At 72.6% G+C, this 57,671-nt stretch carries 42 protein-coding genes and 1 tRNA gene (2 of these 43 running past the window's edge); 23 read left to right on the top strand and 20 right to left on the bottom strand.

The annotated features are described in order from the left end of the window. A protein-coding gene (locus FYW99_RS21225) for an endonuclease domain-containing protein (RefSeq protein ID WP_223839341.1) crosses the window boundary here: on the top strand, positions 1 to 966 show its 3' portion. 60 nt of this gene lie to the left of the window's left edge; the window shows 966 of its 1,026 coding nt (coding positions 61–1,026); its start codon lies off the left edge, out of view; its stop codon occupies positions 964 to 966. Positions 967 to 1,051: 85 nt separating this feature from the next. Here FYW99_RS21225 and FYW99_RS21220 read toward each other — a convergent pair whose 3' ends face one another. After that, positions 1,052 to 2,026 (bottom strand): alpha/beta fold hydrolase, encoded by a 975-nt coding sequence (locus FYW99_RS21220; RefSeq protein WP_150253774.1) that lies wholly within the window; start codon positions 2,024 to 2,026, stop codon positions 1,052 to 1,054. Between the two features lie 54 nt (positions 2,027 to 2,080). Between FYW99_RS21220 and FYW99_RS21215 the strand changes: the two genes are divergently transcribed. The 3 genes from FYW99_RS21215 to FYW99_RS21205 all read left to right on the top strand — a co-directional run bounded on the left by FYW99_RS21215 (position 2,081) and on the right by FYW99_RS21205 (position 4,649). Further along, positions 2,081 to 2,758 carry a TetR/AcrR family transcriptional regulator gene (locus tag FYW99_RS21215; protein WP_223839339.1) on the top strand — a complete coding sequence of 226 codons (678 nt, stop codon included), beginning with the start codon at positions 2,081 to 2,083 and terminating at the stop codon, positions 2,756 to 2,758. Between the two features lie 243 nt (positions 2,759 to 3,001). After that, complete coding sequence (locus FYW99_RS21210; protein WP_150253773.1) at positions 3,002 to 4,105, top strand: helix-turn-helix domain-containing protein; 1,104 nt, start codon at positions 3,002 to 3,004, stop codon at positions 4,103 to 4,105. 4 nt (positions 4,106 to 4,109) lie between these two features. Continuing rightward, positions 4,110 to 4,649: a hypothetical protein gene (locus FYW99_RS21205; protein ID WP_150253772.1), complete on the top strand. Its 540-nt coding sequence runs from the start codon at positions 4,110 to 4,112 to the stop codon at positions 4,647 to 4,649. Positions 4,650 to 4,749: 100 nt separating this feature from the next. Here the strand turns inward: FYW99_RS21205 and FYW99_RS21200 are convergent, their stop codons facing one another. Continuing rightward, the gene (locus FYW99_RS21200; RefSeq protein ID WP_150253771.1) at positions 4,750 to 5,127 is read right to left on the bottom strand and encodes a MerR family transcriptional regulator; all 378 of its coding nucleotides are present in this window, start codon (positions 5,125 to 5,127) and stop codon (positions 4,750 to 4,752) included. 113 nt (positions 5,128 to 5,240) lie between these two features. Here FYW99_RS21200 and FYW99_RS21195 point away from each other — a divergent pair, with 113 nt between their 5' ends. Further along, positions 5,241 to 6,314, top strand: a complete 1,074-nt coding sequence (locus tag FYW99_RS21195; protein ID WP_150253770.1) for an alkene reductase — start codon at positions 5,241 to 5,243, stop codon at positions 6,312 to 6,314. 97 nt (positions 6,315 to 6,411) lie between these two features. Here the strand turns inward: FYW99_RS21195 and FYW99_RS21190 are convergent, their stop codons facing one another. Then, positions 6,412 to 6,846 (bottom strand): hypothetical protein, encoded by a 435-nt coding sequence (locus FYW99_RS21190; protein ID WP_150253769.1) that lies wholly within the window; start codon positions 6,844 to 6,846, stop codon positions 6,412 to 6,414. 150 nt (positions 6,847 to 6,996) lie between these two features. Then, a complete protein-coding gene (locus tag FYW99_RS21185; protein ID WP_223839337.1) occupies positions 6,997 to 7,572 on the bottom strand; it encodes an ATP-binding protein in 576 nt (191 codons plus the stop codon). 237 nt (positions 7,573 to 7,809) lie between these two features. Here FYW99_RS21185 and FYW99_RS21180 point away from each other — a divergent pair, with 237 nt between their 5' ends. From FYW99_RS21180 to FYW99_RS21165, 4 genes are all read left to right on the top strand, one after another. Then, positions 7,810 to 8,703, top strand: a complete 894-nt coding sequence (locus FYW99_RS21180; protein WP_223839335.1) for a helix-turn-helix domain-containing protein — start codon at positions 7,810 to 7,812, stop codon at positions 8,701 to 8,703. Next, complete coding sequence (locus tag FYW99_RS21175) at positions 8,700 to 9,023, top strand: DUF397 domain-containing protein (protein WP_150253768.1); 324 nt, start codon at positions 8,700 to 8,702, stop codon at positions 9,021 to 9,023. The genes FYW99_RS21180 and FYW99_RS21175 overlap by 4 nt, the downstream gene beginning before the upstream one ends. 275 nt (positions 9,024 to 9,298) lie before the next feature. Then, on the top strand, positions 9,299 to 10,234 hold the full coding sequence (locus FYW99_RS21170; RefSeq protein WP_150253767.1) for an alpha/beta hydrolase: 936 nt from the start codon (positions 9,299 to 9,301) through the stop codon (positions 10,232 to 10,234). Positions 10,235 to 10,367: 133 nt separating this feature from the next. Beyond that, the gene (locus FYW99_RS21165; RefSeq protein ID WP_150253766.1) at positions 10,368 to 11,309 is read left to right on the top strand and encodes a GntR family transcriptional regulator; all 942 of its coding nucleotides are present in this window, start codon (positions 10,368 to 10,370) and stop codon (positions 11,307 to 11,309) included. A gap of 112 nt (positions 11,310 to 11,421) precedes the next feature. On the opposite strand, the gene acnA is transcribed toward FYW99_RS21165, so the two are convergent. Then, the gene (acnA, locus tag FYW99_RS21160) at positions 11,422 to 14,154 is read right to left on the bottom strand and encodes an aconitate hydratase AcnA (protein WP_150253765.1); all 2,733 of its coding nucleotides are present in this window, start codon (positions 14,152 to 14,154) and stop codon (positions 11,422 to 11,424) included. A 456-nt stretch (positions 14,155 to 14,610) separates the two neighbouring features. Between acnA and FYW99_RS21155 the strand changes: the two genes are divergently transcribed. The 5 genes from FYW99_RS21155 (at position 14,611) to FYW99_RS21135 (ending at position 20,476) form a co-directional block, all read left to right on the top strand. Further along, on the top strand, positions 14,611 to 15,612 hold the full coding sequence (locus FYW99_RS21155; RefSeq protein ID WP_150253764.1) for a Bug family tripartite tricarboxylate transporter substrate binding protein: 1,002 nt from the start codon (positions 14,611 to 14,613) through the stop codon (positions 15,610 to 15,612). After that, the gene (locus FYW99_RS21150) at positions 15,609 to 16,415 is read left to right on the top strand and encodes a tripartite tricarboxylate transporter TctB family protein (protein ID WP_223839333.1); all 807 of its coding nucleotides are present in this window, start codon (positions 15,609 to 15,611) and stop codon (positions 16,413 to 16,415) included. The genes FYW99_RS21155 and FYW99_RS21150 overlap by 4 nt, the downstream gene beginning before the upstream one ends. Before the next feature lie 4 nt (positions 16,416 to 16,419). Then, a complete protein-coding gene (locus FYW99_RS21145) occupies positions 16,420 to 17,952 on the top strand; it encodes a tripartite tricarboxylate transporter permease (protein WP_190394748.1) in 1,533 nt (510 codons plus the stop codon). 150 nt (positions 17,953 to 18,102) lie between these two features. After that, a complete protein-coding gene (locus tag FYW99_RS21140) occupies positions 18,103 to 19,230 on the top strand; it encodes an MFS transporter (RefSeq protein ID WP_150253763.1) in 1,128 nt (375 codons plus the stop codon). 352 nt (positions 19,231 to 19,582) lie between these two features. Beyond that, complete coding sequence (locus FYW99_RS21135; RefSeq protein WP_150253762.1) at positions 19,583 to 20,476, top strand: alpha/beta fold hydrolase; 894 nt, start codon at positions 19,583 to 19,585, stop codon at positions 20,474 to 20,476. Between the two features lie 166 nt (positions 20,477 to 20,642). Here FYW99_RS21135 and FYW99_RS21130 read toward each other — a convergent pair whose 3' ends face one another. Next, complete coding sequence (locus FYW99_RS21130) at positions 20,643 to 20,915, bottom strand: hypothetical protein (protein WP_150253761.1); 273 nt, start codon at positions 20,913 to 20,915, stop codon at positions 20,643 to 20,645. Positions 20,916 to 20,968: 53 nt separating this feature from the next. After that, positions 20,969 to 22,651, bottom strand: coding sequence for a sodium:solute symporter family protein (locus FYW99_RS21125; RefSeq protein ID WP_150253760.1), 1,683 nt, complete (start codon positions 22,649 to 22,651; stop codon positions 20,969 to 20,971). Between the two features lie 932 nt (positions 22,652 to 23,583). Here FYW99_RS21125 and FYW99_RS21120 point away from each other — a divergent pair. Next, positions 23,584 to 24,594 (top strand): arabinan endo-1,5-alpha-L-arabinosidase, encoded by a 1,011-nt coding sequence (locus FYW99_RS21120; RefSeq protein WP_223839331.1) that lies wholly within the window; start codon positions 23,584 to 23,586, stop codon positions 24,592 to 24,594. Positions 24,595 to 24,749: 155 nt separating this feature from the next. Here FYW99_RS21120 and FYW99_RS21115 read toward each other — a convergent pair whose 3' ends face one another. Together FYW99_RS21115 and FYW99_RS21110 are read right to left on the bottom strand one after the other, a co-directional pair. Next, positions 24,750 to 25,511, bottom strand: a complete 762-nt coding sequence (locus FYW99_RS21115) for a class I SAM-dependent methyltransferase (RefSeq protein WP_150253759.1) — start codon at positions 25,509 to 25,511, stop codon at positions 24,750 to 24,752. A 25-nt stretch (positions 25,512 to 25,536) separates the two neighbouring features. Next, positions 25,537 to 26,328 carry a thioesterase II family protein gene (locus tag FYW99_RS21110; RefSeq protein ID WP_223839329.1) on the bottom strand — a complete coding sequence of 264 codons (792 nt, stop codon included), beginning with the start codon at positions 26,326 to 26,328 and terminating at the stop codon, positions 25,537 to 25,539. Positions 26,329 to 26,550: 222 nt separating this feature from the next. Here FYW99_RS21110 and FYW99_RS21105 point away from each other — a divergent pair, with 222 nt between their 5' ends. Further along, positions 26,551 to 27,771, top strand: a complete 1,221-nt coding sequence (locus tag FYW99_RS21105; RefSeq protein WP_223839327.1) for a cytochrome P450 — start codon at positions 26,551 to 26,553, stop codon at positions 27,769 to 27,771. On the opposite strand, the gene FYW99_RS21100 is transcribed toward FYW99_RS21105, so the two are convergent. The 4 genes from FYW99_RS21100 to FYW99_RS21085 are packed head-to-tail and all read right to left on the bottom strand — an operon-like array spanning position 27,761 to position 42,865. Then, the gene (locus FYW99_RS21100) at positions 27,761 to 29,719 is read right to left on the bottom strand and encodes a Gfo/Idh/MocA family oxidoreductase (RefSeq protein ID WP_150253758.1); all 1,959 of its coding nucleotides are present in this window, start codon (positions 29,717 to 29,719) and stop codon (positions 27,761 to 27,763) included. The genes FYW99_RS21105 and FYW99_RS21100 overlap by 11 nt on opposite strands. Further along, positions 29,716 to 30,861 (bottom strand): NAD-dependent epimerase/dehydratase family protein, encoded by a 1,146-nt coding sequence (locus FYW99_RS21095; RefSeq protein WP_150253757.1) that lies wholly within the window; start codon positions 30,859 to 30,861, stop codon positions 29,716 to 29,718. The genes FYW99_RS21100 and FYW99_RS21095 overlap by 4 nt, the downstream gene beginning before the upstream one ends. Next, positions 30,858 to 36,329, bottom strand: a complete 5,472-nt coding sequence (locus FYW99_RS21090; protein WP_150253756.1) for a non-ribosomal peptide synthetase — start codon at positions 36,327 to 36,329, stop codon at positions 30,858 to 30,860. Before FYW99_RS21090 ends, FYW99_RS21095 begins: the two co-directional genes overlap by 4 nt. Further along, positions 36,326 to 42,865 carry a non-ribosomal peptide synthetase gene (locus FYW99_RS21085; RefSeq protein WP_223839323.1) on the bottom strand — a complete coding sequence of 2,180 codons (6,540 nt, stop codon included), beginning with the start codon at positions 42,863 to 42,865 and terminating at the stop codon, positions 36,326 to 36,328. Before FYW99_RS21085 ends, FYW99_RS21090 begins: the two co-directional genes overlap by 4 nt. A 169-nt stretch (positions 42,866 to 43,034) precedes the next feature. On the opposite strand from FYW99_RS21085, the gene FYW99_RS21080 reads away from it, so the two are divergent. From FYW99_RS21080 to FYW99_RS21065, 4 genes are all read left to right on the top strand, one after another. Then, entirely contained in the window at positions 43,035 to 44,693 is a 1,659-nt protein-coding gene (locus FYW99_RS21080; protein WP_150253755.1) for a (2,3-dihydroxybenzoyl)adenylate synthase, read from the top strand. A 167-nt stretch (positions 44,694 to 44,860) separates the two neighbouring features. Next, complete coding sequence (locus FYW99_RS21075) at positions 44,861 to 45,058, top strand: ferredoxin (protein ID WP_150253754.1); 198 nt, start codon at positions 44,861 to 44,863, stop codon at positions 45,056 to 45,058. Between the two features lie 295 nt (positions 45,059 to 45,353). Further along, positions 45,354 to 46,676 (top strand): salicylate synthase, encoded by a 1,323-nt coding sequence (locus tag FYW99_RS21070; protein WP_150253753.1) that lies wholly within the window; start codon positions 45,354 to 45,356, stop codon positions 46,674 to 46,676. 58 nt (positions 46,677 to 46,734) lie between these two features. Further along, positions 46,735 to 47,592: an SAM-dependent methyltransferase gene (locus tag FYW99_RS21065; protein WP_150253752.1), complete on the top strand. Its 858-nt coding sequence runs from the start codon at positions 46,735 to 46,737 to the stop codon at positions 47,590 to 47,592. Between the two features lie 81 nt (positions 47,593 to 47,673). Here the strand turns inward: FYW99_RS21065 and FYW99_RS21060 are convergent, their stop codons facing one another. The 6 genes from FYW99_RS21060 to FYW99_RS21035 form a co-directional block, all read right to left on the bottom strand. Further along, positions 47,674 to 48,825: a chorismate-binding protein gene (locus tag FYW99_RS21060; protein WP_150253751.1), complete on the bottom strand. Its 1,152-nt coding sequence runs from the start codon at positions 48,823 to 48,825 to the stop codon at positions 47,674 to 47,676. A gap of 585 nt (positions 48,826 to 49,410) precedes the next feature. Further along, positions 49,411 to 50,814, bottom strand: coding sequence for an ABC transporter ATP-binding protein (locus FYW99_RS21055; protein WP_150253750.1), 1,404 nt, complete (start codon positions 50,812 to 50,814; stop codon positions 49,411 to 49,413). Beyond that, positions 50,807 to 51,658: an ABC transporter permease gene (locus FYW99_RS21050; protein WP_223839321.1), complete on the bottom strand. Its 852-nt coding sequence runs from the start codon at positions 51,656 to 51,658 to the stop codon at positions 50,807 to 50,809. Before FYW99_RS21050 ends, FYW99_RS21055 begins: the two co-directional genes overlap by 8 nt. Beyond that, on the bottom strand, positions 51,655 to 52,653 hold the full coding sequence (locus tag FYW99_RS21045; RefSeq protein ID WP_150253749.1) for an ABC transporter permease: 999 nt from the start codon (positions 52,651 to 52,653) through the stop codon (positions 51,655 to 51,657). The genes FYW99_RS21050 and FYW99_RS21045 overlap by 4 nt, the downstream gene beginning before the upstream one ends. Further along, positions 52,653 to 54,167, bottom strand: a complete 1,515-nt coding sequence (locus tag FYW99_RS21040) for an ABC transporter substrate-binding protein (protein WP_150253748.1) — start codon at positions 54,165 to 54,167, stop codon at positions 52,653 to 52,655. The genes FYW99_RS21045 and FYW99_RS21040 overlap by 1 nt, the downstream gene beginning before the upstream one ends. 962 nt (positions 54,168 to 55,129) lie before the next feature. Next, positions 55,130 to 55,203 (bottom strand) — tRNA-Pro (locus tag FYW99_RS21035). A gap of 167 nt (positions 55,204 to 55,370) precedes the next feature. Here FYW99_RS21035 and FYW99_RS21030 point away from each other — a divergent pair. Both FYW99_RS21030 and FYW99_RS21025 read left to right on the top strand, forming a co-directional pair. Further along, positions 55,371 to 56,303 carry a helix-turn-helix domain-containing protein gene (locus tag FYW99_RS21030; protein ID WP_150253747.1) on the top strand — a complete coding sequence of 311 codons (933 nt, stop codon included), beginning with the start codon at positions 55,371 to 55,373 and terminating at the stop codon, positions 56,301 to 56,303. Continuing rightward, complete coding sequence (locus FYW99_RS21025; protein ID WP_190394745.1) at positions 56,300 to 56,839, top strand: dihydrofolate reductase family protein; 540 nt, start codon at positions 56,300 to 56,302, stop codon at positions 56,837 to 56,839. Before FYW99_RS21030 ends, FYW99_RS21025 begins: the two co-directional genes overlap by 4 nt. 203 nt (positions 56,840 to 57,042) lie before the next feature. On the opposite strand, the gene FYW99_RS21020 is transcribed toward FYW99_RS21025, so the two are convergent. Further along, on the bottom strand, positions 57,043 to 57,540 hold the full coding sequence (locus tag FYW99_RS21020; protein WP_150253745.1) for a 2-thiouracil desulfurase family protein: 498 nt from the start codon (positions 57,538 to 57,540) through the stop codon (positions 57,043 to 57,045). Between the two features lie 120 nt (positions 57,541 to 57,660). Between FYW99_RS21020 and FYW99_RS21015 the strand changes: the two genes are divergently transcribed. Continuing rightward, positions 57,661 to 57,671: the beginning of an MFS transporter gene (locus FYW99_RS21015; protein ID WP_150253744.1), read on the top strand. It continues 1,435 nt past the right edge of the window; only the first 11 of its 1,446 coding nucleotides appear in the window; its start codon is at positions 57,661 to 57,663; its stop codon lies off the right edge, out of view.

The raw sequence follows: 57,671 nt of genomic DNA, 5'->3' as shown, positions 1-57,671 counted from the left end.
CCCACCCCAGCCGCCACCGGCTCCCACCCCACCGCCGCCGCGCTGGCGACGGCCTCACGGCAGTACGGCCTCCTCAGCTGGAACCAGGCCCGCCACGCCGGACTCACCAAGAGCGACGTGCGCAGGCTACTGCGAAACGGAACCTGGGAGCACCCCTATCCCAGGGTGTACTCCGTGCGCGCCCTGCTCGGCCTCGCCGACCCCGCCCGGCGCCTCCGAACAGCGGCGATGGCCGCCCAGCTGGCGCTCGGTCCCCGGTCCTTCGCCGCTGGCGAGACCGCCGCGCTCCTGTGGGGGATGCAGGGCCTGCCCGAATGGGACGGGTTCTCGGTCCACATGGTCATACCGGCACTCGGCGCCCAGAGGCACGTCCACGGCATCACCCTGCACAGCTGGGACACCCTCCCCGAGGAGGTCGGCACCATCAGCCACGGCATCCGTCTGACCACCCCGGGCAGGACCCTGCGGGACACACTCCTACAGGCGGACCGGGAGACCGCCGTGTGCCTCATGGACTCGGTGCTCAACCAGGGCCTGGTCCGCGACGAGGAGGTCGAACACCTGGAACTCGCCAACCGCGGACGCAGGGGGTGCGTGCGGGTACGCAGCTGGTGGCCCCTGGCAGACGGTCGTTCGGCGAGCCCGTTGGAGACCCGCGTGCGCCTGGTGTGCACCGACGGCGGTCTGCCGCCCACCGACTTGCAGCGCCGCTTCCACGACGGCACCGGAAGGCTCATCGGTGTGGTCGACTTCTGGTGGGAGGAGTTCGGGCTCATCGGTGAGGCGGACGGTATCGGTCCGCACAGCCAGCCCCACGTGCTGGCCAGGGACCGCGAACGGCAGAACGCCCTGCAGACATGGCACCCGCAGGCCCGGGTCGTCCGGTTCACCTGGCGGGACCTCCAACGCCCCGAGTACATACTGGCAACCATCGCCCAGGCCGGGGCACGCACCCCACGGACGTGACGATCTTGCTACCAGCGTCACGTTCGCCGTCCAAAGTGACGCTGGTAGCAAGATCACCGATATACGGCACGGTGTCCGGGTGGCCTCAGGACCGGTCCACCGTGTCCAGGAAGGCGGCGACGTCGGCGGCCGTCTCCTCGGGGTACTCGCCGTTGATCGCGTGCGAGGCCTCCGGGTAGACCTCGACCCTGCCGTGCGGCAGGGCCCGCTCGGCGGTGGCCTCGGCGGTGTCGGGGTCGTGCATCACCGACCGTCCGGCGACGAACGCCAGCACGGGCACGTCCAGGTCCGCGAGGGCCTCCTCGCTGATCCGGCCGGGCTGGGGCAGCTTGAGCGCGTAGTTCTGCATGGCGGACTCGATCATCCGGGCGACCGGCACGTCCTCCACCGGCGCCCCGCCCGCGGTCCAGGAGTTGAACCCGTCGCGCCAGGAGCGCGGCAGCCAGGGCAGCGTGGCCGGCAGGGAGCGCAGGACCACTTCCAGGGGCATGTCGTCGAAGACGAACACCGGGTCCACCAGCGTCACCGAGGCCAGGAGGGCGGGTTCGCGGACGGCCAGGTTGGTGGCCGTCCAGCCGCCGATCGACAGCCCCACCAGGTGGAACTCCTCCTCGGGCAGGCCGTCGAGGGCCTGGTGCAGCCACGCCGCCTGGTCGGCGTCGTTCTCGATCGGCCGGTCCTGCACGCTCATGCCGGGTTCGCCCAGCAGGTCGACCGTGTAGACGTCCCCGACCTCCAGCAGGGAGGGCAGGTTGTCCGCCCAGACCGGGGAGGGCGCCGCCCGGCCGGGCAGCAGGACCAGCGGACGCTCCCGCTCCCCCGCGCCCTCGAAGCGGTACATCCGCACGACGCCGTAGTCGGTGCGCACGTCGATCTCGGCGTCGGGCCGGGGCAGGTCGGCCATCGCCGCCTCGTAGGTGCGCATGAAGGCCTCCCGGCCACCGGCCGAGCGCCAGTGCCCCACCGGGGAGGGCGTGCGCAGGGCGACTGCGGCGAGGAGCACCGCGACGACCACGGCGCACGCCACGAGCGTCCACCGGTTGCGCTTCTTCTTCTCCATCACATCCCCTAACCGCTTGGTAAGTAATCTGACCATACGGTAAGTTCTGGAGTCATGACAAGAGAGAACCCCCGACCGCAGGGGCGCGAACAGAAGCATGAGCAGACAGAAGGGCAGACCCGGGGGCAGGAGCGCCGCAAACCCACCCTGACCGAGCAGGCGCGACGCGCCCAGCTCATCGACGTGACGGTCCGGATCATCGCCGAGCACGGGAACGCGGGAACCTCACTGGCCCGCGTCGCCGAGGCCGCGGGCATCACCAAGGCGGCCGTGCTGTACCACTTCCGCTCCAAGGACGCCCTGGTGCGCGCGGCGCACGAGAGCGCGCTCAACGGCCTGGTCGAGCACGTGGGCCGGGCCGTGGAGGGCGTCGACGCCGAGCGGGCCCCCGCCGCCTACGTCCGCTCGCTGGTCGGTTACCTGCGCGACCACCCCGGGCACACCCGGGTGGTCATCGCGGGGGTGAGCGACGAGGACCGCCGCTCCAGCCAGCGCTGGCGCCCCCTGGCGGACCTGATGGCGGCCGCCCGGCGGGCGCGCGGGACGGATCCGGACACGGAGGGCCCGCACACGGAGAGCCAGTCGGAGGGCCCGGACCTGCGCACCACGGCGCTGATCGTCGGCGGCGGCATCGACGCGATCGTGGCTGAGCACCTGGACCACCCCGACTACGACCCGCTCGCGGCGGCCGAGGAACTCGTCGCCATGCTCGACGGCGTCCTCTTCCCCTGACGCGCGCGACTCCCCGACCCACACGTCCCACCCGTGACGCGCCCGCCAGGACCCGGGAACGTGCGGCCAAACAGCGGCTTCAGGGCGGACGACCGAAGGACGGGCCCAGGTGGCACGTTCGAAAGCGGACGAGTTTCGCGAATCGGGACGCACACAGCGGGGCAGAAGGGGTTCCCGAAAAGCCATCTAAGGAGTTAGCAAAGCGTGAGTGGGAAGTACTGTCCCGCCGAAAGGTGATGTGCGATGATCGCACACATGACGGAGGCGCTGAGTTGGGCGGCAATCGGTGAACGGGTGCGGGAGAGCCGCGCCTCAGTGAAGCTTTCCCAACAGGAACTCGCCGATCGGATCGGCCTGGAACGCAGCATGATCTCCAAGCTGGAAACGGGTGACCGTCGCATCGACGCGATGGAGTTGACCCTGATCGCCAGGGAGTTGGACTACCCCGTCAGCCACTTCCTCACCCCCTCTCCCGAACTCGTCTCCCGCAGGGCTTCCGCGGTGGCGGACAGCGGGGAGGTCGGTGAGACGAACACGACCCGGGCCGCCTACCGGACGGAGTCCCTGCTCGCCGCTTGGCTGCGGGACGTGCGCCAGCTCGTCGACACGGGCCTTTTGGAGAACCGCCCGATCCTGCGTTACGCGAACACCGTCCCGGACAAGGTGGGAGCACGCGAGGCGGCCCTGTGGCTGCGGACGGAACTCGGTCTCGGCCGGGAGCCGATCGAGTCCGTCGCCGACACCTGTGAGCGTTCCGGGCAGTTCGTCGCGGTGCTCCCCCTGGACACGGACGGCGCCTCCCTCGTCGACGGCGACATCTCGGTCGCGGTGGTCAACGCCCGTCTGGAACCCGGCCGCAAGCGTTCCACCGCCGCACACGAACTCGGCCACATGGTGTTGGGGGACGAGTTCTCCAGCGACCTGGGGGTACACGCCTCCCGCGACGAGAGGGAGGCCGTCATCGAGGCCTTCGCCGCCGAGTTCCTCCTGCCGCACGACCAGATGCGAACTGTCGGGGGACGCAAGGGGCAGGAGGAGCGCAGGCAGGAGCTGATACGGCTCTCCGCGACCTACCGCGTCTCCTGGAGCCTCGCTCTGGCCCAGCTACGCCACACCGACACCGTGGATCGCGACTTCCTCAACTGGATGCGCGCCCGTACCCCCACTGCTGTCGAGTTCAAGGACGCTCTGGGCTGGAAGCCCCTGCCCGATCTCGACAAGATCAGGGTCTCCCCCCGGTACGCCTCCGCGGTGATGGCCGCGGTCAGGGGGCACGAGATCACCAAGCACCGGGCCGTGGAGATGATGCGCGGCGAGATCACGCTCGAAGACCTCACCGAGGAGTAGCGGGTTGCCCTCCTCCCACGACCCCCTGTTGTTCGACGCCTCGCCGCTCCTGCATGCCGCCAAGGCCGACCGGCTCGACGTCTTCGGCAGTCTGGTCAACAGTGCCCAGTGCCTGACCACGCGGTCGGTCCTGGACGAGATCCGGCGCAACAGCGCCGACGCCCACGCAGAGGTGGTCCGGGCGCCGTGGATCACCGTCGTGTCCACCGACTCCCTGGACTTCCTCGTCGCGTACAACACGTGGAGCGTCAGGATGGGACTGACCGATGACCACAACGTCGGCGAGACCATGCTGTGCGCCTACGCCGAAATCAACGGTGGAACGGTCGTCCTGGACGACAGGGACGCGCGCAAGGTGGCCACCAGACACGGCCTCCAGGTGCGGGGAACCGTGGGGCTGATCGCGGACGCCTGCGAACGGGGTGAGTGCACGGTACCGGGTGCGTCGATGCTGGTGGACACGCTTCACGAGTCGGGGATGCGGCTCCCTTTCGCCAAGGGCGGCTTCGAGGCCTGGGCACGGAAGAAGAAGTTGCTCGGCTAGGGCTCCCGGCGGCACGGGAGCGCGGAAATGGGCTGGTCGCGGAGCGGACGGGGCGTGGCGGCTTCGGGGCTTGGGCCAGGACGCGGCCGCGCGGAACGGGTCAGACGGGGGCGCCGGAGCGGAACCGCTCCCGGTAGGCGAGGGCCGTTTCCGTCAGGCTGTCGAGCGCGTCACGCGTGCGCACCAGCTCGGTGATGTGCTCGGTGAGCCGGTCGCGCTCCCGGGCCATGCGCTCGATCGCCGCGTCGGAGTTCCTCTCGCTGGGCGCCTCGGCGCAGGGCAGCACCTCGGCGATGGTGCGGCTGGACAGCCCGGCGGCGTAGAGGCGCTGGACGAAGGCGACGCGCTCGACGGCGGCCTCGGTGTAGTGCCGCTGCCCGCTGGCGCTGCGGATGCTGCTGAGCAGTCCCTGCTCCTCGTAGTAGCGCAGGGACCGGACGCTCACACCCGTCCGTCTGGCCAGTTCTCCGATGCGCACGGCTTCCTCCCTCGTGACCTGCGGCACAACCGCTTGCCTCTCACATCAATGTGAGGTTTTAGCGTAGTCGACGTGCCCGCCCGGGGCACACCGCCCACGGAGGAGAACCCGTCGTGACCAGCCTGTTCCAGCCCTACCGAATCGCCGACCTGAGCCTGCCCAACCGGGTGGTGATGGCGCCGATGAGCCGCGTCCGCGCCGCCGGGAGCGGCCTGGCGACGCCGTCCATGGCGGCGTACTACGCCCAGCGCGCGACCGCCGGACTGATCGTCTCCGAGGGGGTGCAGCCGAGCCTGGTGGGGCAGTCCAACCCGGGAACGCCGGGGCTGCACACCGACGAGCAGGTCGCCTCCTGGAGGCCGGTGACCGACGCGGTGCACGCCAACGGAGGCCGTATCTTCGCCCAGATCATGCACGGCGGACGCGTCTCGCACCCCGAGACCACCGGAACGCAGCCGGTCGGCCCCTCGGCCGTCGCGGCCGTGGGCAACGTGTTCACTCCGAGCGGCCCCCAGCCCGTTCCGGTACCGCGTGCGCTGGAGGAGGCCGAGGTGCCCGAGCACGCCGAGTCCTACGCCCGGGCCGCCCGCCGCGCGGTCGCCGCAGGGTTCGACGGGGTCGAGCTGCACGGCGCCAACGGCTACCTGATCTCGCAGTTCCTCTCGGACAACGCCAACCTGCGCACCGACTCCTACGGGGGCTCGGTGGCCAACCGGATCCGGTTCGCCGTCGAGGCGGCCGCCGCCACCGCCGACGCCGTGGGGGCGGAGCGCACCGGTATCCGCCTCTCCCCCGGCGGCGGGTTCTGGGGGGTGGAGGAGACCGGCGTGCGCGAGCTGTACACCGCGCTGCTCGCCGAGCTGGCCCGGATCGGGGTGGCCTACGTCCACCTCGAAGCCACCACCGACGACGAACTGCTGCTGGAGCTGCGCCGCGCCTGGCCGTCCACCCTCATCATGAACCCGACGCTTCCCATGGGCCCCAAGCAGACCGACCGGGCCGAAGCCGACCGCTGGCTCGGGCTGGGGGCCGACCTCGTCAGCTTCGGCCGCGCGTTCATCGCCAACCCCGACCTGGTCGAACGGCTGCGCACCGGGCTGCCGATCGCGCCGGTGGACGAGGCCACCTACTACCAGGGCGGCGACCGGGGTTACCTGACCTACCCGGCGTACCAGTACAGCGCGTAGGCCAGGGAACGCGGCGGCCCTTCCGGGAAAGCTCCCCGGAAGGGCCGCGCTGCAGGGAAACCGGGTGTTCGGGCGTCGCGGCCGGAAGCCGTAGCCCTCAGGCCATGGCGGGAACGCGAGTGCCGCCGACCGCGTGTGACCAGGGACGGGCGGCGGGCGGGTCGGCGTCCAGGGTGCGGTGCGGCTGCGGCCACAGGGCGAGGAGGAGTGCTTCCACGCTGGGGGCTTCCAGAAGTCCGGTGGAAGTGATGGCCCAGAACGACTGGGTGGCCTCGCCGAAGTAGACGATCAGGTGGCGGTGCCGGGCCTGGAGGGCAGCGGCCTGGGCGTGTTCGCGGATGAATTCCGCACGGTGGCCGCCCAGGCGCGGAAGCCGCTGGGCGCGGCGAACCCGGCAGGAGGGGTGGTCGCACACCGGGCAGACCGGCCCGATGAGCGGGGTCCGGCGCGGGAGCGGGGGGCGGACGGGGTGGGGCGGTCGGCTTGGTCGAACATCGTCCGAACGCCTGGGCGAGGGGATAGGGTTCTGCATCAGATCCTCTTTCCTTGCATATGAGCGTGTTTGGTTTCGGGGATTCAGGGCCCGGGAGAAGCGTTGGCGCGCTTACCTGGGCCCGTCTCATGTCATCTACATGTCAGAGCGCGAAGCTCGGTGGCTGGTTATTGGTGTCAGTCGCGGCCGTCAGTTGTCGGTGGAGGTGTCCCACCGGCTACCGGTGAGGTCGTAGGCCAGGTAGAACCACACCGTGCGGAACTCCGCGTTGCCGTTGTCGCCCCACTCAGAGGCGAAGGCGTTGATCATGGCCAGGCCCCGGCCCGATTCGGCGGACAGGTTCAGACCGTTCGCCTTGGGCGTCAGGCGGGCGTCGTGCTCGCGCAGGCCGCCCCGGTCGCGGCAGGCCAGGTGCAGGCCCTCGCGGTGGCGGTGAACCAGGAGGCTGTAGCTACCGCCGGGACGGCCGGAGAGGCTGTGGCGGATCGCGTTGTTGGCGAGTTCGCTGCCCAGCAGGGTGAAGAGGTAGCGGTAGTCCGCGCAGCGGGCGGCGGCACAGGTGTCCAGGAACGCCCGGACCAGGGGCATGACCGCCGGAGTGCCCGCGAAGTTGTAGCGGCGCATCCGGTAGTTGGGCCGCTCGGGCTGACGGGTGAAGTAGTGGCGGTGCGCTGGCTGGATGAAGCTGGACAGCGGCACAGTGGCCTCACCCAGCACGGGGACGGGCACAGGCGCGGGCATGGCCACCGGGGTTTTTGCAGGCATGACGAACACACTCCTTGGCACGGACCTTCAGGTCAGAAGACAGAGGCCAGCACACACGAACTTCCACGTTGTGCCCTTGCTGCGGCAGGTGGCGCTGTAGCTTCGTCTTGAGACCTTGAGAGTCAAGATTGATTTTCAATATAGAATGTCAATCGCAACTTCGCCAGCGTTTCGCAAGGCTGGCTAGCCAGGTTTTCCGCAGCCCCAGAGAAGCAGGGCTGACGCAGTTCACGGTCGATGGACCGATACAAAACGGACGAGGTGTTGCATATGGGATCAAGTCCGACTGTGTGGCGGCGTTGGCTCGCTCATGAATTGAAGCGCCTACGCGAAGAGGCCGGGCTCAGCCGGAAGGAGGTCGCCGCCAAGCTCCGATGCACTGCGGGCAAGCTCCACTACATCGAAACCGCGGTGGTCGCCCCACGTTCGCGCGACTTGGAGGAAATCCTCTTCGACCTCTACCAGGTTCCTCAGGAACGTCGAGAGCACTACCTGCAAGCCGCCCGAAACGCGCGCAAGCGAGGATGGTGGGAGAAACAGGACGAAGGTGTCGCGGTGCCCAAGTGGTTTTCGCTGTACCTGGGTCTGGAGCAGGGCGCGTCTGAGATCTACGCCTGGGAGACCCAACTCATCCCAGGGCTGCTACAGACCAAGGATTACGCACATGCGGTGATTGGTAGTGCAACCGCCGAGCAGAGCACCGAGGAGATAGAAAAACTCGTCAACGTACGCCTCGCTCGTCAAAGCATCCTCGCTGGGAACGAGGCCATCCGATTCTGGGCAGTGTTGGATGAAACCGCGCTTCGACGTGAGGTCGGAGGGCGCGAGGTCATGCGGGAACAGATCGAGCGTATTCTCACCGTCAGCTCCTACCCACGCGTTACCGTCCAGGTTTTGCCCCAGCCCAGCGGAATCCACGAGGGCATGCTGGGAAGCTTCTCCATCCTGGGGTTCCCCGCCCCCAGCGATCCAGGGGCCATCTACATTGAGTACCGCACCGGAGCGGTGTACCTGGAACAACCCTCGGAGATCAAAGCTCACCAGATAGCTTTTGAGCACCTTCGCATCGCAGCTCTCAAGCCCGACCAGTCCCGTTCACGCCTGAAGCAGATCCTGGAGGAACACGAATGACTCAGGGCTCAAACGAGCTCCTGTGGCGCAAGAGCAGCTACAGCGGGCAGACAGGGGGCAACTGTGTAGAGGTTGCCCATATACCCACAAACTTCCGCAAGAGCAGCTACAGCAGTGATCGCGTCAACTGTGTTGAGGTCGCTCACCTCCCCACCGGCTTCCGGAAGAGCAGCCACAGCGGTGCCAGCCAGAACTGCGTGGAGGTGGCCGACCTCCCCTGCGGCGCAGCCATCCGCGACTCCAAGCACCCCGACGCCGGGCACCTCCCCTTCCCCGCCGCCGAGTGGACCGGATTCCTCAACGCCGCCCTCTCCCGATAGCCACAACAGTCAACCCCTGCTGCATCTGCCCCCTGCGCTCGGTCGCCCGGTCGTGTCCCGCGAAGCCACGACCGGGCGACCGGGTCCCGCCTGCCCCCGGGACCACAGACGCGGATGCCCGGACTCACGACCAGGGCATCCACCCCACAACGCGTTCCGGTAAGCTCCGGACGGCATCCGCGCCGCCCGGCGACGGGCCCGCGCGACGCCCTGCTCGCCCGCCCGCGACCCGAGGGAGGCCCCGTGCCGACGACCACCGCCCCAGGACCTCGGTCATGAAGCTGTCGAGGGTGGCACCGGAGCTGCGCGGCCCCCTGCTCCGTTCACCGGAGATCCCCGTACACCGCCCCTGGGCCCTGCACCTCACGCGCAAACTCATGGAGGACCTGGACGCCCAGCACCTGCCCGGCGTCACCATGGAACTCCCCGAGGAGGCCGCGCCCGGCGTACGGGTCTACCGCCCCGACGACAAGCGCTCGGACGGCGCGCTCGTGTGGATCCACGGCGGCGGCCTCGTCATGGGCCGCGCCGTGCAGGACGACCCGCTGTGCAACACCACCGCCCGGGAACTGGGCGTCACCGTCGTCTCCGCCGAGTACCGCATGGCCCCCGAGGACCCCCATCCCGCCGCCCTGGACGACTGCCACGCCGCCTGGACCTGGCTCCAGGACAACGCGGCCTCCCTGGGCGTGGACCCCGCACGCGTGGCCATCGGCGGCCAGAGCGCGGGCGGCGGCCTCACCGCCGCACTCGTTCAACGCCTGCACGACGAGGGCGGAACCCAGCCGATCGGGCAGTGGCTGCTGTGCCCCATGCTCGACGACCGCACCGCCGCCCGGCGCGACCTGGACCGGGTCCGCCACCGCATCTGGAACAACGAGGTCAACCGCTTCGGCTGGCGTTCCTACCTGGGCACCGAGCCCGGCGCGGCCACGGTCCCGCGCTACGCCGTGCCCGCACGCCGCGATGACCTCGGCGGCCTGCCGCCCGCCTGGATCGGCGTCGGCGACATCGACCTGTTCCACAACGAGTCCCGCGAGTACGCGCACAGGCTGCGCGACGCCGGAGTGGACACGACCTTCCACCTGGAGCCCGGCGCTCCCCACGGGTTCGACTCCTGGGGCGCCGGGACCTCCGTCGCCCGCGACTACCTCACCACCGCCCGGACCTGGCTGGAGAAGGCCCTGGCCCGGGAACTGGACGGCTCCTGACACCCCGCCCCTGAACCCCCGCTCACGGATACCCGCTCACGAGGCCCGGCACCGGACCCGTGGGCGCCCGCACCCCCGACCCGAGAGCACCGGCATCATAGGGAGGGGACTCAGCCACACGACGGGGATGCGCATGACCGGAGCAGTCGAGACGGGCGTCAGGAAGAGCACGGACGGCCGGGCCTCCGCGCTCGCGCTCTCGCTCGCGACGCGGATCAGCGAGCTGGCGCGGACGGGCGGTCTGGACGAGGGCGCGCACCTGACCGAGCAGTGGATCGCCGACCGGCTCCAGGTGTCACGGTCCCCGGTCCGGCGCGCGCTGGCGCTGTTGGACGAGATGGGGATCGTCGAGCACATCCCGAACCGGGGGTACTTCCTCACCCGCCCCGGCAGCGAACTGGCCTCCGTGGACGCCGTGCCGGAGCGGGACGGGCAGGAGGAGCTGTACTTCCGCGTGGTGGACGACTTCCTCAACGACCGGCTGGACCGGGAGTTCACGGCCGCGGAGATCGCGCGCCGCCACGGTGTGGCGGCCCGGCACGTGCAGCAGGTGCTGGTCCGGATGGAGGCCGAGGACCTGGTGCGTCGGCGGGCGGGCCGGGGGTGGGAGTTCCAGGAGGTGCTGTCCACCGCGGAGGGGCACGACCACAGCTACCGGTTCCGGATGATCGTGGAGCCCGCCGCGCTGTTGGAGCCGGGGTTCGCGGTGGACGCGGAGGCCTTCGCCCTCCACCGGGAGCGCCAGGAGGGCCTGGTGCGGGGCAGGGCGCTGTCGTCCGCGCGCGGCACCCTGTTCCAGACGGGGGCGGAGTTCCACGAGATGCTCGTGGGGTGCGCGAACAACCCGGTCCTGCTCGACGCGGTGCGTCGGCAGAACCGGGTACGCAGGCTCATCGAGTACCGCCACCAGGTGGACCGCACGCGGATGGTGCACCAGGCCCGCGAGCACCTGCTCCTGATGGACCTGCTCCGGGAGGGGCGGGTCGAGGAGGCGTCCCGGGCCCTGCACGCGCACCTGGACCGGGTCCGGTGGATCAAGACCGGGATCGGCGCGGAGCCGCCCGCCCTGCTGTGACGGACGGCTGCCGCGCGAACGGCCACGGCCGGTGAACGCCCGCGCTCCCGGTTCAGTGAGCCGAGCGCGCGGGCGTTCACCCCGGTTGGGGGCAGCCTCGGGCAGGACGGTCTCAGGCGGGGCGGCGGTCCGCGAAGCGGCGCGCCACGTAGGGCATCGTGCCGCCGTGCCGCAGGTAGGCGACCTCGTGCCCCGAGTCCAGGCGCAGCAGCACCGTGTACTCCCGCGTGCTCCCGTCGGCCTTGGTGGCCCTGAGGACGAGCGGCGTCACCCCGACCCCGATCCCGCCGAGCCCGAGGACGGTCAGCCGCTCGCTGCCGTCGAGTTCCAGGTCGGCCGCGGTGCTCCCCTCGGGGAACAGCAGCGGCAGGACCCCCATGCCGATGAGGTTGCTGCGGTGGATGCGCTCGAAGCTCTCCGCGATCACCGCCCGCACGCCCAGCAGGGCCTGGACCTTGGCCGCGACGTCGCGGCTCGACCCCGTCCCGTAGGACCGGCCCGCCAGGACCACCAGGTCCACCCCGGCCTCGCGGTAGGTCGCGGCGGCGTGGAAGACCGGTTCCACGCGCGAGCCGTCGAGGACGCGGGCGTGCCCTCCCCTGCCGCGTTCGTCCTCCGGCAGGAGCAGGTTGGCCACGGCCAGGTTGGTGAAGGCGCCGCGCAGCATCACCTCGGCGTTGCTGCGCCGGGTGGAGTACTGGTTGAGGTCGCGGGGCTCGGTGCCCAGTTCCCGTAGGTAGGCGCCCGCCAGACTGCTCCGGGGGATGGCCCCGGCCGGTGAGATGTGGTCGGTGGTGACGTGGTCGCCCAGCCACAGCAGGACCCGGGCGTCCTCGACCCGGACCTCGCCGCCGGGTTCGGGGCGCACGCCGGTGAGGTAGGGCGGTCGGCGGATGTAGGTGGAGCGCCCGTTCCAGGGGAAGTGCGTGCTCCCGGCGGCGTCCAGCGCCCGCCACTGCTCGGTGCCCTCCCAGACCTCGGCGGCGTTCTCCCGGAAGGCCTGGGGGTCGACCGCCCTCTCCGCCACGCGAGCGACCTCCTCGTCGTCGGGCCACAGGTCCGCCAGGTGGACCGGGTTCCCGTCGCGGTCGCGGCCCAGGGGCTCGGCGGCGAAGTCGTGCAGGACCGTTCCGGCCAGGGCGTAGGCCACCACGAGGGGCGGCGAGGCCAGGTAGGCGTGCGAGACGCGCGGGTTGACCCGGCCGGGGAAGTTGCGGTTGCCGGACAGGACGGCCGCGGCCTCCAGCCCCTCCCCGGCCAGCTCCTCCAGTTCGGGGACGAGGGGTCCGGAGTTGCCGATGCAGGTCATGCAGCCGAAGCCGACGGTGTGGAAACCGGCCGCCTCCAGGGGTTCCATCAGCCCGGCCTTCTCCAGGTAGCCGACGACCACCCGCGAGCCCGGGGACAGGGTGGTCTTGACCCAGGGCTTGACGCGCAGGCCGCGTTCCATGGCCCGTGCCGCGAGCAGGCCCGCCTGGATCATCAGCGCGGGGTTGGCGGTGTTGGTGCAGCTGGTGATGGAGGCGATGCCCACCGGTCCGCGCGGGAGGGGTTCGCCGAAGAGGTCCTCCCCCTTCGCCGCCACGGCGTTCACACCTTCCGTGTCCGAGGCGGGCGCCGGGGACGCGCCCGTGTCCGGGGCCGCGGCGTCCTCCACCGGAGCGGAGGCCGTCTCCAGGAAGGAGGCGGGCACCCGGGACAGCGGAACGCGCTGGTCGGGGCGGTGCGGACCCGCCAGGCAGGGCTCCACCGTGTCCAGGTCGAACTCCACGAGCCGGTCGAAGCGCGGCTCCGGGGAGTCCGCGTCGCGTGCCAGCCCCTGGGCGCGCATGTAGGCGTCGACCGTCTCCACGTGGCCGTCCTCCCGCCCGGTCAGGCGCAGGTAGTCGCGGACCTCGCGGTCGTAGGGGAAGTAGGCGCACGTGGCGCCGTACTCGGGCGCCATGTTCGCCACGGCCGCGCGCGCCGACCAGGACAGGCCGTCGACCCCCGGCCCGCAGAACTCCACGAACGCGTCCACGACGCCCGTCGCGCGCAGCAGCTCGGTCAGCGTCAGCGCCAGGTCGGTGGCGGTGACGCCGCTCCGCAGGCTCCCGGTGAGCCGGACGCCGACGACCTCGGGGAAGTTGAGCATCACGGGTTCGCCGAGCATGGCGGCCTGTGCCTGGAGTCCGCCCACGCCCCAGCCCAGGACGCCGATCGCGTTGATCATCGGCGTGTGGCTGTCGGTGGCCACGAGGACGTCGGGGTGCAGCAGGTCGGGGCCCCCGCCGCCGTCCTCGCGCCAGACCACGCGGGCGAGGGTCTCCATGTTGACCTGGTGGATGATGCCCCGGCCCGGGGGGACCACGCGGAAGCCGCGCACGCTGCGCTCGGCCCACTTGACGAACTCGTACCGTTCGGCGTTGCGCCGGAAGTCGATGTCGAGGTTGCGGGCGAAGGCGGCGGCCGAACCGTGCGCCTCGGCGATCACGGAGTGGTCCACGACCAGGTCGGTGGCGATCACCGGGTTGACGTCCGCGGCGTCGCCGCCCAGTTCGGTGACCGTGTCGCGCAGGGCGGCCAGGTCGGTGAGCGTGGGCAGGCACGTGGTGTCGTGCAGCATCATCCGGTTGGGGTGGAAGGGGACCTCGCAGTCCCCGCGGCCCGAGCGTACGCGGGCGAGCACCGCGGGCAGGGCCTCGGGCGCCCGGCGGGCCACGTTCTCCACCAGGACGCGGACCGTGTAGGGCGTGCGGTCCAGCTCGTCGGGGGTGAGCAGCCGGTCGAGCGCGACGTAGCGGAACTCGCTTCCGGCCGCGCTGAGTACCGCTGTCGCGGCGGTTCTGGCCACGGAGTCGTCCATCGTCTCCCCACGGTGGTCCTTGGACGCGCCGGTGTATCCGACGCACCCATGATTGTTCTAGCAACGAGACTAGTACAAAGTGGAAACACTCGGCGGAGCCAGCCCCCGGGAGCGACCGCCCGATCCTCCGAGGCACCCCTCCAGGTCGCGACCGATCCCGCCCCCTTGCCGTGATCCTGTACCTGCAGCGAGGTTCGAGCACCCAACCTCGCCATAAGTACAAGACCACCGGGGTCAGGGCGCCGTGCACCGCACCCGCGACCCCCCCGGCGAGCCCTGGGTCGACGCGGGCGAACCGGGAGGTTTCCGAGGGGCGTCGAGCGCTGATCTCGGGTTCCGCATATTGCACTCGCGTTCATCTTGGTGCAATATCTCCAGGTGTGTGCCCCGCCTCACGAGGCACGCGTCACACAGGGACCGGGCCCGGCACCGGTCACGCGATCCGTGGGGGAAGCAATGCAGATAACGGCTCCGAGCCGGCGCGAGGCGATCGCGGGTGCGATCGGAGCAGTCGCCCTCGCCGGTGCCCTGGTGGAGGTCCGCGCTGGCGAGAACTCCCGTGAAGCGGGTACGGGCGGTGGGCGCCTGGAGGTCGTGGTCCCCGCCGCGGCGGGCGGCGGCTTCGACACCGTCGCCCGGCAGACGCAGTACGCGCTCCAGCAGAACGGCCTGTCCCGCGGGGTCGAGGTGCTCAACCTGCCCGGCGGTGGCGGAACCGTGGGCCTCAACCACACGGCGCAGCAGCGCGGGCGCGGGGACGTGCTCATGGTGATGGGCAGTTCGATCCTGGGCGGCATCGAGATCACCGGTTCGCGGACCACCCTCGCCGACATCACGCCGCTGGCCCGGCTGGCCGAGGACTACATCGTGGTCGCGGTCCGCCAGGACTCCCCGCTGCGGACCCTGGAGGACCTGGCCGCGGCCTGGACCGAGGCGCCCCGCGACCTCGTGGTGGGCGGGGGCGCCATCGGCACCTCGGACCACCTGCTGGCGGCGCTGATGCTCGACGGACTCGGGATCTCGCCCTCCGAGCTCAACTACATCGTCTACTCGGGCGACGGCGAGGTGCTGACCTCCCTGCTCTCGCACACCTCCGACATCGCGGTGTCCAGCTACAACGGCTTCCAGTCACAGATCGAGGCCGGGGAGGTGCGGGCGCTGGCCGTCTCCGCCGCCGAACCCCTGCCCGGCGTGGACGTCCCCACGCTGCGCGAGGCGGGCATGGACCTGGACCTGGCCAACTGGCGCGGCCTGGCGGCGCCGGGCGGGCTGGACGAGGACGAGCGCGAGGTCCTGCTGGACCTGGTCCACGCGCTGGTCGAGACGCCGGAGTGGCGGGACGCCGTGGAGCGCTTCGGGTGGCGGGAGGCGTTCGTCGCCGGGGAGGACTTCGACGCGTTCCTCACCGAGGAGACCGCGCGTCTGGAGCAGATCATCGAGGGATTGGGACTGGCATGACCCGAGAAAGACCCGCCGGGGTGCAGTCCCCGGACACCGACGCGGAGACCGGGCCCGCCGCCGGGAGCGGGAGCGAGGCGCAGCCCAGCGCCCGGGCCGAAACCGGGGACCGCGACGGTACCGGTTCTGGGAGCGCCGTCGAGAGCGCGACCGGCGACCGGGCCGGAACCGGCGCCGAGGGTGGAAGCGGCACCGGCGCCCCGGAGCCCGGGCCCGCGGCCGGTTCCCCACCCGCCACCCTCGGCACGGCCCTGGCCGTACCCGCGGTGACCCTGGTGACGGCCCTCTTCCTGCTCGTGGGAGGCGTGGTGATCCGAGCACCGGAGAGCAGCGGCTTCCTGGGCCCGCAGTTCTTCCCGCTGACCGTGGGCGCCCTCCTGGGCGTCACGGCGTGCGTGGCGGGGGCGCGCGCGTTCCTGACCGTGCGGCGGTCCCCGTCCGCCAGGGCCGCCGAGACCGCGACCGCTCCGACCTCGGCCGAAGCGGCCACCGACGCCGACCCTGTCACCGACGGCGCGGCCACCGACGCCGACGCCACCGACGATGCGAAGAGCGCGCACGGCGACTGGCGCACCCTGGGCATCATGGCCGCGACCCTGACCGCCCACGTCCTCCTGCTCCAACCGCTCGGCTGGCTGCTCTCGGGCACCCTGCTGTTCTGGGGCGTCAGCTTCGCCCTGGACCGGCGCTCACCGCTGCTGGACCTGTGCGTGGCCGTGGCCCTGGCCGCGATCGTGCAGATCTGCTTCTCCGGCCTGCTGGACGTGTCGCTGCCCAGCGGCCTGCTCGGAAAGGTCCTGTGACACCGTGGACACCTTCTCCCTCCTGATGTCGGGGTTCGCCGAGGCGCTGACCCCCGTCAACCTGCTGTGGTGCCTCCTCGGCGTGGTCCTGGGCACGGCCGTGGGCGTCCTGCCTGGTCTGGGCTCGTCCATGGCGGTCGCCCTCCTGCTCCCCCTGACCTTCCTGCTGGAGCCGACCGCGGCGTTCATCATGTTCGCGGGCATCTACTACGGCGGACAGTTCGGCGGCGCGACCACGTCCATCCTGCTCAACACCCCCGGGCAGAGCTCCTCGATCGCCACCGCCTTCGAGGGCCACGCCATGGCGCGGGGCGGCAGGGCCTCCCAGGCCCTGGCCGCGGCGGTGATCGGCTCCTTCATCGGCGGCATCGTGGCCACGACCGTGGTGGCCTTCTTCGCCCAGCGCATGGTGGTCCTGGCGCTCGGGTTCGGACCGGCCGAGTACTTCGCGCTCGCGGTCCTGGCCTTCGTGTGCACCGCCGCCGTCGTGACCTCCTCCCCCCTGCGGGGCATCTCCGCGCTGGGCATCGGCCTGGCGATCAGCGTGGTCGGCATCGACGACCAGAGCGGGGCCATCCGCCTGACCCTGGGCGTCCCGCAGCTGCTGGACGGGGTCAGCATCGTCGTGATCACGGTCGGACTGCTGGCCGTGGGCGAGGTCCTGCACACCGGGTTCCGGCCCAAGCGCGCCTCCTCCGGACAGCTGGTCGCGGCGGGCACGCCGTGGCTGGGGCGCGCGGACCTGCGCCGCTCCTGGAAGCCCTGGCTGCGGGGCACGGCGCTGGGCCTGCCCTTCGGCGTGATCCCCGCGGGCGGCGCCGAGATCCCCACCTTCCTGTCCTACGGAACCGAGAAGGCGCTGGCCAGACGGCGCGGGAACAGCGAGTTCGGCCGGGGCGCGATCGAGGGCGTGGCCGGTCCGGAGGCGGCCAACAACGCGACCACGGCGACCGCGATGGTCCCCCTGCTCGGGCTCGGCCTGCCCACGTCCGCGACGGCCGCCGTGATGCTGGCGGCGTTCCAGCAGTACGGGATGCAGCCGGGCCCCCTGCTCTTCGAACAGGAGGGCGACCTGGTCTGGGCCCTGCTGGCCAGCATGTTCATCGGCACCTTCCTGCTGCTGGTGATCAACCTGCCCTTCGCCCCGCTGTGGGCGCGGCTCCTGCGCCTGCCCCAGCGCCACCTGTTCGCGGGGCTGATGGTCTTCGCCACGGTGGGCGTGTACTCGGTCAAGGGCTCGGTGTTCGACGTCGTCCTGCTGTTCACGGTCGGCGCCCTCGGGCTGCTGATGCGCAGGTACGACATCCCCGTGGCGCCGGTCCTCATCGGCGTCATCCTGGGGCCGCTGGCCGAGAGCGAGCTGCGCCGGGCGATGGCCGCGAGCCAGGGCGACGTGTCGATCCTGTTCGACAGCGGCATCGCGGTCGGCATCTACACCATCCTCGTGGCGGTGGTCGCGGTCTTCGCGGTCAAGCGGGTGCGGGACCGGCGCCGGTCCGCGACCCCGGCCGACGGGCGCCGGGTGGACACCGTGTAGAACCAGATGGTCACGTCATCGGATGACCCCGGGGGCCCAGCCCCGGGGCGCCGTGGCGTCGGACGGGGAGTACACGGACGAGGGGGGAGAACGTTGGGAAGCGGCCGCGTCAGGGGGGCGTCGTGGCTCTGGCCACTGTTACTGAGCGTCATGTGCACCCACACCGCGCTCAACCTCGCCCGCCCCCTGATCTCCTACCGGACGATCGCCCTGGGCGGTGACGCCGTGGCGGTCGGCCTGGTCACCGCCGCCTACGCGCTGCTGCCCCTGCTGGTGGCGGTCCCGCTGGGGCGGGCGACCGACCGGTCCCGGCGCACGGCGTGGATCGTCGGCCTGGGCGCGGCGGTGCTCGGCGCGGGCTCCCTGCTGCTCGCGTACGGCACGGGACTGCTGGCGATCGCCGCGGCCAGCACGGTGCTGGGCATGGGCCACCTGCTGTGCATGGTCGCGGGTCAGGGGCTCATCGCGCGCCTGGCCGCACCGGGGAACCTGGACCGCGACTTCGGGTGGTTCACCGCGGCGGCCTCCCTCGGCCAGCTCGTGGGACCCCTGCTGTCGGGCGCGATGCTGGCCGACGCGTCGGGGGACGCGCTGCTGTCGGCGACCTCGTCCGCCCTGCTCGTCGCCGCGGCGACCGGCGGACTGGGGCTGGTGCCGATCCTGGCCTTCGCCCGGGTGCGCATGCCCGCGCCCACGGGCAAGAAGGGTTCGGAGAGGCCCCCCGCGCGGGAACTGCTGCGCAGGCCGGGCCTGCCCTCGGGACTGTTCGCCAGCCTCGCGCTGCTCTCGGCCGTGGACATCCTCACCGCCTACCTGCCGCTGGTCGCCGAGAACCGGGGCATCTCACCGATGATGGTCGGCATCCTGCTGAGCCTGCGCGCGGGGTTCTCGCTGCTGTCCCGCCTGGTGCTGTCCCGCCTGGTGCTCCGGTGGTCGCGCGAGACGCTGATCGCGGTCAGCGCCGGAGCCGCGGGCCTGTCGATGGCGGCGGTGGCGCTACCGGTCAGCAACCTGTTCGTGCTGGGGGCGGTGCTGGCCGTCGGAGGGTTCCTGCTGGGCCTGGGACAGCCGCTGACGATGTCGGCGGTGGCCACGGCCGCGCCGGAGGGCTCGCGGGGGGCCGCCCTGGCGCTGCGGATCTGGGGCAACCGGCTCGGGCAGGTCGGGATCCCCGCCGTGGGCGCGGGGGTCGCGGGCGCGGTGGGCGCGCCCGGGGCGCTGTGGTTCGCGGCGGTGGTGCTCGTGGCGTCGGCGTTCACGGCGGCCAAGCGGATCTGATCCGCCGGGGCTCGCGGGGCGGAGGGGCAGCACAGGGAACCGGGTACGCCTGGGTCACATGAACCGTGCGGGCACCCCCGACCGTGTGCGACAGACGCGCAGCACAGGGAACCGGGTACGCGTGTGCCTCCTGAACCGCACAGGCAACCCGGAACACACGAGACAGGCGCACGGCACAGGCGTCACGACCGCGCGCCCCCGGCGCGGAACCGGATCCGGCGACCGCTTCGGCAAAAGCGCACGGGCCCCGCGCACTCCCCTGGTCGAACACCCCCCGGGGGCGTACGATGAGACGTCAGGTGTGTCGGCAGTCGGGTCCACCGGCCCCGGCGTCTCCACGGAACCAGGCAACGTGAACCACCCCGCCCCCTCCCCCGCACAGCGCGTCTACCGTTCCCGGACCACCAGACAGGCCGTCCACGACTGGTGCTGGAACAGGCTCAACGCCCAGCCCCTGCTCACCCCGCTCGCGACCGTCCCCTGCTCCCTGGGCGTCACCCGCGTCTTCAGCGCCTCCGGAGGCCCCGGCACCCCGGTCCTCGTCCTGCCCGGATCGGTCCTGAGCACGGCCACGCTCCTGGACGCCGTCGGCGTCCTGTCCGAGGACCGCCCCGTCCTGATCGCCGACCCGCCCGGGCGGCCCGGCCTCAGCGACGGCGACCGCCCCCTGGTCGAGCGTCCGGCGTACTACGGCGGCTGGCTGGACGAGCTGCTGCCGCAGGTCACCGACCGGCCCGTCCTGGTCCTGGGCCACGGCATCGGCGCGGCCATCGCGCTCTCGGCGACCCCCGGCCCCCTGGTGGCCGGACTCTGCCTGGTCAGCCCCGGCGGCCTGACACCGGCGACCGGCGGCACCGCCCTGGCCGCCGCCCTGGTGCGCTGGAGGTTCCACCCCGACACCCGGTCCAGCTCCGCGCTGCTGCGCGCCATGTGCGGCCCCGGTGCGGCCGAACCCCGGGACGCCACCATGCTGGAGTGGGCGACCCTGGTCGGCCGGTCCTGCCGCGCGGTCAACGCGCTGCCGCCCAGGCCGCTGCGCGCGGAGGCCCTCCACCACTGGAGGCAGACCCCGGTCGGCATCGCCACCGGGTCGCACGACCCCTTCTTCTCCCCCGACCTGCTGTACAGCCCGGCCCTGCTCTTCCTGGACGCCGCCGTCCACACCCTCCGGGGCGCGGGGCACCTCGCGCTGCGCGAACGCCCCGACCTGGTGCGGGACCTGCTGCGGGGGCTCCCCAACGCCTGAGGCCCCCGGCCGCCAGCGCGGCCGGGGCCCGTGTGACCGCCCGCCGGGGAGGCCGGGCGACCGGTGACCGCCCGCAGGCCGCCGTGTGCGCGACGGCCTCCGGGCGCTCGCGGCCGGGGCGGGCCCCGGCCTGCCCGAGGTCAGGACCCGGGGTCAGGTCTCGGGGTCAGGCCTCGGTGTCGGGGCCCGGCTCCTCAGGGGCCTTCAGCGGCTTGACCAGCGCCCAGCCGCCCATGAACACGGCGAAGGCGAGCATGCCCAGGCCCGACCACAGGTTCAGGTTCGTGCCGCCCTGTTCGATCTGCTCCGGCGTGGTGAAGAACCCCATGACCGTGAGCACGACGCCGTAGATGGCGAACAGCAGCGCGATGACGGTCCGGATGTCGAAGACCCGGGAGGCGGTGCGGCCCTTCCTCTTTCCGGGGCTGTCAGCACTCATCGGATGACCTCCTTGCCAGCTTGTCTCAGCACGGGTGCACCTCTCGGGGTCGCTCAGGCGAAGATGATGTTCAAGACGACGACGATCGCCAGGGCGATCCCGGCCAGCAGCCACGGTCGGCGGTACCAGCCGGAGTCCTCACCGGTGGTGGAGGCCCTGCGCGACTCGCGCGGGGTCAGCGAGTGCACCAGGCCCACCAGCTCGGAGTCGGGCTTGGGCCGGGTGAACATGGTGACGACGACGCTGACGAGGATGTCGACCACGAAGGCCGCGCCCGCGCCGACGAAGCTCGCGCCCTGCGAGGACAGGGCCAGCACGCCGGTCTCGGCGAGCAGGAACACACCCACGGCCGCGAGGGTTCCCGCCGCCAGGCCGCTCCAACCGGCGTGGGGCGTCATCCGCTTCCAGTACATACCGAGGATGAACGTGGCGAACAGCGGCGCGTTGAAGAACGAGAACAGCTGTTGCAGGTAGTCCATCAGGTTGGAGTAGCCCGAGGCGATGAACGCCGTGCCCACGGCGCCGACCGTGGCGCCGACCGTGACCCACCGGCCCATGTTCAGGTAGTAGGAGTCGGGCCGGTTCTTGACGACGTAGGACTGCCAGATGTCGTAGGTGAACACGGTGTTGAAGGAGCTCAGGTTGGCGGCCATACCGGCCATGAACGACGCGAGCAGACCGGCCAGGGCCACGCCCAGCAGTCCGTTGGGGAGCACGTCGCGCATCAGCAGCAGGATCGCGTCGTTGTAGTCGACGCCGGGGTTCTCACCGGCCTTGAGCTGGACCATCTCCGAGACGCTCACGCCCGCGATCATGCCGGGGATGATGACGATGAACGGGATGAACAGCTTGGGGAAGGCGCCGATGATGGGGGTGCGCATCGCGGCCGACATGCTCTTGGAGGCCATGGCGCGCTGCACCTCGACGAAGTTCGTCGTCCAGTAGCCGAACGCGAGGACGAAGCCGAGGCCGAAGACGATGCCGAGGATGCTCAGGAAGCTGTCGCCGAAACCGGTCAGCGCGTTGCCCGGCCAGGCGGAGAGCTGTTCGGCGCCCTGCGGTGAGGCGGTGACCTCCTCCACCAGGCCCGACCAGCCGCCGACCCGGTTCAGCCCCGCCAGGGTCAGCGGCAGCAGCGCCGCGACGATGACGAAGAACTGGAGCACCTCGTTGTAGATCGCCGCGGAGAGCCCGCCCAGCGCGGTGTAGCTGAGGACGATCGCGGCGGCGACCAGGAGCGACAGCCACAGGGGCCAGCCCAGCAGCGCGTCCACGATGGTCGCCAGCAGGAAGAGGTTGACTCCGGCGATCAGGATCTGGGCGACCGCGAAGCTGATCCCGTTGAGCAGGTGGGCGGCGGTGCCGAAGCGGCGGAGCATGAACTCGGGGACGCTGCGGACCTTGGAGCCGTAGTAGAACGGCATCATGACCAGGCCCAGGAACAGCATCGCCGGGACGGCGCCGATCCAGAAGTAGTGCATGGTCGGCATGCCGTAGTTGGCCCCGTTGGCCGACATGCCGATGATCTCGATGGCGCCGAGGTTGGCCGCGATGAAGGCCAGACCCGTCACCCACGCGGGCAGGGAGCGCCCCGACAGGAAGAAGTCGAGGCTGTTGGAGACCGAACGCCGGGCGATGAAGCCGATGCCCAGTACGAACAGGAAGTACACCGCGAGCAGGGTGTAGTCGATGGCGTTGGCGTCCAGCCGCAAGGAGTCCTGTGCTAGCACGGTCACGTCGGCTGGTCCTCTCTCGACGCGGTGGCCCCTCCGTGACAGGCCTGGCCGCACCATCGGAAGTGACGCGCGCGAGCCACCACCGGATCGCGGGCGTCGGAGAACGCGGCGTCGCGAACCGGTACCCGTATCTCCACCTCAGGACGGGGTGCGCCCATGTTCTTACTCCGTTCACGCATGTGCGCCGTGCGCATGAGGACCATTCCCCACATTTTTCCACGGAACCAAACATTAACCATCAAGGTAAGCAACCATCTTGCACCAGCACCGGTGTGTCAAGGGGCTGGCGTCACCCTGTTCGGGGTGGCCTCCGAGGTACTGCACCAGGTCGCGGGCACCGGAGAGAGCGGCGTCGCGGAAGGCCTTCTCCTCGGCGCCGGGGGGGCAGGGGCGCCTGTGCACCTACCCCGCCGGAACGCGCCTATCGTGTGTTTTCGGGGCTTTTCCTCATGAAATCCCGCCGTCGGGGACAGCCCGGAGGCAGCGGGAAAGCCGTGGGCGGGCGGCGCGCGGAGGAGGGTTGACGCTGCGCGACCCCGACCTTACGATGCACGCACGGTGATGAGGCGTACTCGCCACCGTGAACGACACCCGCCCCCACCCCACGGCACACGACCCCCCGTGCCGACACGGACGCCCGGCGGACCGCCCCCCGCACCCGGGCGGACCGAGGACCAACCGCGACGCGCGGCCCGTCCCTCGACCGGCGCCCGCACAACCCCCGCTTCCGGAGTCCGTCACACGCCACTCACGCGACGCGCTTTGTTAGCGCTAACAAAGCGTCGGCGACACGCTCTCGCGTGGTGGTCGAACACCCATCGCCCCCGCCCCCGAGGCACCCTCCGGGCCGGGGTACTCCGCGAACCGGAACACGGCGCCGCCACGGCGACGCCACCCCCCACCCCCCAGAACCGAGCCCCAGGAGGCTCCCCGTGACACCACAACCGCACACCCCCTCCTCCCCCCTCTCACGCCGCGGAATGCTGGGCGCCGCCCTGGCGGCGGGGGCGCTGGCCGCGACCGCAGCCGACGCGATCTCCCCCCGCCCCGCCGCTGCCGCCGACTACCCCGGCCCCGGCCACGTGACCGGCGACGTCCGGGTGCACGACCCGTCCTTCGTCAGGCGACCCGACGGCGGTTACCTGATCGCCCACACCGGCGACAACGTGGCCCTCAAGACCTCCGCCGACCGGACCGCCTTCCGCGACGCGGGCCCGGCCTTCCCCGGCGGCGCCCCGTGGACCAGCCCCTACACGGGCGGCGCCCGCAACCTGTGGGCCCCGCACCTGTCCCACGCCGACGGGCGGTACCGCCTCTACTACTCCGCCTCGACCTTCGGCTCCAACCGGTCCGCGATCTTCCTGGCCACCAGTACCAGCGGGAACTCCGGCACCTGGCGCGACGAGGGCCTGGTCATCGAGTCGTTCCCCTCCGACGACTTCAACGCCATCGACCCCCACCTGGAGGTGGACAGCCAGGGCCGCTGGTGGCTGGCCTTCGGCTCGTTCTGGTCGGGGATCAAGATGGTCCGCATCGACCCGGCGACCGGCAGGCGCGCTGACCGCGTCCTGCACTCGATCGCGGGCCGCGGCGGCGACGCCGTCGAGGCACCGACCCTCTTCCAGCGCGGCGGCTGGTACTACCTGTTCGTCTCCTTCGACCTGTGCTGCCGGGGGGCGGACAGCACCTACCGCATCATGGTCGGCCGCTCCGCCAACATCACCGGCCCCTACGTCGACCGCGCCGGAAGGGCCATGACCGCGGGCGGCGGCACCGAGGTCCTGTCCGGCCACGGCGGCGTCCACGGCCCCGGCCACCAGGACGTCTTCGCCGACACCGACCACGACATCCTCGCCTACCACTACTACGCCGACGACGGCACGGCGCTGCTGGGCGTCAACTGGCTCGGCTGGGACTCCGCCGGATGGCCGTACGTGCACTGACACCGGCCCGGGGGCGGCCCGGAGCCAACCCGCCCCGAACCCGGGGGTGGTAGCCGGGGCGGGACGCGGCCGCGCCGCCAGCGGGACACGGTCTCACCCCGGTGGGTACGGTGCGCCCCGCCCCGCAGGACGGGGCGCGCCGCCCACGGGACCGGTCAGCGGCCCCGGTCGGGCTCCGGGAAGGTGAGAACGCCGATCTCGGGGGCTCCGGGCAGACCGGGCTCGCTGACCAGGCGCCCGGTCATACCGGCTTCCTCCGCGAGCCCGGCGATGCTGAGGTTCTCCCACACGTAGGTGTCGCTGGTGCTGCGCACCACCGTGTCACCGTGGAGGACCTTCCATGTGGTCTCCCACCGAAGGACCTCGGTCTCGGCGCCCTCGACGGGGTCAGCCCGCGTCCACCATTCGTAGGTCTGCTCGCCGATGCGCTCCCGCAGCATACGGAAGGGGGGAACGGCTCTGGCGGAACCGGTGCCCATGAGTTCCACGACGATCGGCGCACCGGGCGGGACGTGGGCCCTCAACTCGTGCCACAGCGCCATCCGCTCGTCCCTGGTGAGGTGACCGATCACTCCGAAGACGACCACCGCGCCGACCCGGTCGGGCAGCCGCAGGTGTTGGGCGGGTTCGGCGCTGATGGTCACGCGTCGACGCAGGTCGTCGTCGCCGAAGACCCGGCTGGTGAGCATCGCCCGCATGGGCGCGGACGGTTCCGCGGCGATGATCGGAGCGCTCGGCAGGGCCTGCGCTATCACTTCGGTGATGCGGCCCGTGCCAGCTCCGATCTCGACGACGGGGCCGGAACCGGGGACGACCCCGGCCAGCGCCGCGCGCAGCGGTCCGGCGCTGGTGCGCACATGGCGTGCCGCGACCATCTCGTAGAACTCGGCCGAGGCCGTGTAGTAGTCGGCGACCATGGTGATCTCCCTTGTCGTAGTGGCGTCAGGGTGTGCTGGGCCAGGTGGGCGCCGTCTCGGTCGGTGCGTGGCCCAGGGCGCGGGCGACAGCCGCCGCGACCAGGCGGCGCTGTTGGGCGAGGAAGAAGTGGCCGCCCGGGAACACCTCGGTCGTGACCTCACCGGTCGTCGTGGTCTTCCAGGTCGCCGCGGCCTCCTCGGAGCACTCCGGATCCTGTGCGCCGACAAAGACGTGCACGGGCATGTCGAGCGGTTCCGCCCGGGTGGGCCGGTAGGTCTCGATCAGCCGGTAGTCGTTGCGCACGTAGCGCAGAACCGCGGTCCGCAGCTCCTCGTCGGCCAGGACCTCCGGCGGGGTGCCGCCCAGCCGGGTCAGGTCGGCCGCCAGCTGCTCGTCGTCGCGCAGGTGGACGTCGCCGGGCCTGACGTGGAGGGGCGCGGGCCGCCCCGACGCGAACAGCCGGACCGGGGCCGGGATCGCCCTCCGACGCGCTTCCACGGCCACCTCGTAGGCCACGGCGCTTCCCATGCTGTGGCCCAGGAGCGCGTAGGGGCGGTCCTGGAGGGGGTCGAGCGCGTCCACGACCGCGTCGACGACCTCGGACATCGTGTCGACCATGGGATCCCCGAACCGGTCCTCGCGCCCGGGGTACTGCACGGTCAGCGCTTCGATGCCGGGGGGCAGCAGGTACTGCCACGGCCGCAGCGAGGACGCCGACCCCCCGGCGTGGGGCAGGCAGACGAGCCGCACGTCCGCGCGCGGGCGGTGCTGGGGCCGGCGCAGCCACGGGCTGATGGGCGAATGCCGCAGGTCCATGGGAATTCCACTCCTCGCGATCTTTTCCGGTGAAAATAGAATGGCTTTTAATGGCACCGCCATTGATGGCGCCGGTGACATTGATCTCGGATCACATATTGCCAATCGGGTTGGAAATCGGATCCGTGCGCTGTAAAGTTATCAGTGAAGATCAGCCGACTTCTCCGTTTCCCCGATTTTTCTTGTCGTTTTTGAACCCTGCACAGAAGGGCTGGTGTGCGTATGACCGACGCCGACCGCGCGAGGCTTCCGGGTTTTCCCATGCCGCGCGAGTGCCCGTTCTCGGCGCCGAGCGCCTATGCCGACCTGCGCGGCCGGGGCCCCGTGTCGCAGGTGCGCCTGCCCACCGGCCGCACGGCCTGGGTGGTCACCGGCTACCAGGAGGTCCGCGCGGTACTCGCCGACCCCCGCGTGAGCGCGGACATCCGGCGCCCCGGTTTCCCCGCGCTGGTGGAGGGCGAGCAGGAGGCCGGCACGAAGACGACGCCGTTCATCCGGATGGACCCGCCCGAGCACTCGCGGTTCCGCCGGATGCTGCTGGCCGAGATGACGGTGCGCAAGGCCCGCCGGATGCGCCGTGATATCCAGCGGATCGTCGATGACCGAATCGACGAATTGCTGGCCTACGGACCGCCGGCCGATCTGGTGACCCATTTCGCCCACGTGGTCTCCAGTACCGTCATGTGCGAACTGATCGGGTTGCGTCGCGGCGACCAGCTGTTTCGGCGCGTCACCGAGACCCTGGGCTCCCAGGTCTTCGGTGGAGGCGGCAGCACCGCCGAGGGCGCCAGCGAAGGCATCGGAGCCCTGGGCGCCGTGGTGGAGGACGCCGTGCGCGCGAAGGAGAGCGACCCCGGCGAGGACCTGCTGAGCCGACTGGTCCACGAGCGGTTGCGTTCGGGCGAGCTGACCCGGCAGGAACTGGTGACCACGATCAGCATCCTGATCGTCGCGGGATGGGAGACCACCACCAACCAGATCGCGCTGAGCGTGCTCGCACTGCTGCAACGGCCCGACCTGCTCGACCGGCTGCGGCGCGACCCCGCGGTGCTCCCGCAGGCGGTCGAGGAACTCCTGCGGGCGCTCTCCGTGGGAGACTCCATCGCGCTGCGCACGGCGACCGAGGAGATCGAGGTCGGCGGGACCGTGATCCCCGCCGGCGACGGGATCATCCCGCTGCTGGCGGCGGCCGACCACGACCCCGCGGTGTTCCCCGACCCCGAGCGGATCGACTTCGACCGCACCGGCAGGACCCACGTGGCGTTCAGCTACGGGATCCACCAGTGCGTCGGCCAGAACATCGCCCGCCTCGAACTGGGTGTCGCCATCGGCACCCTGGTCGACCGGATGCCCGGGCTGCGGGCGGCCGAGCCGTTCGCGTCGGTCCGCTTCCGTCACGACGGAATCGCCTTCGGACCCGAACGGGTACTCGTCACGTGGTGACCGAACCGTCCCCCGGCGCCGTGAGCGTACCCAGGTAGGGCACGCTCGCGGCGTGGGGTGCGGGCGGCGGAGTGAGGCGCAGACCGCACTCCCGGGCGAGCTGTGCGAGCTCCAGCGTGTACCAGCGGTACTGCTCCCGGACCTCCCGGACGGGCTCGTCCCCCCGGAAGACGCGCCACTCGGTGTCGAGGAGCATCCGGTCCGGGCCGTCCGGTTCTCCGGACATCCACCACTCGTACCGCTGGTCGCCGAGTTCGGCGTGGCGCAGGAGGGTCGGGCGGATCGTCGTGGGCTCGCGCATCCCCGTCAGCTCGACCACGATCGGGGCCCCGGGCGCCAGGCGCCGGGCCAGCCCCAGCAGGAGTTCGCGTCGGAGGTCGGGTTCGAGGTGGCCCAGCACCCCGCAGACCACGACCCCGCACAGCCGTTCGGGGAGGACTCCCGGCTCCAGCAGGCTCTCCGCGGCGTGGGGCAGGACCGTCACCCTTCGCGCGAGCCCGGGGTCGTCGCCGACCCGGGCCGTGAGCAGGGCGCGCATCCCCGCAGCGGGTTCGGTGGCGATCAGCCGGGAGTCGGGGTAGGCCGCCGCGACCTGCCGGGTGACCAGTCCGCTGCCCGCACCGATGTCCACCAGGGGCCCGGCGTCCGGGTCGATCCCGGAAAGGCACGCGACGACCGCGGGGCCGGTGCGGGCGGTGTGCTCGCGCGCACCGAGGTCGAAGAACTCCGCGGCCTCGTTGTAGTCCGACAGGTCCGCCGCGTGCGGGCGGGCCGGTTCGCCGGGAAGGGGCGAGCGGGCCCCGCCGGCCCGGGGGCCGGCGGACCCCGCCGGGTCCGGGGCGCCGGGCGCCGCGAGCACGGCGGGCGCCAGGGGTTCGGGGTCGGCGGGACGGATCAGCTCCGGTGGTCCCAGACGGGCCATCAGGTCCCGCCAGACCGCGAAGACCGCGAGGTCGTGCTGGGCCGACCGGAGCGGGTCCCCGCCCGCGGCGATCGCCGCGGCGAAGCCGTCGAGGGCCTCGCCGATCGCCGCGGGCCACAGCTCCGAGAAGATGTCGGAGATCCGGGGCGGCGGGTCCCCCCGGTCCAGGACCGCCGACGCGGGCAGCCGGAGCGCCTCGGCTCCGGCCTCGGGCGTGAACACCAACCGGTGCCCGGAGTCGCGGGGGGAGTGCACCCGCGGGTGCCACAGCACCGGGCCGTGGGTATCGGCCAGGGTCAGGACCCCGCCTTCGGTGCCCACCGCCACGCGGTGCCAGAAGAGGGAGTGGTTGTCACGGTCGCCGGGGTGGAGCTGGTTGTGCACCCGCAGCGTCAGCGGGGCACCGGCGATGGCGCCGTGCAGCAGCCTCAACGGCGCCTCGCCGTTGGCGGCCGCGGTGACGTCCTCGGGCACCGGAGCCGGATCGCCCAGCCGCCAGGGACGTGTACCGCCCAGGGCGCGGGCCAGGATGTCGATCAGGGGGGCCAGGACGTGGACCGGGGCCGCCGCGTCGACGAACAGGACGCGCTGGAGCCTCCTCAGCCTGCCGGCCGCCTCGATGAAGTCGCGCACCGGGGCCACGTGGGGGTAGTGGGTGTTGACCTGGAACTGCCGGTTGGCCCGCCGCGCCGCGCGCAGGGACTCCGACAGCTCGTCGGGGTGCAGCGGGTGCTCCTGGAGCACGTGCACCCCCCTGTCGAGCAGGGTCCGCGTGAGCTCCGAACCCCTGCCGCCCATGACCGCCGCGGGAACCGCCACGAAGGCGGCGTCGATGTCGTCGGGCAGCTCCTCCGGGGCGGTGTGGCAGGGCACACCGTGCCGTGCGGCCAGTTCCCGGGAGTAACGGCTGCCCGTGGAGAGGATCCCCGCCAGGGTGAACTCCGGGTGGCGCTGGACGGCGTCGATGTAGAGGCGGCCGAAGTTCGTGCCGCAGACGACGGCGCGCAGCGGCGCCGAGGCACTCACAGCTCACCGTCCTCGACGGCGGCGTCCGCGTCCCCGGGGTCCGGCAGCGCGGAGGCGTGCTCGTGGACCGCGAACTCCGCGTCCCCGTTGGCGCTGAGCGCCGCCACCGTGGCCTGCGGGTCCATCGCCTCGGCGGCGTAGTGCAGCCCCCTGCCGACGCGGTCGGCCAGCACGTCCAGGACCGCGAGCGCCGCGACCGCCCCGGTGAGCTGGTAGCTGCTCTCGCTGTACACGACGCAGGTGCGCGCCCAGTCCTGCCCCGAGAGGCTGAACACCAGGCGGTAGTAGGGCGCGCTGCCAGCGGCGTCGACCTCGGCGGCGCGCCGGATGCGCTCGGTCACCGCGGCCCGCTCCCCGGCCGTGTCCATCGGCAGCGTCGGCAGCGCGGTGAACAGCTCGCGCACCTGCGTTCCGGGGAAGACGTTGTACCAGTCGGCCTCGGCCAGGCCCATCCGCGCGGCCAGGCGCTCCACCTCGGCGGTCAGGAGCGGGTGCAGGGCGACCCGGTGGGGGAAGTAGGGCACTTCGGCGCCGTCAGCCACCCGCAGGACCCTGTCGGCGCGGCGGCCGTGTCGCCAGGCCGCCAAGGGGCGGCCGAAGCGCTCGCCGCCCGCTCCGCCGGTGTCGAGGGAGAGCACGATGTCGGCCGCCACGCTCTCGGTCGCGTGTTCCAGCCCGCCGGCATAACCGGTCATCCTGCGCGCCGGCCCCTTCGCGGGGTCGGCTCCGGCGAGCCAGAGGGGGATGAGGCCGGCCAGGCCGGGGACGGTCCCGGCCGACAGGACGACGCAGCGGTCCGGCCCGACCGCGCCCGACTCCGTCAGGGACTCGTGGACGGGGTCGTCGCCGAGGACGTCGACGACGTCGGCTCCCGCGACCAGCCCGGCCCGGACGACGGTGTCCTTGAGCAGGTAGCTCGGTCCGGCGCAGTTGACCAACAGGGTGCAGTCCGCGCTGAACCGGGCGAGTGAGGCGGGGTCCAGGGCGTCGACCCCGACGGTCTCGCTGCCTTCGGGCCAGGGGCCCGGGGGGACGGCGGAGGGGCGCCGGGCTCCCAGGCGCAACGGGCCGACGCCGGCTCTGGCCAGGGCGGCGGCGGTGTGGCGACCGACCGCGCCCGAGGCGCCGATGAGGCCGATCATGACGTCTTCCCTTCAATGATCTCGTGCAGGTGGCCGTCCACGGTGGGGACGTTCTGACCCGTCATGCAGGTGAAGTGCTCGCCGGGAATGTCGCGGGTGCGCAGTTCACCGAGGCAGATCCGCGCCCAGTGGTCGGCGATGGTGTCGGCGCTTCCCGGGAAGGGGTAGGCGCCGTTGTGCCGCAGGAAGGTGATGTCGCCCGCGTAGGGTTCGGCCCGGTGCCGGCTCAGCGCGAAGATGCTCTGCTGGTAGGTGCGCAGCGCCCGCAGCAGGCCCTCGGGCTGGTAGGTGTCGGCGAGCTCGGGCGGCAGCGCCTCGCACATGCGCTTCACCCGGGCCATCCTGGGCAGCCCCTCCAGGGCCTCGAAGGAGGCCCCGACATCGGCGAACTCCCCGTCCAGGTCGGCGATCGCGCCGTCCAGGACGGCCTCCGGAGAACGGTCGAGCAGGGCGGAGACCGCCTCACCGACGCGGTCGGAGTCGGCGGGGAACCCGATATGGGCCTGGTCCATGCCCATCATGAGCGAGAAGGAGTACTCGGAGAGCAGCTCGTCGTCGATGCGGAAGGTCGGGCTGTGGCTGCTGATGACCGTGAGGCTCCGAACGGTGGCACCGGCCTCGGCGAGCCCCCGGGCCACCTCGGTGGCGATGACCCCGCCCACGCAGTAGCCGACGACGTCGACCCGCGTGTGCCCGGCGTCGATCAGGGCGCGCACGTACTCGGCGGCCGTGCGGTCGATGAGCCCGTTCGGGTCGGCGTTGCGGAAGTTCTCGGGCGCCGGCAGCTCCAGGCCCACCAGCCCGTGTCCTTCGGTGGAACGGGCGCGGAGCCGGGTGACCAGGGGCCGGTACGGCAGCAGGGTCCCCGTTCCGGCGTGCACGAGCACGGTCACCGGGGCGCCGGGCCGGGGCGCGATCAGCTCCACCAGCGGCGAGTTCTCGGCCTCGTCCTCCGCTTCGGGGGCGGAGAGTTCGCGCAGGTAGGCTGCCAGGCCCGCGATGGTCGGTCGGCGCAGCAGGTGGCGCAGGACGACCTCCCACTCGAGGTCCCATTCGTGCCCGGCCAACCCGTCGCGCAACCGCCCGACGATCCGGGCCACCAGCAGCGAGTCGCCGCCCAGCGCGAAGAGGTCGTCGTCGCGTCCGATGTGCTCCGTTTCGAGCAGCTCGGCCCACAGTTCCGCCAGTGCGCGCTCGAGGTCGTCGCGGGGCGTCTGGTCGCCGGACTCCTCCGCGGAGCCGGTTCCCAGCTGGAGCGACCGCTTCTCCAGCGCGCTGCGGTCCAGTTTGCCGTTCTCCGTTCTCGGCAGGGCGTCGACGATCTCCCAGTGCGAGGGCACCGAGTACTCGGGGAGCAGCTCGTGGCTGCGGCGCGTCAGTGATTCCACCGCCACCGGGGCCTGCATCGGTTTGGCCTGGACCAGATACAGGTGCTGGCCGAAGGCCCGGGCCGTTTCGGGGTCCTCGGGGAACTCCGCGGCGATCCGGCGGCCGCTGTCGCTGTCGCCGAGCAGTTCCCGCCACTGTTCGTGGCGGAGGAACGCCTGCTCCTGCTCCTGGCGGACGTCGGTGAACGGCCCCGCGTGCTCGGCCATGAACTCCGCGGAGATGCGGAGCGCGTAGTCGTCGTCATCGGTGTTGGCCAGCAGGAGCATCCACCCGCCCGGCGCCACCAGGGTGGAGAGCCGGTCCAGGGCGGCGTGCGCGTCGGGGAGGTTGTCCAGGACGCCGACGCAGACCAGCAGGTCGACGGAGTTGCGTGCCAGCCCCTGTTCGGCCGGGTCCTGCGCGGGGTCGAAGGCCGCGCAGCGCACTCGAGGGTCGTCGGAGAAGTTCCGCTCGAACGCGGAGCGGTTCTGGGCCGACCCGTCGGTCGCCAGGTAGTCGACCGGGTGGTCGGAGAGAGCGGACAGCAGGTCGGCGGCCACCCCGCCGCCGCGCAGTCCGACCTCCATGACCCGCAGCGGGTCCGGGGTGTCGCGGGCCCGGGCGATCCCGGCGGCCGCGGCGGCCAGGACCGAGCGCAGTGCCGAGGAGCCCGCGTTCTCCGCGTAGGCGGCGGTCAGCGCCTGCGGATCGGCTCCGGAGAACGGCCGGGCCGCCGCCTCCTCACGGCCGGCGATCAGGTCGGACAGGTGCTCGGCGCTGGAGCGCACCGTGGCGAACAGCTCGGTGCTCCACCCCGCCTTGCTCTCGAGCCGGGCGGCCTCGGCCCAGGCGCGGGCGGTGGCCTGCGGACCGGGCGCCCGCAGGCCGCTCAGCCTCCCCTGGGGCGTGCGCTCCAGGAGACCGGCCGTGACGAGCCCGTTCAGCCAGCGCCGTACCAGCCGGTGGTGTGCGGGGGCCGCTCCCAGAGCGTCGGACACCTCTTCCGGTGAGTGGGCGCCGCCATCGGCGAACACCGGCGCGAGCGTGTCGGCGACGGACGCCGCGGCCGCCTCGCTGAGCGCGGCGCGGAACGCGGCGAGCCCTGCGGTGTCCACCCGCCGCCCGACCTCCTGGGCGGCGTTCCGGACGGCGGGGACCAGCGTGTCGGGGATGGCGAGGGGGGTGTCCAGACGGGCGGGTTCGACGAAGGCCGTCAGGCTCTGTCCCGCGCCCGTGGGCGCGGTGCCGCGCCCGCCGGTGAGCACGACGGCGGCGGCGCCCACCTCGGGCAGCGACTCCACCGCCGCCTGGACATCGCCGAGTTCGATCCGGTAACCGCGGATCTTGACCTGCTGGTCCTCGCGTCCGAGGAACTCGATCACCCCGTCGGGCCAGTAGCGGCCCAGGTCACCGGTGCGGTAGAGGCGCTCACCGGTTTCCGGGTGCCGGATGAACCGGGCCTCGGTCCGCTCCTGGTCGCCGAAGTAGCCCTGCGCCAGGCCGACGCCTCCGATGTACAGCTCGCCGACGACCAGGTCGGGGCAGGGGCGCAGTGCCGTGTCGAGGACGTGGAACGTCTGGTTGTCCATCGGCCTGCCGTAGGGGATGCTGCGCCAGGCGGGGTCGACCCGGTCGATCGGGTGGTGGATGGACCAGATGGAGGCCTCGGTGGCCCCGCCGAGACTGTGCACCGCCATGTTCGGGGCCCAGGACCGCACGGCCTCGGGCAGGGCGGTGGGGATCCAGTCCCCCGACAGCAGCGCGACGCGCAGGGACGGCAGGGGCGGGTCGTCGGCGCGCAGGTAGTCGTGCACCATCTGGAGCTGTCCCGGTACCGAGTTCCAGAACGTGACCTGCCTGTTCCGGACGGTCTCGATCCACTCGGAGGGGTCACCGCGACGCGCGGGGTCCGGCAGCACCACGGCCGCCCCCACCGCCAGCGGGCCGAAGACGTCGTAGACGGACAGGTCGAAGCCGAGCTGGGCCAGCGCCAGGACACGGTCGTCGGCGGTCACGCCGAACCTGCGGTTGACGTCGGTGATCGTGTTCAACGCCGCGGCGTGGCTGATCATCACGCCCTTGGGCGCCCCGGTCGACCCCGAGGTGTAGATGACGTAGGCCAGGTCGTCGGGGCTGGTGTCGGGCCGCGGCGCGGGACCGGACACGGGAGGGAGGCCGTCGACGGCGACGGTCCTGCACCCCGGGGGCCACTCGCCCTCCTCGACCAACCAGGACTGGGTCAGGACCACCGAGGTACCGGCATCGGTGAGGATCGCCCTGCGGCGCTGCGGCGGCTGCGTGGTGTCCAGGGGGAGGTAGGCGGCTCCCGCGAGCAGGGTGCCCAGGACACCGGCGACCTGCTCCCATCCCTTCTCCATCGTGATCGCGACGAGGTCGCCCGCGCCGACACCGCTGGCGGCCAGCGCCCGTGCGACAGCCGTCGCGTGCGCGATCAGCTCGCCGTAGGTCAGCGAGCGGTCCCGGTCGAGGACGGCGACGCGCTCGGGGTCGCGCTCGGCGGCCGCGAGCACCCCGTCCTGCAGCAGGGCGCGCGGCACCGGAGCGGTGGTGTCGTTGACCCGCTCACGGACGGCGCGGGTGGCTTCGGGCAGCTCGACGCGGGCCGCCTCGTTCCAGGCGTCCGGGTCCTCCGCGAGGCGGGTCATGAGGGCCGTGAAGGCGGCGAAGAGGTCGGCGGCGGTGTCACCGCCCAGAACCCCTTCACGGACGTCCCAGCTCAGGGCCAGTTCATCGGCGCGTTCCATGACCTGGCAGTCGAGCCAGACCTGGGGGGTCTGGGTCTGGGCGTGGCGGATCGCGGCCGTGGGGCGGCGGGCCGCCGCGGAGCCGAGCGTGCTGGTGAACACGACCGGCATGAGCACGGTGTCGCTGTCGCTGCGACGGGTGAGGTCGGCCAGGACCTGGCTCCCGGTGTACAGGGAGTGCTCCAGGTCCTCCAGCAGGGTGTCGCGCAGGGTGGCGGCGCGTTCGGCGAACGTCTGCGCGGGCCGCAGGTCGACGGCGAGGAGCTCGACGGAGGTGAAGTCCCCCACGAGGCGGTCGACGTCGGCGTGCAGGGGCAGGCGGGTGAAGGTGGGGACGTTGAGCGTGAACCGGGGGCTGCGGCTCCAGCGGCCCAGCACCTCGGCGTAGGCGGCCATCGCTGCGGCCGAGGCGGTGACGCCCGCGCGGGCGGCGTTGGCTTCGAAGGACGCGCGCTGCTCGGCGCTCAGCACCTCCTCGAAGCGCCGGAAGGCGCCGACCTGCCCGCCGTCCGCGGGCAGCGGCAGGTCGGGGGCGGGAGGCAGGGTGGGCAGCCGTCGGGTCCAGTAGTCGCGTGCGCGGTCGTACTCACCGGTCAGGGTCTGGTTGCGGCGCGCCAGGACGTAGTCGCGGAACCCGATCTCCAGGGTCTCGCCCTCCCGGCCGTGGTACGTGTCCTCCAGCTCGGACAGGACCAGCAGCAGGCTGGCGTAGTCGACGATGAGCTGGTCGATCGACAGGTGCAGGATGAGTTCGTCGTCGCAGCGCGTCATGCGCAGCTCGAACAGCGGCGGCACGTCGGTGGGGGGAACCCTGGAGGCCAGCTCGCGACGCACCAGGTCCACACGCTCTTCGACCTCGGCGGAGGCGGCACCGCGCAGGTCGGCGGTCGGCACCGGCCTCTCGGGGATCTCCGGAAGCACCTCCTGGAAACCGTCGGGGTGGACCACCGCGCGCAGCATGCCGTGGCGGCGCACCACGGACCACCAGGAGTCCTGGAGCCGTTGCGGGTCGGTGTCGGCCGGGAAGGAGAGTTCGACGTAGACGTGACAGGCCACTCCGCCGTACCCGTAGGCGCTGCCGCGGCCGACCAGGTAGGCGGCCTGGATGTCGGTCAGCGGGAAGGGGGTGTGGGCCTGCTGGGGATCGGGGGTGATCCGGGCGGCGCTGCGGCGCGCGGTCAGGTGGGCGAGGACCTCGGCGCGGTTCTCGCGCAGCAGGGCCTTGCGCTCTTCGGTCAGCACGCCCTTGGGGGCTCGGAACCGCAGGGCACCGCCGTCCTCCCAGAGTCGAATGCCGTCCTTCTCCATTTCGGAAACGATCTGATGGGCGTTCAAAGGACTCCGCTTTCTTCGTCGTCGCGGGAGGCGAGCGCGTGGTCGACCTGTCGTGCCAGGTCGGCGAGGGTGGATGCGGTGAGGAACGAACGGACCGAGATCTCGACGCCGAACGCCTCGCCCGTGGCGGTGACCAGGCGCAGCGCGCTCAGGCTGTCGCCGCCGGCGGCGAAGAAGTCGGCGTAGCGGTGGTCGGCCCGCGTGCCCAGGATCTCGGTCCACAAAGCGGCGATCCGGATCTCGGTCTCCCCCGTGGGCGGACCCGAGGCGGCGTGCTCCTCGGCGAGGGCCGCTTCGGCCAGCGCGCCGCGGTCGACGGCGCCCGCGGCGGTCAGGGGCAGGCGGGGCAGCCGGGTGAGGCGGGCCGGCACGGCGAAGGGGGGCAGCAGGTCGGCCAGGTGCCGGGAGAGGCCGTCCGCCTCCCCGTCGTCAGCGGTCACCATGAAGGCGTGGAGCCGCCGTTCACGCCCCTCTCCCACGGTGACCACCGCCGCGTGGACGATGCCCGGGTGGGATTCGACCGCGCTCTCGACGGAACCGATGTCGACGCGGCGGCCGCTGAGCACGGCCTGCGGCTCGGGGCCGAGGAACTCGACCGTGCCGTCCGGCAGGTACCGGGCCCGGACACCCGCCGGGCGCAGGCGCCCGTCCGGGTCGGCGGGGCCGCCGATCCAGAGGTCGCCGATCACCTGGTCGGGGCATTCCCGGCCCACGGAGTCCAGGACGCGCAACCGGTGGCCCGGCAGAGGCGTCCCGGAGGGCGCGGAGCGGTCCGCGCCGCCGTCGAACTCGACGGCGCTCGCCCAGCCGGAGACACCGTGGCCGCCGTACAGCGCCACGAGCCCGCCTCCACCGCCGGTGGCCCCGCGCAGGCGCTCGGGCAGGCCGGTGCTCACCCGGTCGCCCGAGACGAGCGCCAGGCGAAGGCCGCGCAGCGGCGCCCCCTCCTCGGTCGAGGCCGCCGCGATCAACTCGTCGAGCAGCGTCGGCGGGCCGTTCCACACCGTCGCGCCGTGCTCGGCGGCCAGCGCGACCGCGGTGTGCGGGTCGCCCGCCCCCTCGGTTCCGGGGCACACGAGTGCGCCACCGACGCCGAGCGGGCCGAACACGGTGAACGCGCCCACTCCGGCCGCCGGGGGGTCGACCGCGAGCACCCGGTCCCGCGCGTCGACGCCGAACCTCTCACGCACCGCCGCGATCGTCGCCACCGCCGACCGGTGCTCGACGAACTCGACGGCGGGGTCCTCCCCGTCCTGACCGGCTCCGACGGTGACGTAGGCCGGTGCTGCGGGATCGGCGGCGATCGCGCCCCGCAGGGGTTCGGCGGCAGCCAGATCCCCGATGTCGGCCTGGTCCGGTCCGTCCGCGCGCCCGGGACCGACGATCACGGTACGGGCCCCGGCCGCCCGCTGGTCGGACTCGCGCCGGGAGCGGGGCGCACCCGGGTCGGTCAGCAGGTAGGCCGCGCCGACGGAGAGCACTCCCAGGATCCCGACGACCTGGTCGGCTCCGGAGGGCAGGGCGACGGCGACGACGTCGCCGGGGCCCACGCCCCGCTCCGCCAGGCCACCCGCGACCCGGGCCGCCCGCGCGGCGAGCCCGCCGTAGGTGAGGGGTTCGTGCTCCGGCGCTCCGAGTACGGCGGGAAGGTCCGGCCGGTCCTGCGCCCGGCGCAGGACCTCGCCGTGGAGGGTGCCCTCCGAGGCAGCGGGGACGGCGCCCCGGGCGGGGAGCCGCACGTCCGCCTGGGCGCGCGGCAGCACCGGCGGGGCGACCGTGTCCCAGTCGTTCTCGGCCAGCCAGGCCAGCATCGCGTTGTAGGCGTCGAACATGGCGTCGAGCACGCCGGGACGGAACAGCTCCTCGATGGCGTCCCAGGTGACCATGACACCGCCGTGGGCCTCGGTGACCTGGTTGTCCAGAAGCACCTGCGGGGTCTGGGAGATGCCCCACACCTTCTCGGGGAAACCGTCGGAGAGGTCCTTGACGGTGCGGTCGCCCACTCCGACGGAGCTGCTGAAGACCACGGGCATGGCCGCGTCGACCGCGCCGGTGCGCTTGGCGAGCTCCTGGAGCAGCCAGGTCACGGAGGCCTCGCGGTTGTCGAGGTCCTCACTCATGACGCGCTGGAGGCGGTGGGCGGCCTCCGACCAGGGCTCCCCGGTGCGCGGCTCGTATCCGAGCAGGGAGACCGAGGTGAAATCGCCCATGATCAGGTCGATGCGGGGGTGGACCGGCTGTCTGTTGAACAGGGTGAGGTTGACCGCCACGTCCGGGTGGTCGCTCCACGCCGACAGGACCTCGGCGTAGCAGGTGAGCAGGACGACCGACGGTGTCAGACCGTGGGCCCGGGCCCTGTCGGTGATCGCCTCCCACGACTTCGCGTGGAAGGGGCGCTGGCGCCGGGTGAAGCGGGGGTGCTCCACGGTGGAGGGGTCGGCGACCAACGGGAGCGCGGGTGCCGGAGGCAGCGTCTGGAGCCGGCGCGTCCAGTGCTGGCGCGCGTGCTCGACCGCGTCGGGGTCGGGTTCGGAGTGCAGGACGTAGTCGCGGAAGGAGACGTCGATCGGCTCCAGCTCCGCCCCGGGGTCGCTGTAGAGCCGGTCGAGCTCCCCGTACAGGGCGATGATGGACGCGGCGTCGAGGACGATGTAGTCGAGACCGATCGCCAGGCGCGTGCGCGTCGCGCCGCCGCTGGGGTAGCGCACGGCCCGCAGCTCGAACAGGGGCCACCGGGTCAGGTCGATGCTCAGGTGGGAAGCCTCTTCGCGCAGCCCGGCCAGGGCCTCCACTGCCTCCTCCGCGGAGTCGACCTCCGTGACCGCCACCGTGACCGGCGGCGCCTGCGGCAGGATGCGTTGCCTTCCGTCCTCGTCGAAGACGGCGCGCAGCATCTCGTGCCGGTCCACCAGGGCCGCCCAGACGCGTTCGAAGCGGTCGAGGTCGAAGTCGGCGCCGTCGAACTCGCTGTAGTGGTAGGTACCCACGCCCCCGAGGGAGAGCCTGCTGTCGCGCCCGATCCAGAACGCCCTCTGGACGTCGGTCATCGGGAAGGGCTGGTGGCGGTTGGCCGGGTCGCCCTCTCCCAGGACGGCGTTGGCCGACGGCTCCTGCCGTGTGAGCGTGGCGGCGAAGTCGGCCAGCGCGGGCGAGGAGAACAGGCGCGCGACCCGCGCGCCGCCGACGCCTCGTTCCCGCAGGGCGCCGATCATCCGGGTCGCCAGCAGCGAGTCACCGCCCAGGGCGAAGAACCCGTCGTCGCGCCGGATGGCCCCGACGCCCAGGAGTTCGCCCCAGACCTCGGCCACCACGGTCTCGGCCCACCCTCGCGGGGACCGGTCCTCGACGCGGTCGCCTTCGGGTGCGCGGCCGGTCACGGCCGCCGCCAGCGCCTCGGCGCGCCGCCGGTCGAGCTTGCCGTTGGCGGTCAGGGGGAGTTCGTCCACCAGCACGGTCTGGGAGGGGACCATGTAGGAGGGGAGGTTGCGCTCCAGGACGGCGCGGAGCTCCGCCTCGGCCGCCGGCCCCGTCACCCCGGCCGCCACCAGGGCGAGCCTGCGCGGTGTGCCCGTGATGAGCGCGACCGCGGCCGTGACCGCCGGACACGAGGCGGCGGCCGCTTCGACCTCGCCCAGTTCGATGCGGTGTCCGCGTAGTTTCACCTGGTGGTCGGCACGGCCGAGGAACTCCAGGACGCCGTCGGACCGGTAGCGCGCCCGGTCTCCGGTGCGGTACCACCGGCGGCCTCGGTCGGTCACGAACTTGTCGGCGGTGCGCTCGGGGTCGCCGCGGTAGCCGGTCGCCAGTCCCGCGCCGCTGACCCACAGCTCACCCGCCACCCAGTCGGGGCGGTCGCGGCCGCGGTGGTCCACGACCCGGGCGCGCATGTTGGGCAGCGGCTGGCCCCACGGGATCGAGGCCCACGAGGGGTCGACCCGGTCGACCTCGAACACCGTGGAGTGCACGGCGGCCTCGGTCATCCCGCCCAGGGCGGTGAACCGGGCGCCCGGGACCAGTGCGCGCAGGCGCGCGGGCTGGTCGAGACCGACCCAGTCACCGCCGAGCAGCACGAACCGCAGCTGGTCGCCGAGGCCCTCGGGACGTGACTCGGCGGCGGTCAGCACCATGTCGAGCAGAGCGGGCACGCAGTTCAGGAGTGTGACCCCGTGCTCACGGATCATCGTGACCCAGTGGTGGGCGTCGCGGCGGGACTCGTCGCCGATGAGGATGACCGAACCTCCCGCGGACAGGGGGGCGAAGAGGTCGTAGACGGACATGTCGAAGTCCAGGTCCGCCAGTGCCAGGCCGCGGTCCCGCGGCCCCACGTCGAAGCGGTCGTTCAGAGCGGCGATGGTGTTCATGGCCGCCCCGTGCGCGACCTCCACGCCCTTCGGAACCCCGGTGGAACCGGAGGTGAAGATGACGTAGGCGGTCGTGTCGAGGGGCTGCCGGAGCTGCGGCGGAGCGGGTGCGAGCCGGTCCGCGTCCTCGATCCGCACGACCGGCGCCCCCTGGCGGCCCCGCGGTGGGCCGGTGAACCGGTCGGCGTGCGCGGAGTCGGTGAGCACGGCCGCGGCGGCGGCCGCGTCCAGGACGCGCGCCGTCCGCTCCGCGGGCTGTTCCACTCCGACGGGGATGTAGGCGGCGCCCGCGCCCAGGACTCCGAGCACCGCGGCGACCTGTTCCACGCCACGGGGCAGGCTGACCACCACGGCGTCGCCCGGTACCACCCCCGCCTCCGACAGCAGCGCGCTGACACGACCCGCGCGATCGGCGAGCGCGGCGTAGGTCACCGGTTCACCGGAGTCGGGGACCAGCGCGACGGCTGCGGGATTCTCGCGTGCGGAGCGGAAGAAGCCCTCGTGCAGCCGTTCGGTCACGGCGGGCGCGTCGGTGGCGTTGACCGCTTCGCGCACGCGCGCCTGGGCCTCGGGCAACGGCGGATCCGCGGGCCCGGTCCACGCCGAGGCGTCGTCGACGAGGTCGCGGTAGGCCGCGAACGCGGCTTCGGGGACGCCTGGCTCGAACGCGCGGTGCCGCACGTCCCAGTTCAGGAGCAGCCCGCCGTCGAGTTCGGTCACCTGGGCGTCCAGCCAGACCTGGGGGCCCTGGGAGATGATCCACACCGGATCGCCGAACGCGTTCCTGACCTCGGAGTCGTAGATCTCGCCCAGGCCCAGGGCGCTGGTGTAGACGACGGGGGCCAGGGCCGGCACGCCGTCGGAGGCGCGGGAGAGGTCCCGGAGCACCTCGACACCGGAGTAGGAGCCGTGGGCGGCCGCCGTGCGCAGGCGGGTCTGCACGTGGCGCGCGGACTCGGCGAAGGTCCGCTCCTCGGTGAGGTCCACGTCGAGCAGGATCGAGCTGCTGAAGTCGCCGACGAGCGATTCGGCCCCCGCCAGGTCCAGGTCGCGGTGGAACAGCGGGAGGTTCAGCAGGAATCTCGGGGAGTCGCTCCAGGCCCCGAGGGTCTCGGCGAAGGCGGCCGCCAACGCGGCGGCGGGGGTGACCCCGTGGCCGCGTGCGGCGGCGATCAGCTGCTCCTTGCGCTCGGGGTCGAGCCAGTGGTGCAGCCGGGTGGTCGGGTGGAAGCGCGGCGAGGCGGAGTCCGGGTCGAGCGGGTCCACGACGGTGGGAAGGGCCGGTGGGGCGCTCAGCGATTCCAGGTGCTCGCTCCACCAGGCGCGGTCCTCCTCGCGCTCCCTCGCCCGGGTGGTCTCGGCCGCGCTCAGGTAGGCGCGGTAGTCCAGGGGGATCTCCGGAAGGTCCGCGTCGGGGTCGGCGTAGAGCAGCTGGAGGTCGCGCAGCAGCACCCGCATGCTCGCGGCGTCGGCCGCCAGCATGTCGAGGTCGATGTGCAACCGGGTGGCGCCGCCGGGGCGGAGCGTCAGCGCGAGGTCGAAGACCTCGCCCCGCTCGACGTCCATCCGCCGGTGGGTGTAGTACTCGCGCAGCTCGGCCAGCACCTGGTCGACCCGCTCGGCCGTCTCCTCCCGCAGGTCGCGCACGGTCAGCGCGGGCTCGGGCTGGCGGTCCAGGACGCGCTGTCGGCCGTCGTCGAGCACGGTGACGCGCAGCATCCCGTGGCGGCGGCGCAGCGCCGTCACCGCGGCCTCCAGGCGTGCCGCGTCGACTCCCGAACCGTCGAGCTCGGCGTAGAAGTGCGCGCCGACCCCGCCGAGGGGCTGTCCTGGCTGGCGCCCGATCCAGTAGGCGTGCTGCATGGCGGCGAGCGGAAAGGGACCGCCGGGGTCCTCCGCCTCGGAGCCGGGCTCCCGGGCCGGACCGGTCGGCGCCAGGAGCTGCTGCCAACCGCGCAGGGTCGCCGCTTCCGCGAGTTCGTCGAAGCCGACCCCCAGTCCGGCGCGCCGCCACCGCGAGGCCAGGCGCATCAGGGCGATGGAGTCCAGGCCGAGCTCGAACAAGTCGTCATCCGGGCCGACCTCCTCCGGGGGGATGTCCACCAGCGCGGCGACCGCGGCGCGCAACTCCCCTTCCGTCGTGGGCACCGTTGGCGGATCGGCTGGCAGCGACACGCGTGATCGTCTCCTTGACTCGCAGCGGGCTTCGGGGGCCGACCTGGACCCGGTGGGGGCCGGGGGCCGATGATTCGCTTGAAAACGAAAACCGTTATCTTTTTTATCCTAAGCTGGGCACTGAGCGCGATCCCCCCAATGTGTGGCATAGAACGCAAAAGGAGCAGAGATGACCAAGAGCGCAAACCCGCCCGCGACAGCTCCGGAACAGGACTGGCCGGGGTGGCCGGAGGAGGCGAGTCAGCGCTACCGAGAGGCCGGATTCTGGCGCGAGGAGGTCCTGTCCGACCTGCTGACGCACCAGGCGGAGCAGCGCCCCGACGCCGTCGCACTCGTCGACGGCGAGCGCCGGTGGTCCTACGCCGAGCTGGCCGCGGAGGCCAGAGCGGTGGCGGCCGGGCTGTACCGGCGGGGGCTGCGCCGGGGCGACCGGGTGGTGGTGCAGCTGCCCAACCGGGCGGAGTTCCTGCTGCTCTGGTTCGGGTTGCAGTACCTCGGCGCGGTCCCGGTCCACGCCATGCCCGGGCACCGGGGGCACGAGATCTCCCACCTCCTGCGGGTCACCCGCGCGGTCGGCTACGCGGTGGCCGACCGCCACGCGCGGTTCGACTACCGGACGCTGGCCGCGTCCATGCGCGAGGAGCACGAGGAGCTGCGCCACGTGATCGTCGTCGGCGACACCGGCGGGCTCGAGGCCGCCGTCGGCTTCGAGGACCTGCGCTCCGACGCCTCCGGTGACCGCGCCCCCGGCTCCGGGCGCCCCGCCCCCGGCGACATCGGACTCCTCCTGCTCTCCGGCGGGACCACGGGGACGCCCAAGCTCATCCCGCGCACGCACCGGGACTACGCCTACAACGCCCGCGCCGCCGCGGCCGCCTGTGACCTGACTCCGGACAGCGTCTACCTCGCGGTGCTGCCCGTCGCCTTCAACTTCACGATGTCCTGCCCGGGAGTCCTGGGCGCGCTCACCGTGGGCGCGACGGTGGTCATGGCGCCCAGCCCCGCCCCCGAGACGGTGTTCCCCCTGATCGAACGCGAGGGCGTGACCGTCACGGCGCTCAGTCCGCCGATGGTGCCCGTGTGGCTGGAGGCCTACGCCGACCGGGCTCCGGGCTCAGCGGAGCTGGACAGCCTCTCGGTCCTTCAGGTGGGGGGAGCGCGGCTGGCCGACGACCTCGCGCGCCGCGTCCGCCCGACGCTGGGGTGCCGCCTGCAGCAGGTGTTCGGCATGGCCGAGGGCCTGATCAACGTCACCCGTCTCGACGACCCCGAGGAGCTGGTGTGCACCACGCAGGGGCACCCCATCTCCACCGGTGACGAGGTGCGGGTGGTCGACGGGTCGGGCGCCCCGGTGCCCGTCGGCGCCGTGGGCGAGCTGCTGACACGGGGCCCCTACACGCTGCGCGGCTACTACCGCGCCCCCGAACTCGCCACCACGCACTTCACACCCGACGGGTTCTACCGGACCGGCGACCTCGTCCGGCTCCACCCCAGCGGCCACATCAACGTCGTCGGCAGGGTGAAGGACCAGATCAACCGCGGCGGCGAGAAGATCGACGCCACCGAGGTGGAGGGCCAGCTGCTCGCCCACCCGGACGTGTCGGCGGTCGCCCTGGTGGCCGCTCCCGACCCGGACCTCGGCGAGCGGTCGGTCGCCTTCCTGGTCTGCGCGGGCACCCCGCCCACGGTCCGCGAACTCGGTGCCTTCCTGCGCGGGAGGGGCCTGGCCGGTTACAAGGCCCCCGACCGGGTCGAGGCCGTCGACGCGCTGCCCCTGACCCCTGTGGGCAAGGTCGACAAGAACGCTCTGCGCAAGCGGATCCGATGAGGACTTTCGCCACCTTCCGCAACCGAAGCGACACGTAGAGCGTTGCGACCTCAGCCACACAGACGAACGCTTCTGGCGAAAATGATTATCATTTACGATCACACAAGCGCCTCCGGGCGTTCGGCGGCCCTGCCCGGGCCGCTCCACAGTGAAGGGGACGCCCCCGCGTGCGAGTCACCGTCCACCCCGAGATCTGCATCGGCGCTGGCCAGTGCGTCATCGCCGCCGACCGAGTGTTCGACCAGGGCGAGGAGGACGGGCTCGTGCGCCTGCGCACCGACCGGCCCGGCCCCCGCGACGCCGCGCACGTGCGCAACGCGGTCGACCGCTGCCCCTCCGGCGCGATCGAGCTCACCTCGGACTGAACCCTGGGCGCGCTCTCCCCCCGCTCCTCCCCTCCCTGCCCCGCACGAGGAGAGGAGTCGGCCGACCCCGGTCGGCGCCCCCTTGGACCCGAGGGACCGAGGCCGGCCGCTTCGGCGATCGCCGAAGCGGCCGTGACCAGCGGGGGCGGTCGGCAGCGGGCCGCGGGTGGGCGGCCGCGCACGTCCGACGAAGAGGCGGGCGTCCTCGCTGGCCTCGACAGAAGACCGGAGAAGAATGTTGACCACGGGTACACCAGACGCGGCCTACGGGTCCGTCCCGGGCGAGGAGACGGCCGTGAGCAGTCGTGAAACCGAACAGGTCGAAGGGCCGCTCGACCCCGTCGCGGCCGCCGCCCGGCTCGCGGGCTCGGGGCTCTTCCCCGAATACGTCCTCTACGAACGCGAGGGGGTCTGGCTCTTCGGCGGCGGTGTGCGGTGGGGGATCGACCTCGACAGCGACCGGGTCACGGTCCGCGGCGCCGACGGGACCGCCGACTCCCGCGACCACACCGGCAGCCCGGCCGACGCCTTGGACGCGGCCCTGGCCGGGCTGCCCGACCCGTCCTGGCGGGCCTACGGCTGGGTGGGGTTCGACTTCGCGCTCCGGTCACGCGGGGCCCACCCGTCCGCCCCCGGAAAGCCCGCGCGGCTCGCCCGCCTCATCGTGCCCCAGACCGAGGTCCGCATCACCGCTGACGGGGCCCGGGTCAGCGGAGGCGGAGCCCAGATGCGCGGGAAGGTGATCTCCGTGCTGCGCGAGCAGGTCGCCGAACCGGCGCGGGACCGCGTCACGGTCGATTCACGAGCCGGTTCCCCGGCCTACCGCGCACTCGTGGGCGAGGCCCTGCGCGAGATCGGACGCGGCGACTACCACAAGGTGATCCTGTCCCGGAAGGTCGAACTGCCCTCGCCCGTGGACGTCCCCGCCACCTACGCGGTCGGCCGCGGGGCCAACACCCCGGCGCGGTCGTTCCTGCTGGATCTGGACGGGCTCCGCAGCGCGGGTTTCAGCCCCGAACTGGTCGTCACGGTCGGACCCGACCGCGAGGTCCTGACCAACCCGCTCGCGGGCACCCGGGCGGCGGGGCGCGGAGAGGCGGCGGACAGCGCCGCCCGCGCCGAACTGGAGGCCGACCCCAAGGAGATCCACGAGCACGCCATATCGGTTCGCGAAGCCGTCGCGGAGATGCGCTCGGTGTGCGTGCCGGGCTCCGTCGCGGTGTCGGAGTTCATGGGCGTCTCCGTCCGCGGCAGCGTCCAGCACCTGGCGTCCACCGTCCGGGGGCGCCTGAACGAGGACGCCACTCCGTGGCACGCCTTCGAGGCCCTGTTCCCAGCGATCACCGCGTCGGGGATCCCCAAGTCCCAGGCGATCGGGGCGATCACCCGTTTGGAGGAGGAGCGCGGACTGTACTCCGGGGCCGTGGTGACCGCCACGTCCCGCGGTGAGCTCGACGCCGCGTTGGTCCTGCGTGCGGTCTACGAGGAACAGGGCCGGGCCTGGCTCCGCGCCGGCGCCGGAATCGTGGAGGGCTCCCGACCCGAACGCGAGTTCGAGGAGACCCGCGAGAAACTGGCCAGCGTACTGCCGCACGTCGTGCCCGCCTCGCGGCCGTGACCGCGCTGACGGACAAGCGCGACCGTCCCCTATCCGAGACAGCTCAGGTGGTCATGCCTTGACAGACATCCAACAGAACGGACTGATCCCCTACCTGCTCGCCAACCGGGCCTTCGTCGCCCCGGCCGTCGAACAGGCGGTCGGGGCGATGGACCTGTCCGGGCGCACGCGCCTGCTCGACGCGGGCACCGGCGCCGGAGGCGGGCTGGTGGCGCTGGCCCGGGCGGCCGGCCCGCGGGCCCGGGTCCTGGCCGTCGACCGCAACCCCGACGTGCTGCACCTCGCCCGGGAGCACGCGCGCTCCGAGGGGGTGTCGGACAGGGTCGAGGTACGCGCCGCCGACCTGGTCGACGTGCTCGACGAGGCCGCTGGATCCGGCGACGGGTTCGAGGCGATCTGGGCGTCGGACGTGGTCTGGCCCGGCAACTTCGACGACCCCGGGGCCCTGGTCGCACGCGCCGCGCGCGCCCTGCGCCCCGGCGGCCTGCTGGGGCTGTTCACCAGCAACTACTACCAGGCCATGTTCCTGCCCGGCCACTCACGGCTGGAGCGGGCGGCGCGCACCGCGTCCGAACTCAACTGGGGAATCCCCTCCGGGGGGCCCGCCCACTATGAGCGCCACACCGCCTGGATGGCTGCCGCGGGACTGCTCGACGTGCATGTGAACGTCTTCCCCAGAGTGGGCTCGCCCATCGACGCCGACCCGACCGTGCGCCCCTACCTGGAGAACGCCGTCTGGCCGGAAATGCGGGAGTCGGTGCTCAGGCGCGGCACCGACGCGGGTCTGAGTAGTGAGGAGGTGGCCGAAGTCGAGCGACTCCTGACCCCGGGCCATCCGGACTACGTCCTCGACGCCCCGGGCTACTACATGGTCCATCCGACCGTGCTCGCCCTGGGGCGGCGACCCTCCGACTGAGCCCCCGGCCGACTGGCCCCCGCCGACCGGGGCCAGTCGGCTTCGCGGAGGGCTCACCGTCCGCGGCTACCCGGGGGTCCCTCAGCGCACGCCCAGCGCGAACAGGAGTTTGCGCGTCCTGTCGGCGGTCTCCGCCGACCCGGCCCGGGAGTCGGAACCAGCCGTGACGCCTGCGCCCGCGAAGACGTCGATCCTTTTCGGGGAGACCTCGGCGCCACCGGGGGTGAGGACCCAATCGCCGTCGCCCCGTGCCGTGCTGTAGCCGACGGCTCCGGTGGGGAAACCCCGGCCGAACGGCTCCGGTCCGCCGATCGTCTCGGACGCCGGTTGCGGAGGAAGACCGCACACGGCGGCGGGGTACAGGGCCATCGCCAGGAGGTGGGCCGGAGTATCCGGATCGATCAGCGTCCCCCCGACCCGGGTGGACAGATGCCACCTGGTGGCCGTACGGACCATCTCGGGCCCCCTCGGCACGGACAGAGACCGGCAGTAGGGCTTCAGCGACTCCGCCACCGCGTCGACCACGGCAGCGTGCTCGCGCGTGTCCTCGGCCGAAGCGCGCAGCCTCTCCCGGCTGCGGTAGTCCCTGGTCGGATCAGCGCTGCCCGGAGCGGAGCCGGTCAGCGGGTTGGACACCACCTGGTCCCCGCGCTTGGAGACCAGCAGTTCCGGGCTGGTACCGAGAAGGGTGCGGGTCCCCCCGTCCGGATCCGGCAGGTCGAAGGCGAAGACGAACGCGCCGGGATCCCACCAGAGGAGGTTGTTCAGCACCGTCGCCGGATCGACCGGCGAGGTGCCGTCCATGCGCAGGCCCCTGGCCGGGACCGCTGTGTCCGGCCCGCCGCCGTCCGCCGTCGGCGGGACCGCCCGCTCGACCGGCGCCCCGTGTTCGCCGGGGGCGGGCACCGGCGCGGCCTTCCACTCCCCCGGCAGGGGACGCCGCCGCAGGACCGGTGCCCGGCCCTTCGGCGGTCCAGGTGCGTGGCGCACCGTTCGGGGGAGGAGGAACCGGGCCGGTCGTCGCGGGTCGAAGGGGACGGCTCCCACGACCAGGCCCTCGGGCCCGGCGTCGCCGAGCAGCGAGTCGGGGCCGCGCACGTCGTCCGAGACCGCCACCGCCCCCGTCGTGTGCAGCGCACCGGCAGCCGCCGAGAGGAAGACGTCCCCCGCCGTGTAGGAGGACAGGAGTTCGTCGACGGACGAGGCAGGCGTGAGCGTCCTTTGTTCGGGCATGTATCGCTTCCTCCACGCGAGTGGGGACGGCCTGCCGACGGCAGGCTCCGCCCCGCCGCACGTTTCCGCCCGATCGAGACGCCGACGGGGGACGGCGGCGCTTCGGCCGGGGACCCGCCAGCAGGCCCGTTCCTCCGTTTTTGAAAATGAAAACCGCTTCCAACGCTACCAAAGGCCCCATACACCGCGAAACGCCCGTGCACACCGGGGAGACCTCAGCGGGAGGAAGCCAGACACCCGGACGGAGAACCCGACCGGGGCGCGATCGCGGGGTGCCGCGAAGCCCGCGCCCGTGCGATCGAAGGCGTCGACCGGGCCGGCGCCGGGTGCGTCGGCTCCCCGTCGCCGAGGACGGCCGTGACGCGGTGAGCCGGGCAGGACGCAGGCGCTGCCACAGGCGGCGCTGGGTAGTGTTTTTTTGGACCTCCGCTTCGCTTCGGTCCGTGTTCGAGCGCCCGGAGAACAGGAACCTTCGGCGCCTACGGCGGGTTCGCTCGTTCCTCACGAACCCGCCTCCGGCACCTCCAGAACCCTGTGGGCGCCCGAACCAACCCCCCAGCTGAGACCGGTTCAAAAAAACAGAACCTAGGGCCCCGGCACGAGGCTGCGGTGCTCCGGGTCCAACACCAGCACCCGGTTCGCACGGTCGGCGACACGCCGGTCGTGGGTCACCATGACGACGGCCAGGCCCTCCTCAGCCCGCAGGGTGTCCAGGAGGTCCAGGATCGTGCGTGCGCTCGCGGCGTCCAGAGCGGAGGACACCTCGTCGGCCAGCAGCACCCGGGGGCGCGCGGCCAGGGCGCGGGCGATGGCCACGCGCTGGCGCTGGCCGCCGGAGAGGCGGACCGGCAGCGCACGCCCGGTCCCCGCTGGCAGACCGACCCGCTCCAGGAGCTCGGGGACCTCGGATGCGGCTTGGCCTCGGGTCAGCCCACGGAGCACCATGGCCGGGCGTGCGAGTGCCGTAGCGACGCGCTGAGCCGGGTTCAGGGTTCCGGCCGGGTCCTGGGCGATCAGCTGGACGGCTCGCAGCGTTTCCCTGGCACGGTCCGTGTGTCTGGCGGGCAGGGGCCGACCGCCGAGTGAGAACGAACCCGCCGCGGGGGGATGGAGCCCTGCCAGGCTTCTGAGCAGCGTGGACTTACCGCACCCCGAGGGCCCCAGGACGGCGACCGCCTCCCCCTGGCCAACGGTCAGGTCCACCTCGTCGAGCAGCTCCCGGCCGCCCGGAGCCGTGAGACGGACCCCCTGCAGGCCGAGGACCGCGACACCGCCCGGGTCCCGGGGGCCCGCCGTTGTGGCGCCGCCCCCGCGAACCGGTTCGGACTCACCGATGTCGAGACGGACGTCGGCCACGCGGTCGGCGAAGCCCCGGTCGTGGGTGATCACGACGGTGCTCCTTCCGGGGCGCCCCCGCCGCCGTTCGAGGACGTCGAGCACGAGTTCCACCGTGGTGGGGTCCAGGCCGCTCGTGGGTTCGTCGAGCACGAGGAGCCCGGGGTCGGCGACGACCGCCCGCGCCAGGGCCACACGCTGGGCCTGGCCTCCGGAGAGTTCGTGCGGGCGACGACGCCACAGGGCGTCGGCGTCCAGCCCCAGAGAGGTGAGCGCCGCTCGGACGGCCTCGGCGTTCGCCCGCCGGAGACCGCCCGGCAGGGCTTCGGCGACCAGGGCGGAGACCGGGCGCAGGGGGTGCAGGTCCGAGGCGGGGTCCTGTCCGAGCACGCCGGTGCTGGCCCGGCGCCACCGGCGCGCCGCACGCCCCGTGGGCACCGGCGCTCCCTGCCAGCGCACCTGACCGGCCCGGCGCACCAGCCCGGTCGGCAGCGCGTCCAGCGCGGCCAGGACGGCGCTGGTCTTGCCGCTTCCGGACGCGCCCATGACCGCGAGCACCGTGCCGTCCGGCACCCGCAGGTCCACCGGGCCCACCACGCGGGCGCCGTGTTCGTCCTCGACCAGCAGCGCCTCCGCGCACAGTCCCTCAGCCATCCGTGGGCTCCTTCAATGCGGGTCCGCTGTCACGGACCCGGCTCGTGCGGTCGTCGGAGAGGTACAGCTGGGCCAGGAGGGCGAGCAGGACGGTGGTGACGCCCAGTGCCACGGCCGGCGCACCGACGGCCCAGGGGTTGACCGCCACGCCGGGCATGTTCTCCCTGAGCATGAGGGACCAGTCGGGAGCAGGCGGTTCGGCGCCCATTCCCAGGACGCTCAGGGCCGCGGCGACCTGGAGCGCGACCACCAGGCGCAGCCCCAGATCGGCGGTGACCACCCCCCGCATGGCGGGGAGGACCTCCCTCGCCAGGATCGAGGCGGCCGTCTCGCCGCGCAGGAGTGCGGCCTCCACGTACCCGGAGGTGCGGACGGCACGGACCGCGTCCCTGACCACGCGCAGGGTGAGCGGGGCTCCTCCGCACACCGTCGCGAAGATCACCGCCGCGTGCCAGGGCAGGGCGATCGCCGCCACCAGGGCCAGCAGCAGGGAGGGCAGGGCGAGCAGCAGGTCGGCCACCGCCGTGAGGGCCCGCGAGGCCAGCCCTCCGAACCACCCCGCGGCCAGGCCTCCGACGGTGCCGACCACACAGGCGCACACGGCGGCCGTCACGGAGACGCTGAGCAGCCCCCCTCCGCCGGCCAGGACACGGGACCACACATCGCGGCCCAGGGCGTCGGTTCCCAGGAGGTGGCCGGGGGTGGGTTCCTGCCAGGGCGCCCCCAACGGGGATGTGGGGCTGTGTGGCGCCCACCATCCGCCGAACAGGGCCAGGGCCAGGACCGCGGCCGACAGCAGGGGGACGGCCGCGGAGGCGAGGAGCAGAAGGGGACGACGGTTCACGGCGAGTGCCTCCGGCGCGGTTCGGTCAGGGCGGCGACCAGGTCTCCGACCAGCAGTCCGGCCAACACGACCGCGGCGGCGACCACAGCGGTGGCTTGGACGACGGGCAGGTCCCGGGAGGCGATCGAGGACACCAGCAGGGATCCGACGCCCGGATAGCCGAAGAGGGTCTCCACCAGTGCCGCGGCGGCGATCAGCCCTCCCGCGGACACCGCCATGACCCGGGTGAAGGGGGCCAGGAGGAAGGGAAGAACGTCGGTCGCCGCGATCCGCCAAGGGGGGACGCCCCGTCGGCGGGCGTCAGCCACGTGGGGCAGGCGCACGGTGTCGGCCACCGCGCCCGTCAACAGGCTCGCACCGAAGAACGCCGTGGGCAGCGCCAGGGCCGCCACGGGGAGAAACAGCAGTTCCGGGTGCTGCCAGGGCGCGGCTCCAGGCGGGAGCAGGGAAACCGGGGGCACCAGACCCAGCACTCCGGAGAACACGGTGACCAGCGCTGCGGCCGTGACAGCCGTGGGCACGGCCGCGCCTCCGGTGAGGACGGCCGTGGACGCCCGGCGGGCCCGCCTGCTCCCCCCCGCCCACCAGGCCAGGGCCAGGGACGCGGGGGCCGCCACCGCCAACGCCCCCCCGACGACCGTGAAGGTGGCCGGCAGCCGCTGGGCGAGGGCGTCGGCTACGGGGCGGCCGTTGACCAGGGACGTGCCGAGGTCGCCGGTGAGCAGGGATCCGGCCCAACCGAGGTAGCGCCGCCAGGGCGCGACGTCCAGGCCCAGCTCCTCCCGCAACTCCCGCACCTGCGCCTCGTCGGCCCCGGGTGAGGCGCGCAGGTCCACGGCGTCCCCTGGCAGGAATTCGGTGGCCGTGAACACCGCCACCGACACCAGAGCCAGCAGGAACACCGCCCGGACAGCGGCGAACGGGAGCGAGGCCCCCGCGGCCGCCCCCGGGGCGCGGGGGCGGCCGACCGCGGGGGCGGCCTCGGGGCGAGACATCAGCCGGTGACCTCGACCCGCTCGACGAACAGGCGGTGGAAACCGGGACCGGTGGGCAGGCCGCTCACGCCGGGGCCCGTCAGGTCGATACCGTCTCCCGTGCCCCAGACCACGTACCCGCCGTCGTCGGCGACACGCTCCTGCAGGTCGGCGAGCATCGCGTGGCGCTCCTCCTCGTCCGCGGTGGCCAGCGCCTCGGTGAAGTCGGCGTCCCACTCGGGAACGTTCCAGGCGGTCTCGTTGACGGGGCCGTCGGAGAGCAGGGACATGCGCGCGAAGTCCACGAACCCGTTCCCGCCCAGGCTGTTGAGGTAGAAGGGTTCGACGTTCCACACCTCGGTCCAGTAGGTGTCGGGCGCACCCACCTCGATCTCGACGTCGATGCCCGCCTCGGCGAGCTGTTCGGCGACCAGGGCCGCGGCCTCCTCCATGCCCGGGTAGGAGTTGGTGGCGTGCAGGGTGAGTTCGACACCGTCCGCGTGCCCCGCCTTCTCCAGCAGTCCGCGGGCCCGGTCCAGATCGCGCTCGACCGGGTCGAGGTCGGGGGCGAAGGGCGCGTCGGGGTTCAGGACGTCGGTGCCGGGCTCCCCGTAACCGAGGAAGACCGTCTCGACGAGTTGCTCGCGGTCCAGGGAGAGCTTGACGGCCTCACGCACGCCCGGGTCGTCGAAGGGCTCGGCTTCCAGGTCCATGACCAGCGGGTAGTTCACCCCGGCGGGCCTGGTGACCACCTGGACCTCGTCGGACTCCTCGTGTTGCTGCGCGCTGACGGGCGCCACGCTGCCCGCGACGTCCGCCTGCCCCGAGGCCACCGCCTCGGCCCGCGCGGCGGGGTCGGGCATGGCGGTGATCTGGAGGGTCTCGTAGTCGGCGGCCCCGCCCCACCAGTCGTCGTTGCGTGTCAGGACCGCGGTGGTGTCGTCGTGCTCCTCCAGCTGGAACGGTCCGGAGCCGGCCACGGGTTCGGTGATGTCGTCGCTGCCCTCGGGGACGACGAAGGTCAGGGAGGCCAGGGCGCTGCCGACCTCGGCATAGGGCTGGTGGGTGGCCAGTTCCAGGGTGTGCTCGTCCACCACCGAGGAGGACTCCAGGTCGAACACCGCCAGGCGTCCGTTGTTCTCGGCGCCTTTGCTCTGGATCCGCTTCAGCGAGAACAGGACGTCGGCGGCGGTGACGGGCTGACCGTCGGAGAAGACGGCGTCATCGCGCAGGCTGACGGTCCACAGGTCGAGGGCTTCCCCGGCCGGTTCCCAGGACCGGGCCAGGCGCGGCTGGACCGCGCCCTCCGCGTCGGTCACTGTCAGCACGTCGTAGAGCATGGCGAACCGCATGTAGTCGGCCTCGTTGCTGACGCGGCCGTGCGGGTCGTGGGTGGTGGCCGCCGGAGCTCCGACCGCCGCGTAACGCAGGGTGGCGCCGTCGGCGGAGGCCTGTTCGGCTTCGCCGCCGCTGCCGCAGGCGGTGGCCGCCAGGAGCACCGCGAAGGTGGCCGCGGGCAGGAATCGTCGTCTCATCTTTCGGCCTTTCTCGGGGGCGGGGCCGCGGACGGGGCGGTCCCGTGAGGTGTCTGCGACCGGGAGTCGGGGGGTGGGCGGTCCCCGTGCCCGGGGGTGCGCCAGGCGTCCGCGTTCAGGGCCCGCACTGGTGCCGGGACCGGCATGTCGCGGTGGAACAGGGTGGCCGGGCCCCCGTCGTCCTGGTCGAACGGCTCGGATCGGCGCGGAGGTGTCGTCCGGTTCCGAGCCGGTCCCCGCGACCGACGGCCAGCAGCGGGGCGGGAGGCGGGGCTGTCACCACGGAGCCGGCACCCCGCCGCGTCCGACGACCGCACGGGACGAACGGGGCGGAGGGTCCTCCACCCGGGGGTCGGATCGGCGGGTGGGGGTCCGTTCGAAGAGGGCACCCGGGGCGGCGGCCTCCAGCCCGGCTTCCTTCGACACTGAGCTGCACACCCCTGCGGTCGCGCTGGACAGGATAGTCAGTAATGAAAACCGTTTTCATTGCCGGTATGTCCATGTATAGCACCTTCAATCCCACGGATGCGACCCCGACTCCTGAGCCCCCGGGAAAACCGGCGCCACGGGGCTGGCCGCGCGGCCCCGGGAAGCCTTCCCACCAGGCGGGTGGACGTCCGCAGTACGGGGACACGGGACGGCCCGAGAGCAGAACGGCACCGGCGGCGGGAGTCCGCGCTCCACGCGTGGAGCGCGGTGCGGCACGGGACGGCGGGGGCGCCGAGGCCCCGACGGTCACGCTCCTCCTCGGAGCTGTCGGCCATCGCGGTCACAGCGGTCAGCGCCCGCCGGACGACGCGGGCCCGTGGACACAGGCCAGCGGTCAAAGCCGATGGACGGCGTCCTCAACGACGTGGGCCGAGGACCCGCACGCCTCGGCCACAGCCCCGCCTCCACCCCACCGGAGACGCGAAAAGGGGCCCACCATCCGGTGGACCCCTCACTGACCTGCTATTCCTCTGTCGGGACGGCGGGATTTGAACCCACGACCCCTTGACCCCCAGTCAAGTGCGCTGCCAAACTGCGCTACGTCCCGTCCGTCGAGCGGTCACCGTTTCCGGCCCCGCCGACGCAGAAGACTCTACCGCATCCGCCGGGGCGCTCGCACCGGGGAAAAGCCCGCCGGGCCCCGGGCCGCGTGTCCGCCCGGGTGGGCAAGATCGGTCAGGCGCCCGCGCGCCGCCGGTGAACATACTGGGTGCCATGACCGAGCCCACCCCAGGCCGGGACCGCCTGCGCGAACTGCTCGACGCGGTCCTGGACGAGGAGAACACCCGCCTCGCCGACATGGCGGACCACGCCTTCGCCTCACCGTTCCACTTCACCCGCAGACTGACCCGCGACACCGGGGAGTCACCGGTCGCGCTGCGCCGCCGGGTGCTCCTGGAACGCGCGGCCTGGCAGATCAGCCAGGGCAGCAGCGTGACCGACGCCGCGTTCGCGGCCGGATACGAGTCGGTCGAGGGGTTCACGCGCGCCTTCGGACGCGCCTTCGGGCACCCGCCCAGCGCCACCACGGCGGGCAGCGGCACGTGGCTGTCCGCGCCCAACGGCATCCACTTCCATCCGCCGATCCACCTGTGGATCGAGGACAGACCCAAGGAGCGTCCCGGCATGGACCTGATCGCCCTCCAGGTCCACCACGACGTGGACGACACCGCCCACCTGATCCGCCTCGCCGGGCAGCTGCCCGAGGAGGCCTACCGGCGGGTGCGGGCTCCCGGACAGACCGTCCTGGAGTGGGACGGGCCGGAGGAGTCCGTGGCCGCCGTGCTCGACCACCTGGTCCGGGCCAAGGAGGTGTGGCTCGCCTCGATCGACGGTGCCGACCTGCCCGAACGGGGCGCGGACGGCCTGGAGGCGCTGGCGGAGCGGCACACGCGGGCGGGGGCGCGCTGGATCGCCGCGGTCGACGACATCGGGCGGCGGGGCGCCTGGGGCGACCGGCTGATCGACGCCCTGTGCGATCCGCCCGAGAGCTTCGTGCTGGGCAGCGTCGTCGCGCACGTCCTCACCTTCTCCGCCCACCGCAGGCAGCTCGTGCGCCACATGCTGCGCGCGGAGGGCCTGGAGGTGGACCACGGCGACCCCATCGAATGGCTTCAGGACCGACACCACGACGGAGGTACACGATGAGCAAAACGGTCTACAACACCGCGACGAGCCTGGACGGCTTCATCGCCACCGAGGACCACTCCCTGGAATGGCTGTTCGCCGCCGACGGGGGCGATGCCCTGAACGAGACGGACGCCTTCATCCGCGAGGCGGGCGCGATCGTGTCCGGTGCGGGCACCTACGAGTGGATCCTGAAGCACGAGGGCGACAAGCCCTGGCCCTACCAGGTCCCCACCTGGGTGCTCACCCACCGCGACCTGCCCAGGATCGAGGGCGACGTCCGCTTCGCCAGCGCCGACACCGACCAGGAGTTGCGCGACCTGCACGCCGAGGTGGTCAGGGCGGCCGACGGGCGTGACGTGTGGCTGGTCGGCGGCGGCGGCGTCGCCGCGGACCTGGCCCGGCTCGGCCTCCTGGACGAGGTGGTCGTGTCGGTCGCGCCGGTCACCCTGGGCGCGGGGTCGCCCCTGCTGGCCGGGCGGGTGGACCTGAGGGTGCTGGACGTGCACCGGGCCGGGGACTTCGCCTGCATGCGCTACGAGGTCGTCCGTCCCTGACCCGGAGGTTCCGGGGTCCGCCGCCACCGGTCGGGCCCCGGAACCCGCGTTCCACCCCCCGGACGGGCGTCCTCGCCCCACGGAGCCGCTCCCCCGGCACCACGGGACGGGCGGCGCGCCCCCGAGCGTTGACGGCGGCATCTCGACGGTGTTCCGGCGCCGCCCGACGACACAGGAGCGCGGCGGCGTCCTGTCGGCGTCCCTCAGGCCTCGTCCAGCTCGCGCAGGCGCGCGGCGGCCCCGGCGATCTCGTCCTCGGTGAACACCGCGACGCCGCCGTCCGCGAGCAGCCGCGCGGTGACCCCCTCGCCGGGTACCCTGCGCCCGCCGAAGGCGCCGTCGTAGACCCGGTGCACTCCGCAGGAGGGGCTCGACTCCTTGAGCACCGCCACCGCCACGCCGTGCGCGCGGGCGGTGGCCAGCGCCGCGCGGGCGCCGTCCACGAAGTGCCCGGTCACGTCCCGCCCCTCGGGGGTGAGGATGCGCGCGCGGCCCGCGAGCACGTCGGCGGCACCCGCGCCGGGCTCGATCTCGGCGGGCGGCCGGGGCACCGGGAGGCCGCCCGCGACCTCCGGGCAGTGCACCACCAGGCGGCCCTCCTCGCGCCAGCGGGCGACCACGTCGTCCTCGACCGGCTTGGCGCGCCCGTCGTAGCGCACCCGGCGTCCCATCAGACACGCACTGACCAGCACCCTGCGCATGGACTCCCCCTCTCGGCCGCCACCACGCTACCGGGGCGGCGACACGGACAGAGCACACACTCTCGTCACCCAGAGTGGTTAAGTGGGTACACCAGGACCGCGGGGCAGCGAGGGGGAGACGTGAACGAGCC

Origin of the sequence: Nocardiopsis deserti (assembly GCF_008638355.1) — a bacterium.
GTDB lineage: Bacteria > Actinomycetota > Actinomycetes > Streptosporangiales > Streptosporangiaceae > Nocardiopsis > Nocardiopsis alborubida.
This window is presented reverse-complemented; position numbering and strand designations above follow the sequence as displayed.

Excerpts from the sequence above, each read along its gene's own strand:
- FYW99_RS21080 (WP_150253755.1), top strand. The coding sequence starts at position 43,035 with ATGACCAAGAGCGCAAACCCGCCCGCGACAGCTCCGGAACAGGACTGG.
- FYW99_RS21130 (WP_150253761.1), bottom strand. The coding sequence starts at position 20,915 with ATGAGTGCTGACAGCCCCGGAAAGAGGAAGGGCCGCACCGCCTCCCGG.
- FYW99_RS21180 (WP_223839335.1), top strand. The coding sequence starts at position 7,810 with ATGGACCGATACAAAACGGACGAGGTGTTGCATATGGGATCAAGTCCG.
- FYW99_RS21190 (WP_150253769.1), bottom strand. The coding sequence starts at position 6,846 with ATGCAGAACCCTATCCCCTCGCCCAGGCGTTCGGACGATGTTCGACCA.
- FYW99_RS21045 (WP_150253749.1), bottom strand. The coding sequence starts at position 52,653 with ATGTCTCGCCCCGAGGCCGCCCCCGCGGTCGGCCGCCCCCGCGCCCCG.
- FYW99_RS21095 (WP_150253757.1), bottom strand. The coding sequence starts at position 30,861 with ATGATCGGCCTCATCGGCGCCTCGGGCGCGGTCGGTCGCCACACCGCC.
- FYW99_RS21110 (WP_223839329.1), bottom strand. The coding sequence starts at position 26,328 with ATGGACCTGCGGCATTCGCCCATCAGCCCGTGGCTGCGCCGGCCCCAG.
- FYW99_RS21155 (WP_150253764.1), top strand. The coding sequence starts at position 14,611 with ATGCAGATAACGGCTCCGAGCCGGCGCGAGGCGATCGCGGGTGCGATC.
- FYW99_RS21170 (WP_150253767.1), top strand. The coding sequence starts at position 9,299 with ATGAAGCTGTCGAGGGTGGCACCGGAGCTGCGCGGCCCCCTGCTCCGT.
- FYW99_RS21060 (WP_150253751.1), bottom strand. The coding sequence starts at position 48,825 with ATGCCCGAACAAAGGACGCTCACGCCTGCCTCGTCCGTCGACGAACTC.
- FYW99_RS21115 (WP_150253759.1), bottom strand. The coding sequence starts at position 25,511 with ATGGTCGCCGACTACTACACGGCCTCGGCCGAGTTCTACGAGATGGTC.
- FYW99_RS21150 (WP_223839333.1), top strand. The coding sequence starts at position 15,609 with ATGACCCGAGAAAGACCCGCCGGGGTGCAGTCCCCGGACACCGACGCG.
- FYW99_RS21165 (WP_150253766.1), top strand. The coding sequence starts at position 10,368 with ATGACCGGAGCAGTCGAGACGGGCGTCAGGAAGAGCACGGACGGCCGG.
- FYW99_RS21030 (WP_150253747.1), top strand. The coding sequence starts at position 55,371 with ATGACCGAGCCCACCCCAGGCCGGGACCGCCTGCGCGAACTGCTCGAC.
- FYW99_RS21020 (WP_150253745.1), bottom strand. The coding sequence starts at position 57,540 with ATGCGCAGGGTGCTGGTCAGTGCGTGTCTGATGGGACGCCGGGTGCGC.
- FYW99_RS21025 (WP_190394745.1), top strand. The coding sequence starts at position 56,300 with ATGAGCAAAACGGTCTACAACACCGCGACGAGCCTGGACGGCTTCATC.
- FYW99_RS21215 (WP_223839339.1), top strand. The coding sequence starts at position 2,081 with ATGACAAGAGAGAACCCCCGACCGCAGGGGCGCGAACAGAAGCATGAG.
- FYW99_RS21140 (WP_150253763.1), top strand. The coding sequence starts at position 18,103 with ATGTGCACCCACACCGCGCTCAACCTCGCCCGCCCCCTGATCTCCTAC.
- FYW99_RS21040 (WP_150253748.1), bottom strand. The coding sequence starts at position 54,167 with ATGAGACGACGATTCCTGCCCGCGGCCACCTTCGCGGTGCTCCTGGCG.
- FYW99_RS21210 (WP_150253773.1), top strand. The coding sequence starts at position 3,002 with ATGATCGCACACATGACGGAGGCGCTGAGTTGGGCGGCAATCGGTGAA.
- FYW99_RS21185 (WP_223839337.1), bottom strand. The coding sequence starts at position 7,572 with ATGCCTGCAAAAACCCCGGTGGCCATGCCCGCGCCTGTGCCCGTCCCC.
- FYW99_RS21175 (WP_150253768.1), top strand. The coding sequence starts at position 8,700 with ATGACTCAGGGCTCAAACGAGCTCCTGTGGCGCAAGAGCAGCTACAGC.
- acnA (WP_150253765.1), bottom strand. The coding sequence starts at position 14,154 with ATGGACGACTCCGTGGCCAGAACCGCCGCGACAGCGGTACTCAGCGCG.
- FYW99_RS21105 (WP_223839327.1), top strand. The coding sequence starts at position 26,551 with ATGACCGACGCCGACCGCGCGAGGCTTCCGGGTTTTCCCATGCCGCGC.
- FYW99_RS21220 (WP_150253774.1), bottom strand. The coding sequence starts at position 2,026 with ATGGAGAAGAAGAAGCGCAACCGGTGGACGCTCGTGGCGTGCGCCGTG.
- FYW99_RS21055 (WP_150253750.1), bottom strand. The coding sequence starts at position 50,814 with ATGGCTGAGGGACTGTGCGCGGAGGCGCTGCTGGTCGAGGACGAACAC.